This is a genomic window from Variovorax sp. Varisp36 (genome assembly GCF_047304235.1).
Lineage (GTDB): Bacteria > Pseudomonadota > Gammaproteobacteria > Burkholderiales > Burkholderiaceae_C > Variovorax.
The window spans coordinates 1-54,775 of record NZ_JBGLYU010000017.1 but is presented as its reverse complement, the minus strand read 5'-3'; the positions used below and the strand labels follow the sequence as shown (position 1 = coordinate 54,775).

The following is a 54,775-nucleotide window of genomic DNA, read 5'->3' as shown; positions in this document are numbered from 1 at the left end:
ACACGCAGGAGGGCAGCAACGACCAGTACCTGTCGATGGTGCTGGAGAAGACCCTCGCCGGCACCTCGTCCTCGCACGGGTTCAGCAACGTGGTGCCGTCGGCCGAATGCTCGCCGCACTGGCTGTTTCCGGGTGCGCCGGCCAGCCACCTGTGGGGCGAGACGAGCTTCGGCACGCCCACGGTCGCCTGAAGCATCTCGGGCAGGAACAACAGAAGGAGACACACGATGAACACCGCCACCCTCGACGCAGCGGATGCGCGCACCCCGGCAGCAGATACCGCCGCGCGCGACGACGCCGCGCTCTTCCGCAGGATCACCTGGCGCCTGATGCCGCTGCTGTGCGCCTGCTACGTGCTGAACTACCTCGACCGCACCAACGTGGGCTACGCGCAGCTGCAGATGAAGGACCAGCTCGGCTTCGGCGACGCGGTGTTCGGCCTGGGCGCGGGCATCTTCTTCATCGGCTATGCGGTGTTCGAGATTCCGAGCAACCTGATGCTCGCGAAGATCGGTGTGCGCGCGACCCTGCTGCGCATCATGGGCCTGTGGGGGCTGGCGTCGGCGGCGATGATGTTCGCGACCACGCCCACGCACTTCTATGTGCTGCGCTTTTTCATCGGCGTGTTCGAGGCCGGCTTCGCGCCGGGGGTGCTGTTCTACCTGACGCTGTGGTTCCCCTCGCACCGCCGCGCGCAGGCCACCGCGCTGTTCTTCATGGCCTTCGGCGCCGCGCCCATCGTGGCGGGGCCCATCGCAGGGCTCACGATGACGTATCTCGACGGCGTGCTGTCGCTGCGCGGCTGGCAGTGGCTGTTCCTGCTCGAAGGGATTCCGAGCGTGCTGCTCGGCGTGGCGGCTTTCCGCTGGCTGTCGAACAGCCCGTCGCAGGCGGCCTGGCTGTCGCCAGCGCAGAACCAGCGCGTGGCGCGCCTGCTGGCCGAAGACCAGGCCGCCAATGGCGCCACCGGGCGCCACACCTTCGGCGCGGCGATGCTCGACGCCCGGGTGTGGCTGATCGGCTTCATGTCGTTCCTGATCATCCTCGGCATCTATGCGCTGTCGTTCTGGCAGCCCACGATCCTGAAGTCGATGGGGCTCAGCGTGCTGCAGATCGGCTTCTATTCGGTCGTTCCGGCGGTGGCGGGCATCGCGGCCAACATCGTCGTCGGGCGGCATTCGGACCGGCACAAGGAGCGCCGCTGGCATTTCGCGCTGAGCGCGGTGGTGGGCGCGGCCGGGCTGGCGCTGACCACGCTGTTCATGCACAACGCCTTCGCCGCCGTGCTGTGCCTCGCACTGGCGGCCATGGGCATTTCCGCCGCGTTCACCGTGCTCTGGTCGGTGCCCGGCAATTTCATGTCGAAGAGCGCCGCGGCCGCGGGCATCGCGCTCATCAGCACCATCGGCGGCAGCGCGGGGCTGGTGGCGCCGATGATGGTCGGCGCGCTCAAGACGCTGACGGGCGGGTTCACCGCCAGCCTGTATGTGCTGAGCGGGGCGCTGGTGCTGTCGGCATTGCTCATGCTTGTGGCACTTCCGGCCAGCGCACTGGGCCGCACCAGGCACTGAGCAACGCGCCCGCCCCGAGGCCCCAGGGTGGGGCCATGTTCCATTTCGGTGCACATATCTTGCATACCAGTTGGCACAGAAGCTGCTGGTATGCAGGCCATGGCCACCTCCGCATCCCAAATCAGTGCACGCATCATCGAAGCGGTGATGGCGCAGAAGCTCGCGCCGGGTTCGCGCCTGGGCGAGCAGCAGCTGGCGATGCTGTTCGACTGCAGCCGCACCATCGTGCGAGAGGCGCTCACGCGGCTGGCGGCTCGCGGCATCGTCACGGTGAGCGCACGGCGCGGCTGGTTCGTCATCGAGCCCTCGCAGGACGAGGCGCGCGAGGCCTTCGAGGCGCGGCGCGTCATCGAACTGGGGCTGATCCGCAGCGCGGGCAGCGCCGGCAAGATCGACAAGGCCGCCCTGCGCGAGCTGAAGGCGCACCTTCAGCGTGAAAAAGCCGCACTGAAAGAGAGCGACGTCGGCAACCGCAGCTTTCTGCTGGGCGACTTCCATGTATGCCTAGCCGAATGCCTGGGCAACACGCTGCTGGCCGATACGCTGCGCGACTACACCGCGCGCACCACGCTGATCGCCATGCTCTACCAGTCCACGCACGACGCGGTGCAGTCGTGCGAAGACCACGTGCAGATCGTCGCGGCGCTGGAGCGCGGCGACCACGCCGCCGCCGAGGCGCTGATGGCCGCGCACATCGGCACGGTGCAGTCGGCGTTGCGCGTGCAGGCGCCCGCCGATCCGCTCGCCCAGCTGCGCGATGCGCTGGCGCCGCTGCAGAACACGAACACCGCTGCCGCAGCGGCGCCCAAGGGCAAGCGCCGCAAGGCGGCCGCATCCCCCGCTTCCGATTCTTCGACTTACCTAGGAGCCTTGCTATGACCTTCTCTTCTCCGTCCAAACGCCGCTTCGCGCTCGCACTGGCTTCGCTCGCCATGATGGCCGCCACGGGCGCCGCCCAGGCCCAGAACGCACTCGACAACGTGCTCAAGGCCAAGACCATCAAGATCGCCGTGCCGACCGACTACCCGCCCTACGGCTCGGTCGACAGGAACATGAAGCCCCAGGGCCTGGACATCGAGATGGCCGAGCTGATCGCCGCCAAGCTGGGCGTCAAGGTCGAGCTGGTGCCCGTGACCAGCGCCAACCGCATTCCGTACCTGCAGACCCGCAAGGCCGACCTCGTGATCTCCACGCTCGGCAAGAACGCCGAGCGCGAGAAGGTGATCGACTTCACCTCGGCCTACGCGCCCTTCTTCCAGGCCGTGTATGCGGCCAAGAGCATGAAGCTCACGAGCTTCGCCGACATGGCCGGCAAGACCGTCGCCGTGACGCGCGGCGCAATGGAAGACCAGGAACTGAACAAGGTGGCTCCCCCGAACGTCGACTACCGCCGCTTCGAAGACAACAACGCGACGATCGCGGCCTTCGTGGCCGGCCAGACGCAAACCATCGCGACCAGCGCGGCGGTCGCCGGCGACATGCTCGCCAAGAATCCGAAGGTGAGCGCCGAGTTCAAGCTGCTGCTGAAAGACAGCCCCTGCTTCGTCGGCGTTGCCAAGGGCGAAACCGCATTGAAGACCAAGGTCAATGAGATCATTGCCGCCGCCAAGAAGGACGGCACGCTGGACGCCATGTCGAAGAAGTGGCTCGGCAAGGCCGCCGGCGACCTGCCGGTCTGAACAAGCGCTCCCCCATGCTTCGCGCACTTCGTGTCGCTGCGCACACCCCCTCGCCGGGGGCAACGCCTGCGGCCCGGCAAAGCCGGTTCCGCGGCGTTTCACGAACAGACTGACTTATGAACATCGAGTTTGATTTCGGCGCGGTGCTCTCCGAGTGGCCGCTGCTGCTTCGCGGGGTGGCGTGGACCATCGGCCTCACCGCCGTGGGCACCGTGCTGGGCATGATCGTGGGCACCTTCTGCGCGTGGGCGCGTGCCAATGGCCCTGCATGGCTGCGCGCCATCGTGGGCACCTACGTGGAGCTGATCCGCAACACGCCCTTCATCGTGCAGCTGTTCTTCATCTTCTTCGGGCTGCCCGCGGCGGGCGTCAAGCTCACGCCGGAGACAGCGTCGATCATCGCGATGGTGATGAACCTCGGGGCCTACTCCACCGAGATCATCCGCGCCGGCATCGAGGCCACGCCCAAGGGGCAGATCGAAGCGGCCGTGAGCCTGGCACTCAGCAAGGCGCAGGTGTTCACCCGCGTGGTGCTGCCGCCGGCACTCAAGAAGGTGTGGCCCGCCATGGTGAGCCAGATCATCATCGTGATGCTGGGCTCGGCCGTGTGCGGGCAGATCTCCACCGAGGAGCTGAGCTATGCGGCCAACCTCATCCAGAGCCGCAACTTCCGCGCCTTCGAGGCCTTCATCGTTGCCACGCTGATCTACCTGGCCCTGGCGGTCGCGCTGCGGCGGCTGCTCAACTGGGCCGGGCCGAAATTCTTCTTCGGCCGCTGAACGCGGGAAAGCCACACACACCATGGTCGATTTTTCCCTCTGGGACATCCTGCGCAACCTGCTGATGGCGCTGCGCTGGACTGTCGTGCTGTCGCTCATCGCCTTCATCGGCGGCGGGCTGGTCGGCGCCTTGCTGCTGTTCCTGCGCCTGCGCGGCGGCAGCGCCATGAACCGCGCCGTCGGCCTCTATGTGCAGCTGTTCCAGGGCACGCCGCTGCTGATGCAGCTGTTCCTCGCCTACTTCGGCATCGCGCTGTTCGGCGTCGACGTGTCGGCGTGGACCGCGGCCAGCGTGGCGCTCACGCTCTACACCAGCGCCTTTCTCACCGAGATCTGGCGCGGCTGCGTGGCCTCGATCCCGAAGGGCCAGTGGGAGGCCTCGGGCAGCCTGGCCCTGAGCTTCGCCGAACAGATGCGCCATGTGATCCTGCCGCAGGCCGTGAAGATCGCGGTCGCGCCGACGGTGGGCTTCCTGGTGCAGGTGATCAAGGGCACGGCGCTCGCCTCGGTGATCGGTTTCGTCGAACTCACCAAGGCCGGCAGCATGATTTCGAACGCCACCTTCAAGCCCTTCGTGGTGTTCAGCTGCGTGGCCCTGCTTTATTTCGTGCTGTGCTTCCCCGTGAGCCTGTACGCCAAGAACCTCGAGAGGAAGACCCATGGCCGCCGTGCTTGAACCGCAACAACAGCAACCCGCCACCTCGGTGGGCGCCCCCATCGTGCGCATCACCGCGCTGCGCAAGTCCTACGGCACCAACGAAGTGCTGAAGGGCATCGACCTCGACGTGAAGCGCGGCGAGGTGATCGCCATCATCGGCAAGAGCGGCTCGGGCAAGAGCACGCTGCTGCGCTGCATCAACGGGCTCGAGGTGTTCCAGGAAGGCTCGCTCACCGTCGACGGCAAGCCGCTGCTGCACGAAAGCACCATGGCCATGCGCGAGCTGCGCCAGCGCGTGGGCATGATCTTCCAGAGCTTCAACCTGTTTCCGCACCTCACGGTCGGCAAGAACGTGATGCTCGCGCCCACGCTGGTGAAGAAGCGCGGCAGCATGGAGGCGGCCTCCCAGGCGCGCAAGCTGCTCGACCGCGTGGGCCTGGCCGAGAAGTTCGACGCCATGCCCGACCAGCTTTCGGGCGGCCAGCAGCAGCGCGTGGCCATCGCGCGCGCACTGGCAATGGAACCGGCCGTGCTGCTGTGCGACGAGATCACCTCGGCGCTCGACCCCGAACTGGTGGGCGAGGTGCTGCGCGTGGTGGAGTCGCTGGCCGACGAGGGAATGACGCTGCTGATGGTGACGCACGAAATGAGCTTCGCGCGCAAGGTCAGCGACCGCGTGATCTTCATGCACCAGGGACGTGTGCACGAGATGGGGCCGCCGGCGGAGCTGTTCGGGAATCCGCAGACGGCGGAGCTGAAGCAGTTTCTTTCTTCGCTGCACGATTGATTCTGGCCTGGGTGCGCTGATCCATCGCACTGGCGGGAACGTTCCCGCCTGTGGCAAGCTCGGAGCCCCCATGAACCTCCGCACCCCGTTTCCCACCTCCCGCCGCCGGGTGCTGCGCGCGCTGCTGGGCGCCGCGGCCCTGCATGCGCCCTTCGCGGCGCTGGCCGGCTTCAATTTCTTCACGAGCGAATACACCGCCACCCGCGACGAGCTGCAGATGCAGATCGCCAAGCGTTTTCCGGTGGCCGAGCGCTATGCCGAGATCTTCATGGTCGGGCTGCGCGATCCTCAGCTGGGCCTCGACGCGCAGGCCAACCGCGCAGCCATCACGGCCACGCTGACCATCGCGAGCCCGCTGCTGGCGGCGTCGCCGGTGCAGGGCGTGGTGTCGGTCAGCAGCGCACTGAAGTACGACGCAGCCGCGCGCGCGCTGCGGCTCGACCAGCCCAAGGCCGAGCGCATCGAACTGCAGGGTATCGAAGGCCGCGATGCCGAGCGGCTGCAAAAAATCGGCGCCCTGGTCGCGCAGGAGCTGCTGCAGGGCCAGGTGCTGCGCAGCTTCACGGCCAACGAACTGACGGTCGGGCGCAAGACCTACGAGATCGGCGACATCACTGTGCAAGACGACGGCATCAAAGTGCAGCTCAAATGAAATACGTCCTCCTCGCCTCCGCCCTGCTCGTCGCCGGCTGCGCCGCCATCGCACCCACGGCCAAGCAGCACTTCGACCTCGAAGCCCACCGCGGCGGACGCGGGCTGGCACCCGAGAACACGCTGGCCGCGTTCTCCAACGCCATCGACCTGGGCGTGACCACGCTCGAACTCGACATCGGGCTCACGGTCGATGGCGTGGTCGTGATCTCGCACGACACCTCGCTCAACCCCGACCACACGCGCGACGCCAGCGGCGCCTGGCTGGCACCGAACAGCGGCGCGTCGATCCGCTCGCTCACGCTGGCGCAGCTGCAGACTTACGACGTGGGCCGCCTCAATCCGGCGAGCAACTACGGCAAGCAGTTCGCGCTGCAGCAGCCGCGCGACGGCGAGCGCATCCCGACGCTGGCCGCGCTGTTCGCGCAGGTGCAGGCGCGCGGCGCCGACGCGGCAACGGTGCGCTTCAACATCGAGACCAAGATCGATCCGACCAGGCCGGAGGAAACCGCCGCGCCCGAGCCGATGGTGCGCGCGCTGCTCGCCGAGATCGACAAGGCGAAGATGGCAGGCCGCGTGACGATCCAGAGCTTCGACTGGCGCACGCTGGCGCTGGTCAGCAAGCTCGCGCCGCAATTGCCCCGCGCCTACCTGACGACGCCCCGCACGCTGAAGGACAACCGCTGGACGGCCGGGATCGACGCGGCGGGCTTCGTCTCGGTGCCGCAGATGGTCAGGGCCGCATCGGCCAACGCACCGGGCCCGGTGATCTGGTCGCCGGCCTTCGCCGACCTGACTCCCACCGTCATCAAGGAAGCTCAGAAGCTCGGCCTGAAGGTGCTGCCCTGGACCGTTAACCAGCGCGCCGACATGCAGCGGCTGATGGACTGGGGCGCGGACGGGATCATCACGGACTACCCCGACATCCTGCGCGATCTGATGCGCGAGCGCGGGCTGTCGCTGCCGCCGCCCGGAAAGAACAAGCAATGAGCGCCGCACAGCAACTCGACGCCATCGCCGCGCGCATCGCGGCCCTGCGCACCGATGGCGGCGGATCCGTCACCACGCTGTCGAACGAAGCCCGCACCAGCACCGAGCTGCTCGGCGCCCTGCCACCGCGCTACGGCGAGGTGCTGCTGAGCCTGCTCGACCGGCTGGAGTCGAGCGCGCTCTTCAGCGAGGAAAGCTGCTCATTCAGCCAGAAAGACCTGCTCGACAACCTGCAGGTATGGGTGGACAAGGCCCGAGGCCAGCTGGTGTCTTAAGAGCGCAGGTTTATCATCCCGCCCATGCGCACCCTGCTGCTCGCCCTCATGATCGCCCTGCTGCCCATCCGCGGCTGGCTCGGCGATGCCATGGCGATCGAGATGGTGCGGCATTCGCTGCCGGCGGCAGAGGCGGCCGTGTCCACGGCGACTGCAGCCACCGAAGCCCACTGCCACGAGGCGATGGAGGCCGGCAACAGCATGGACATGCAGATGGACATGGCGGACCACGCCGGTTCACATGACAACCACAGCAGCAACGACGGCACCGGCCATCAAGGCTGCGGCACCTGCACCGCCTGCCAGGTCTGCCACGCGGTGGCCCTCGGCGGCATGCCCCTCGTCGACATCGTGCACAGCGCGCCCCAGGCGCCGCCTGCGGCACACGCGGCTCGCTTCGCAAGCGCAGAGCCCGCACAGGGCCTGAAGCCGCCCATTTCCTGATCTCCCTGCCCGTAGTCCGTCCGCAGTGAGCCCGTTCCGGCTCGCAGCGTCCGTCGTATTGCTCATGGAGATCGAGCGTGAACCCCATTGTTCGCCGGCAGCCTGCCGGCATCCATCGCTATCGCAAGCGCATCGGCCTGCGTCCGCCGGGCACCCACAGGCCCCTGCTTTCATTCCTCAGGACCAGCGCCGTGCTGGCCGCAGTGTTGGCACTGGCCGGCTGCGCCAGCCTCTCGCCTGACGGCGGCAGCGCCGACGTGCAGGCGCTGGTCAACGGCAACCCGCTGATGGCAGGCGCCACGGCCCAGCGCGCACCGGACGAAGCCTCGCGCAAGCACATTGACGAGCTGCTCGCCGGGCCGCTCGACGCCGAGGCCGCCGTGCGCATCGCGCTGGCCAACAGCCCGCGCGTGCAGGACGCCTTCGCCACCCTGCAGCTCAGCGATGCCGACCGCGTGCAGGCGCAGAGCCTGCCGAACCCGGTGTTCGCCTTCGGCCGCCTGACCGAGGGCAGCGAACGCGAGATCGACCGGCTGCTGAGCTTCAACGTGGTGGGCCTGCTCACTCTGCCGTGGCAGGCGCGCTGGGCCGGCCAGCGGCACGAGTCGGCCAAGCTGCAGGCCGCGCAGAGCGTGCTGGTGCTGGCCGCCGACACGCGCCGCGCGTGGGTGCGCGCGGTGGCCGCGCAGCAGAGCGTGGTCTACCTGCGCGACGCGAAGGAGGCCACCGAAGCCGGTGCCGAACTCGCGCACCGCATGGCCCAGGTCGGCAACTGGAGCGCGCTGCAGCGCGCGCGCGAGCAGCTGCTGCTGGCCGATGCATCCGCGCAGCTCGCGCGCGCCGAGCAGGCGGCCGTCGCCTCGCGCGAACAGCTCACCCGGCTGCTCGGACTGAGCGGCGACCGCGCCGCCAGGTACACCCTGCCCGACCGCCTCCCGCCGCTGCCCAAGGCCGCGCCCGAACTCGGCGACGTGCAGGCGCTCGCGCTGCGCGATCGGCTCGACGTGCGCTCGGCCCAGGCGCAGAACACGGCCGTGGCCGGCTCGCTCGGCCTCACGCGCGCCACGAGCGTGATCAACGCGATGGAGCTCGGCATTGCGCACAACAGCAAGTTCGACAACGGCGCCGAACGCTCGCATAGAACGCAGCGCGGCTTCGAGCTGGAGCTGCCGGTTCCGATCTTCGACTGGGGCCAGGCACGCAGCGGACGCGCCGAGGCGCTGTACATGCAGTCGGCCGCCCGCGTGCGCGACGTGGGCGTGCTGGCCGCGAGCGAGGCGCGCGAGGCATGGCAGGGCTGGAACACCGCCTACACCCTCGCCCGCCGCTACCGCGACGAGGTGCTGCCGCTGCGCAAGAAGGTCAACGAAGAGATGGTGCTGCGCTACAACGGCATGCTCGCGAGCGTGTGGGAACTGCTCGGCGAGACACGCGCCAGCATGCTCGCGGTGAACGCGGGCATCGAGGCGCAGCGCGATTTCTGGCTGGCGGACACCGATCTGCAGCTGGTGCTCACGGGGAGTTCGCCCGGTGGCATGACGGCGCTGCAGACCGCTGCGGCCGGTGACGCCCCCGCCAAGGGAGGCCACTGACATGAACCGCCGCAACTTCTTCGCAGGCGCGGCCACAGCCGTCGCCGCAACCACCGTAAGCCGTGTGGCCATGGCCGCGCTGCCCGAACCGGTGTCGCGGGGCTCCACCGCCACCGCGCCGCCACTCGTGCCGCCGAACGGCCGCTCCTACAACCCCGTCGTCACGCTCAACGGCTGGACGCTGCCCTGGCGCATGAACGCCGGCGTCAAGGAATTCCACCTCGTCGCCGAACCCGTCGTGCGCGAGATGGCGCCCGGCTTCAAGGTCAACATGTGGGGCTACAACGGCCAGTCGCCCGGCCCGACCATCGAGGTGGTCGAAGGCGACCGCGTGCGCATCTTCGTGACCAACCGGCTGCCCGAGCACACCACCGTGCACTGGCACGGCCAGCGCCTGCCCAACGGCATGGACGGCGTGGGCGGCATCACGCAGCCGCACATTCCGCCGGGCAAGACCTTCGTCTACGAGTTCACCGCGCGACGGCCCGGCACCTTCATGTACCACCCGCATGCCGACGAGATGGTGCAGATGGCGATGGGGATGATGGGCTTCTGGGTCACGCACCCGAAGGCCGAGCATCCGCTGATCGAGAAGGTCGAGCGCGACTTCTGCTTCCTGCTCGGCAGCTTCGACGTGGAACCCGGCAGCGCCACGCCCAAGGTCAACACCATGACCGACTTCAACATCTGGAGCTTCAACAGCCGCGTGTTCCCGGCCATCGACACGCTGAACGTGCGCCAGGGCGACCGCGTGCGCATCCGCGTGGGCAACCTGACGATGACCAACCACCCCATTCACATCCACGGCCACGAGTTCGAGGTGACCGGCACCGACGGCGGCCCCGTGCCGCGCACCGCGCGCTGGCCCGAGGTGTCGGTGGACATCGCGGTGGGCCAGATGCGGCAGATGGAATTCATCGCCGACGAGGAAGGCGACTGGTCGCTGCACTGCCACAAGGCGCACCACACGATGGGGCCGATGGGCCACGACGTGCCGACCATGATCGGCGTGGACCACAAGGGCGTGGCCGAGAAGATCCGCAAGCTCGTGCCCGACTACATGGTGATGGGAGACAAGGGCATGGCGGACATGGGCGAAATGGAGATGCCCATTCCCGACAACACCATGCCGATGATGACGGGCACCGGCCCCTTCGGATCGGCCGAGATGGGCGGCATGTTCACGCTGCTGAAGGTGCGGCGCGACCAGAAGCCCGGCGACTACCGCGACCCGGGGTGGTTCAAGCACCCGCCCGGCACCGTCGCGCGCGAAGTACCGAACGCGAACGCGCCACCGGCCACGCGCAAGGAAACACCCGCGCCGTCGATGAAGAACGCCACCCCCGATGCAACCGTGCGCAAGCCCTCCGGGCATGGCGCACACAACCACTGATTCCTTCCCCTTTCCTCTCTGGAGCTCAACTCATGAACAAGACACTCATCAAGTCCATCGCCGCGGGCCTCGTGCTCGCGGCTGCCACTACTGCTTCGTTGGCCCACGAGGCCCACAACGGCCCCAAGCCCAAAGGCGCTGCCACGCTCGCGCCCGAGCAGAAGGCCTGGGGCATCGCAGGCAAAGCCAATGCAGTGAAGCGAACCATCGACATCGCGATGGCCGACGACATGACTTTCACGCCCTCGGTCATCGAAGTGCGCGAAGGCGACACCATCCGCCTGCGCCTGAAGAACCGCGGCAAGGAACTGCATGAACTCGTGCTCGGCACCACCGCCGAGATCGAGGCTCACGCGGCCATGATGAAGAAGTTCCCGGACATGGAACACGACGACCCGTGGATGGTGCACGTGCCCGCCGGCAAGACCGGCGACATGGTCTGGACCTTCAACCGCGCCGGCGACTTCGACTTCGCCTGCCTCGTGAAGGACCACTACGAACTCGGCATGGCCGGCCGCATCCGCGTGCTGGCTGCCGCTGGCAAATCCTGAAGGAGAACCCATGCAAAGAAGAAACCTGCTGCTGGCACTGGCCTCGACCACTTTGCCTTTCACAGCGATGGCCGCAGCACCGATGGTCGAGATCTGGAAAGACCCGAACTGCGGCTGCTGCCAGGACTGGGTCAAGCACCTCAACAAGAGCGGCTTCGCCACGCGCGTGCACGACGAAGGCAACGCAGCCGCGCGCACCCGCCTGGGCGTGCCTGCCAAGCTGGGCTCGTGCCACACGGGCCTCGTCGGCGGCTACGCCATCGAAGGCCACGTGCCCGCACGCGAAGTGCAGCGGCTGCTCAAGGAAAAGCCCAAGGCCGTCGGCCTCGCCGTGCCCGCAATGCCGGTCGGCTCGCCGGGCATGGACGGCCCCGCCTATGGCGACCAACGCGATCCCTACGACGTGCTGCTGGTGCTGGCCGATGGCAGCACGCGCATCTATCAAAGCTATCGCTGAATCAACCGACCACCGAGGAAGGCAAACTCATCATGAAGAAACTGTTCACCGCACTCTCCGCCGCGCTGCTCGCCGCAGCCGCTTTCGCGCAGGCTGCATTGCCGTCCGTCGAAGGCGAGGTCCGCAAGATCGACACCGACGCGAAGAAGATCACGCTGAAGCACGGCGACATTCCCAACCTCGAAATGACCGGCATGACGATGGTCTTCCGCGTGAGCGACCCTGCGTTGCTCGCGAAGGTGAAGCCGGGCGACAAGGTGCAGTTCACGGCCGACAAGGTCGATGGCGCGCTCACGGTGCTGTCGATCGCACCGGCGAACTGACGCGCTCGGCATGTCGGCTGGCCCTATGGCTTGAAGCGGCCCGGATCGAACGGGGCCAGCGGTATCTCCGCCGCAACGCCCGTGAGCAGTTGCGCCGCCAGACGCCCCGTGCGCGCCGAGCCGCACAGGCCCACGTGGCCATGCCCGAAGGCCAGGACGATGTCGGCGCTGGCGGCGGCCGGGCCGATGCAGGGCAGTCCGTCGGGCAGGCTCGGGCGATGGCCGAGCCAGTGCTTCGCCGGCGATGCACCTGCAGCGAGCGCGGGAAACATCGATTGCAGATGCCGGTGCAGGATCCCGGCGCGGCGCCAGTCGGGCGCCGCTTCGAGGCCGGCAATCTCGACCTGCCCCGCCGCGCGCAGGCCGCCGTCCATCCAGTGGGCGATGAGCTTGCCGTCGGCCACCATCGTCGGGGTGCGCGGGCCGGCCGCAGCGTCTTCGATGACCACGTGGTAGCCGCGCTCGGACTCCAACGGCACCGCGGAGCCGGCCGCCGCCGCGAGCGGGCCCGAGCGCGCACCGGCGCAGATGGCGGCGCCGTCGCAGGCGATGTCGCCGGCCTCGGTGCGCACTGCGCGCAGCCGCCCGCCATCGACGAGAAAGCCCGTCGCACGGGCGGTGATGCGTTCGGCGCCCGCATCGAGCGCATGCCGCGCCAATGCGGCCACGTAGGCGCCCGGATTGCGGCAATGGCCGGCTTCGGGCACGAAGATGCCGAGCGTGTAGCGCGCATCCAGATCGGGCTCGCGGCGGCGCAGCTCGTCTTCGCTCCACTCGTTCCATTGGATGCCCACACGCCGGCGCACGCGCCAGCCCAGCGCGTCGCCATCGAATTCCGCGCGCGAGCGATAGGCATGCAACAGCCCGCGCCGCTCGATGAGCTGCGGCACGCCAGCCTCGGCCGCAAGTTGCGCGTGCAGCGCGGGCGCATCGACCAGCAGCGTGCGCAGCGCGTCGGCCGTGCGCTGCACGCGCGCCTCGGTCCAGCCCGAAGCCAGGTAGCGCAGCAACCACGGCAAGGCGCGCGGCAGATAGCGCCAGCGCAGGGCGAGCGGACCGAGCGGGTCGGCCAGCCAGCCCGGCACCTTGCGCCAGGCGCCCGGCAACGCAGGCGGCACCACGGAGTGCGACGACAGCCAGCCGGCATTGCCGTAGCTCGTGGCCTGCGGGCCGCCCGGTTCGCCGGGCTCCAGCACCGTCACGCGCAGGCCCGCGCGCAGCGCCTCGATGGCGGTGGCGCTGCCCACCGCGCCCGCGCCGATCACCACCACATGGCGGCGTCCGCCACCGGGAGAGAAACTTCTTGCAACTGTCATGACGAGGATCGTAGAGGGTGCGGTCCCATAATCGGCCGCCATGCCAGCCTCAGTTTCTGCTCCCTCCCAATCCGCCGGTTCCATCACCGACGTCGCCGGCATCGAGGTCGGCCATTTCTCCGACACCCGCCGCCCCACCGGCTGCACCGTGGTCATGGCGCGCGACGGCGCGGTGGCCGGCGTGGACGTGCGCGGCGCCGCCCCCGGCACGCGCGAGACCGACCTGCTCGCGCCCGGCAACCTCGTGCAGCAGGTGCACGCGGTGATGCTCGCGGGCGGCAGCGCCTGGGGCCTCGCGGCCGCCGACGGCGCCATGCGATGGATGGAAGAACGCAACATCGGCATGGACGTGCGCTTCGGCATCCTGCCCATCGTGCCAGCCGCCGTGCTGTTCGACCTGCCCATGGGCGATGCGCGCATCCGCCCCGATGCCGCCGCCGGCTACGCCGCCTGCGAGGCCGCGAGCACCGCGGCGCCCGCCGAAGGCAACGTGGGCGCGGGCACCGGCGCGCTGGTGGGCAAGCTCTTCGGTGTGGACCGAGCGATGAAGGGAGGTGTCGGCACCGCGTCGGTCACGGTCGGCGGCGTCACGGTCGGCGCGCTGATCGCGGTCAACTCGCTGGGCGACGTGATCGACCACAACACCGGCCAGCCCGTGGCCGGCGCGCGCACCGAAGACGGCAAGGCGCTGCTCGACACGCGCCGCGCGCTGCTGCGCGGCGACAGCCCCAAGCCGCTGCTGGCGGGCACCAACACCACCATCGGCGTGATCGCCACCGACGCGGTGCTGACCAAGGTGCAGGCCAACCGGCTCGCCATGGTCGCCCACGACGGTCTGGCGCGCGCCATCAACCCGGTGCACACCATGAGCGACGGCGACACGCTGTTCGCGCTGGCCACCGGCCGCGTGCCGCTGGAAGGCAGCGCGCCGGGCATGACGGTGCTCAGCACCATGGCGGCCGAGGCCGTCGCGATCGCCACGCTGCGCGCGGTGCACGCAGCGCGGTCCGTGACCGTGGGCGAGTTGCACATTCCCTGCGCGGCCGATCTCGCCACACCGCGCGGCTGAACACGGAAGAGACACCATGGCGTTTCCCAGAACCTTGAAACTGATCCTGCTGTCGATCCGCGACCTGATCGCCTCGGCCGGGCCGATCGTGTTCATCGTGATCGGCCTGCTGATCGCCGCCTACTGGTGGCTGCAGCCACAGCCGCCCAAGCACGTCACGCTCGCCACCGGCCCCACGGGCAGCGCCTATGCACAGTTCGGCAAGCACTACGCGGAAGCGCTCAAGCGCGCCGGCATCGAGGTGGAGCTCAAGCCCACGTCGGGCTCCACCGAGAACCTGCAGCTGCTGCGCACCGGCGGCGCCGACGTAGGCTTCGTGCGCGGCGGCAGCGCCGACCCGGTGGCCGACGAAGAAGCCGGCCTGACCTCGCTCGGCAGCCTGTTCTACGAGCCGATCTGGCTGTTCTACCGCGCCGACTCGGCGCAGAAGATCGACCGCAAGACCGGCACGCTGACATCGCTCACGCAACTGCGCGGCCTGCGCGTGAACGTCGACCTGCCGGGCAGCGGCCTGCCCGACATCATGGAGCGGATGCTCAAGGCCAACCATCTGGGCCCGGACGACCTGCTGCTGTCGAACCTCGAGCAGGCGGCGGCGGCCGAAGCGCTGCAGGCCGGGCTGCTCGATGCCATCGTGCTGTCTTCGGCGCCGCAGTCGCCGCAGGTGCAGCGGCTGCTGCGCTCGGACGACATCAAGCTCATGGACTTCGGCCAGGCCGATGCCTACTCGCGGCGCTTTCCGTTCCTCTCGGCAGTGACGCTGCCGCGCGGCGTGGTCGACCTGTCGAAAGACCTGCCGCCGCACGACGTGTCGCTGCTCGCGGCCACCACCTCGCTGCTGTCGCGCGAGGAAACGCACCCCGCCCTGCGCCAGCTGTTCGCGCAGGCGGCGCAGTCGATCCACGGCGGCGCCGGCTGGTTCAACCGGGCGCGCGACTTTCCCAACACCCGCACCAGCGAACTGCCGGTGAGCCCCGAGGGCGACCGCGCCATCAACGGCACGCCGCCGGCCTGGCAGCGCTACCTGCCGTTCTGGGCCAGCAACCTGGTCGAGCGCATGTGGCTGGTGCTGGGCGGCCTGCTGGTGCTGATGCTGCCGCTGAGCCGCGTGGTGCCGCCGCTGTACCAGTTCCGCGTGCGGCGGCGCGTGTTCCGCTGGTATGCACGGCTGCGCGACATCGAGGCCAAGGTCGATGCGAAACAGGGCGAGCAGAAAACGCTGCTGGACGACCTCGACCAGCTCGACCGCACGGTCAACAAGGTGGCGGTGCCGCTGTCGTATGCCGACGAGCTCTACGCACTGCGCAACAACATCTATGCGGTGCGCAAGCGGGTGCTGGCCAGGACGTCGCAAGGCGCTACCGCACCGACGGCCGCGGCGAACGATGCCGGCTGATGGAGCCCTGCTTCCGGCCTTGCGCACGCTGATCGATTTTGCGCAGCCGCACGGCGACGGTGCGAGCCGGCTGCGCCTGGCCTTCGGCGCGCCGTCGCGCGTGCTGGTGGCGCGGACTGCCGGCGACGTACGGCCGGTGCTGGAGGCTGTCGAGGCGCTGGCGCGCGAGGGGCGCTGGTGCGTGGGGTACCTGCGCTACGAGACGGCTGTGGCGTTCGATCCTGCGTTGGCCGTGCACGAAGCCGACGGCCCGCTGGCATGGTTCGGCGTGCATGACGAAGTGCTGCCCTGGCCGGAAGATTCGCCCGCAATGCCGCCGGTCGAATGGCAAGGCAGCCTCTCGCGCGAGTCCTTCGACCAGCGCATGCAGGCCATCCACCGCGCAATTGCGGACGGCGAGCTCTACCAGCTCAACTACACCGCCGCGTTGAATGCCGAATTCCACGGCGATGCGCTCGACTGGTTCCTCGCGCTGCGGCAGGCGCAGCCCGGCGGCTACAGCGCCTTCATCGACACCGGCGAAGAACAGGTGCTGTCGGTGTCACCCGAACTCTTCTTCGACTGGCACGGCGACCGCATCCTGGCGCGCCCCATGAAGGGCACGGCCCCGCGCGGCGCGACACCGGCCGAGGACGCAGCGCTGGCACGGCGGCTGCGCACCGTGCCGAAGGAGCGGGCCGAGAACGTGATGATCGTGGACCTGATCCGCAACGACCTGTCGCGCGTGGCGCAGCCCTTCTCGGTGCGCGTGCCGCGGCTCTTCCATACCGAGGCTCTGCCGACGGTGTGGCAGATGACGTCGGATGTCGAGGCGCTCCTGCGCGAGGGCATCACGCTGGCCGACGTGTTCGGGGCGCTGTTCCCGTGCGGCTCGATCACCGGCGCGCCCAAGGTCAGCGCGATGCGGTCGATCCGCGAGCTGGAGCCCGAGGCGCGCGGCGTGTACTGCGGCGCGGTCGGCGTGGTGCAGCCCGGCGGCCATGCGACCTTCAATGTACCGATCCGCACCGTGACGCTGCGCGGCACCGAGGCGCGCTGCGGCATCGGCAGCGGCATCACGGCCGATGCGCGGGCGGACGCCGAATGGGAGGAATGGCGCCACAAGCGGGCCTTCCTGGGCCAGGCGGCGAACCCGCCGTTCGAGCTGCTCGAAACCCTTGCACTGGTTGGCGGCGAGCTGCGCGATGCGCCCGCACACATTGCGCGCATGGCGGCCGCGGCAGCGCATTTCGGCCGCGCGTGGAGCGAAGCGCCCGTCACTGCATGCCTCGATCGACTCAAGGCACGGCATGCCACCGGTATGTGGCGCGTGCGCCTGCTGCTCGACGCGCAAGGCGCGCCGCGCGCCGAAGCCTTTGCGATGGAGGCGCCACCCGCGCGCGTGCAACTGCAACTGGCCACGCGCGCGTTCGACGAGGCCGACAGCGACTTCACCCGCTTCAAGACCACCCGCCGCGCCCACTACGAGGCCTTCGCGCCCACCGCCGCGGGCGTGTTCGACACGCTCCTGTGGAACCGCGATGGCGAGATCACCGAATGCACGCGCGGCAACATTGCCCTGCTGCTCGACGGCCGCTGGGTCACGCCGCCCTTGCACTGCGGCCTGCTGAACGGCGTCGGCCGCGCCAACCGGCTGCGCAGCGGCCAGCTTGCCGAAGCCGTCGTGCGGGTGAACGATCTGCCACGCGTGCAGGCCCTTGCTTTCGTGAACAGCCTGCGCGGCTGGCTCGATGCCGACCTGCACACTGCGCAAAAATAGTTCGTCAAAGCGCTTGACTTGGAGCGCGCTCTAACTTCGAGAATCAACGCCATGGAAACCAGCCTGACCATCGCGGAAGTCGCGCAGCGAACCGGCCTCACGGCCTACACGCTGCGCTACTACGAACGCATCGGGCTGATTGCCGCGGTGCCGCGTGCACCGGGCGGTCAGCGGCGCTATGCGAGCGCCGACATGGACTTGCTGGATTTCCTGTTGCGCCTGCGCGAGACCGGCATGTCCATCCAGGGCATGCAGGCCTTCGTCAGGCTTCGAAACCAGGGGGACGCCAGCGTCGGCGAACGGCGCGAGATGCTCGAACAGCACCTTGCCGAAGTTCAGGCCCGGGTGGCGGCGCTGCAGCAATCCATGCAGGCGCTGTCGCTCAAGATCGACCACTACCGCGCGGTCGAGAAGACGAAGAAGCGTCCTCCTTCATCGGGCACCGCCCCGGAAGGAAAGACGAGCAATGACGAATACACAGAACCAGGGCCACAACGACAACCTGCGCTACACGCGCGGCCTGGCCAAGCTCCACGAGATCGACGGTGAAGGCGGCGTCAATGTGGTCGATAGCCTGGCCGGCATCGCGCCCGACTTCGCCCGCCTGGTGATCGAGTTTCCGTTCGGCGACATCTACTCGCGCCCCGGTCTCGACCTGCGCGCCCGCGAGATCGCGACCGTGGCTGCGCTCACAGCCATGGGCAATGCGACGCCGCAGCTGAAGGTGCACATCCAGGGTGCGCTGAACGTCGGCGCGACGCGCACCGAGGTTGTCGAGGTCATCATGCAGATGGCGGTGTACGCGGGCTTCCCGGCGGCGCTCAACGGCCTGTTTGCGGCGCGCGAGGTGTTCGCGGCCGACGATGAAAAAAGCGCGCAGTCCCTTGCGGAACCGCGCGCTCTTGCCGAAACGAACTGAGGGGTTTCTCGCAGGCCGTCGTGCCCCCGCCCCAACCCTCCCCCAGCGGGGGAGGGAGCAAATCCAGGAACACCGAGGAACCGGCTTTGCCGGGCCTCAGGTGTTGCCCCCGGCAGGGGGTAGGCGAAGCGACACGAAGTGCGCGCAGCCTGGGGGCGAGCCCTATTTCAAGGCCTTGTAGCGCATGCGCTTGGGCTTTGCGCCTTCTTCGCCCAGGCGCTTCTTCTTGTCGGCTTCGTACTCCTGGTAGTTGCCGTCGAAGAAAGTCCACTGGCTGTCGCCTTCGGCGGCCAGGATGTGGGTGGCGATGCGGTCGAGGAACCAGCGGTCATGGCTGATCACCATGACGGTGCCGGCGAACTCGAGCAGCGCGTCTTCGAGCGCGCGCAGCGTTTCCACGTCGAGGTCGTTCGACGGTTCGTCCAGCAGCAGCACGTTGCCGCCGGCGATCAGCGTCTTGGCCAGGTGCAGGCGGCCGCGTTCACCGCCCGACAGCGTACCGACCTTCTTCTGCTGATCGGCCCCGTTGAAGTTGAAGCGGCCCGCATACGCGCGGCTCGCCATCTGGAACTTGCCGACGTTGATGATGTCCAGGCCGTTCGAGATGTCTTCCCACACGGTCTTCTGGTTGGCCAGCTCGTCGCGGTGCTGGTCGACGAAGGCCATCTTCACGGTCTGGCCGATGACGACCTCGCCCGAATCGGGCTTTTCCTTGCCCGCGAGCAGCTTGAAGAGCGTCGACTTGCCGGCGCCGTTCGGGCCGATGATGCCGACGATCGCGCCCGGCGGCACGGTGAAGCTCAGGTTGTCGATCAGCATGCGGTCGCCGAAGGACTTGCTGACGCCGTGGAACTCGAACACCTGCTGACCCAGCCGCTCGGCCACAGGAATGAAGATTTCCTGCGTCTCGTTGCGCTTCTGGTATTCCATGTCGCTCAGCTCTTCGAAGCGGGCCAGGCGGGATTTGCTCTTGGCCTGGCGTGCCTTCGGGTTCTGGCGCGACCACTCCAGTTCCTTCTTCAGCGCCTTGGCGTGGGCTTCCTCGCTCTTCTGCTCCTGCGCGAGGCGCTCGCCCTTCTGCTCGAGCCAGGTGCTGTAGTTGCCCTTCCAGGGGATGCCGCGACCGCGGTCCATTTCCAGGATCCACTCGGCCGCGTTGTCCAGGAAGTAGCGATCGTGCGTGATGGCCACCACGGTGCCCGAGAAGCGCTGCAGGAACACTTCGAGCCACTCCACCGATTCGGCATCCAGGTGGTTGGTCGGCTCGTCGAGCAGCAGCATGTCGGGCTTGGACAGCAGGAGGCGGCACAGCGCCACGCGGCGCTTTTCGCCGCCAGACAGCAGGCCGATCTTCGCGTCCCACGGCGGAAGGCGCAGGGCATCGGCGGCGATTTCCAGCTGATGCTCGGAATCGGTGCCGGCGGTGGCGATGATGGCTTCGAGCTGGGCCTGCTCAGCCGCCAGCGCGTCGAAGTCGGCGTCTTCGGCACCATAGGCGATGTACACCTCTTCGAGGCGCGCCTTGGCCGCAAACACCGCGCCCATGGACTCTTCGACCGACTCACGCACCGTGTGCTCGGTGTTGAGCTTGGGTTCCTGCTCCAGATAGCCGATCGTCATCCCCGGCATGGGCAGCGCCTCGCCCTCGAACTCCTTGTCCACACCCGCCATGATCTTGAGCAGCGTGGACTTGCCCGAGCCGTTCAGGCCGAGCACGCCGATCTTGGCGCCGGGGAAGAAAGAGAGCGAAATGTCTTTCAAGAGCTGCCGCTTGGGCGGCACGGTCTTGCTGACACGGTTCATCGAATAGACGTATTGAGCCATCTGGGAATAGTTACCTTGGGTACAAAGATTCGGGGGGAAAGCGCGGTCGCCAGAAAGAAGCCCTCGGGAAGCATTCAGGCGCGGCAAACCACCGATTATCGACTCATGCGACAATAGCCACCGTTGCCGGGTCCAGTTGCCCGCAACACCGGCTCTCTGCCGGGGACGAAGAAAGCTCCATTTCAACCCTTTTGCGAGGGCGGACTTTCCGGCTCCCACCCCTGACCTTCATCTGCCTTGACTGGCTCGGCGTCAACAAGACGCCTGGCGGGCCGATGCCACTGCGCCGTGTATGGCGCTTATTGTTTCCAATGAATTTTGACGAACTGAAGCTGGCCCCCGCCATCTTGAAGGCTGTGCACGAGCACGGCTACGACACCCCCACCCCCATCCAGGCGCAAGCCATTCCCGCGGTTCTCGAAGGCCACGACCTGCTGGGCGGCGCCCAGACCGGCACCGGCAAGACGGCCGCCTTCACGCTGCCGATGCTGCACAAGCTCAGCATGAGCCGCAGCGCCACCAACAAGTTCGGCGGTACCGGCATCCGCGCCCTCGTGCTGACCCCCACGCGCGAACTCGCGGCCCAGGTCGAAGAGTCGGTGCGCACCTACGGCAAGTACCTGCAGCTCGACTCGACCGTGATCTTCGGCGGCGTCGGCATGAACCCGCAGATCAGCAAGCTCAAGAAGGGTGTCGACATCCTCGTGGCCACCCCCGGCCGCCTGCTCGACCTGCAGCAGCAAGGCATGCTCGACCTGAGCCAGGTCCAGATGCTGATCCTGGACGAAGCCGACCGCATGCTCGACATGGGCTTCATCCACGACGTGAAGAAGATCCTGGCCCTGGTGCCCAAGGAAAAGCAGAGCCTGCTGTTCTCGGCCACCTTCAGCGACGAGATCCGCGACCTCGCGGCCACGCTGCTGAAGAACCCGCAAAGCATCCAGGTCACGCCGCGCAACACCACCGTGCAGCGCATCACCCAGGTGATCCACCCCGTGGGCCGCGGCAAGAAGAAGGCGCTGCTCGCGCACATCATCAACGAGAACAAGTGGAGCCAGGTGCTCGTGTTCACGCGCACCAAGTTCGGCGCCAACAGCGTGGCCGAATTCCTCACCAAGAACGGCATCGAGGCGATGGCGCTGCACGGCAACAAGAGCCAGAGCGCCCGCACGCAAGCGCTGGCCGGCTTCAAGACCGGCGACATCCGAGCGCTGGTGGCCACCGACATCGCGGCGCGCGGCATCGACATCGATGAACTGCCGCACGTCGTGAACTACGAGATTCCGAACGTCAGCGAAGACTACGTGCACCGCATCGGCCGCACCGGCCGCGCCGGTTCGAGCGGCGAGGCCGTGAGCTTCGTGTGCCTGGACGAAGAGGGCTTCATGCAGGAAATCGAACGCTTCACCAAGCAGACGATTCCGGTGCAGATCGTCGAAGGCTTCGGCCCTGAAGACGGCGAACGCGCCGAGCCGATCGCCATGGGTCGCCAGACGATCTGGGGCGGCGCCGGCCGTCCGCCGAGCCGCGACGTGATGCAGGCGGCCGCCAAGGCTGCCCGCACCGAGATGCTGCAGCGCATCCGCGAGAACAAGGCCGGCCAGGGCGGCGGCGAGCGCGCTGGCGGTGGTGGCGGCGGCAATGGCGGCGGTCAACGCCGCGGTGGTGGCGGCCAGGGCCGCAACGCCAACGGTGGCGGCCAAGGCCAGGGGCAAGGCCCGCGCGGCCAGGGTGCTCGCGCACCGCAGGGCCGTGGCCCGCAAGGTCCGGCACGCGCGCCGCACCATGCGCCGCATCAGCAACAGGCCCATCAGCCGCATGACGAGCGCCAGCCGCGCCATCACGGCAACAGCCATAGCCCGACCCAGGCCAACCAGGTTGCGCACCTGCGCGCCGAAGCGGTCGCAGGCGGCGCCGGCCAGCCGGATCCGTTGCGCACGAGCGTCGACCACATGGGTGGCGGACGTGGTCGCGGTCGCCCGGGCGGCGGCGGTGGTGGTGGCGGCTACGGCGGCAACCGTTCGGGCGGCGGTGGCCGCTCGGGCGGCGGCGGCTATGGTGGCGGTGGCCGCTCGGGCGGCGGCGGTGGTGGCCGTTCGTTCGGTCGCTGAGACTCGCCGCGGGTAGAACACCTACCCGGAAGATGAAGAAAGGGCACTCGGTGCCCTTTTTCTTTTGAGGTCGTCAGCGCGTGTGGCAGGCAAGGTTTCGATAGGCAACGGTGACCCGAGCCACAATCATCGCCGCCATGCAATACATCCCACCCAACTACGCCACCCTCTTCGTAGCCACCTGCAACCTCCTCAATCTCGCGGCACCGAACCGCGTGTACTACGAGAACCAGGACGCCTACACCGAGCGCGAGTACGAACGAAAGATCGACTGGATCGGCGAGCGCTTCCATGCACTCAACGCCGACGTGCTGGCGGTGCAGGAGGTGTGGGACGAGTCGGCGCTCAAGGCCTGCATCGCGCGCAGCGGCCTGCGCTACGACTTCGTCTCGGTGCCGGGTGCCGAGAACACGCCACCACACACCGGCGCGCAGGGCACGCCGCGCGTGGGCATCGCGACGCGGCTGAAGGTGGACGAGCTTCGCTCCTTCGTCGACTTCCCTCCGGGCTTCGGCGTCGAGGTGCCGGGCCTGGGCCCCCACACGCGCTTCGAGCGGCCCCCCCTTCTCGCCACGGTGCGCATGAAGCACGGCCAGCAGGTGCATGTGCTCACGGTGCACCTGAAGTCCAAGCGCCCGAAGTTCCTGCAGGACGCCCAAGGCAACCCGCTCGAAGACCGGGACGACCGCAAGGTGGGCGTGATGGCGTCGCTGCGCTCGCTGCTGATGCGCGGCGCGGAAGCCGCGGCCCTGCGCTGCATTGTGATCGACCTGCTGCAGGACACGAACGTGCCGCTCGTGGTGATGGGCGACTTCAACGACAACCCGCACAGCGTGACGACGCAGCTCGTGGCTGCCACCTCCGAAGTGGCCTACGACAAGGCCGCGCGCGACGTGGCCCTGTTCAACGCCTACGAGATGCAGGGTGAATCGGCACTCAAGAAGGACGTGGCGTATTCGCACATCCACCAGGGCTTTCCGGACGTGCTCGACCAGATCTTCGTGAGCGAGGAGTTCGTCGCCACCAGCCGGCACAGCCTGGGCGACGTGCGGCGGGTCGACTATTTCAACGACCACCTGCACGAAGGGCGCGACCGCTCGCGCTCCGACCACGGCTTCGTGCGCGCCTTGCTGCGGCTGCGCACGGCCTGAGGATCAGCCCATGCGCCGGCCGGTCTGCCGGTCGAACAGGTGCACGTTCTCGGCCTCGATGGCCAGCCGCACCGTTTCGTCAGGTCCGGCATCGACGCGGCCATGCACCGCCAGCACCAGCTTTTCTTCGCCGACCTGCACCAGCAGTTCGGTCTCCGCGCCGGTGGGTTCGACCACGATCACCTTGGCTTCGACGCTGTGCGGGCCGCCGCCGAGCGTCATGTCGCCGGGCCGGATGCCGTAGTGCACCGGCTGGCCGTCGGGGGCCGAGGTGCCGGCCGGCACCGGCCAGCGCGCGCCTTGCGATTCGACCCAGCAGTCGCCGCCCGCGCGCCGCACCGTGCCTTCGATGACGTTCATCGACGGCGAGCCGATGAACTGCGCGACGAACAGGTTGTCGGGCCGGTCGTACAGCTCCAGCGGCGTGCCGATCTGCTCGATGATGCCGTCGTGCATCACCACGATGCGGTCGGCCATGGTCATGGCCTCGATCTGGTCGTGCGTCACGTAGACGGTGGTGGTCTTCAGGCGCTGGTGCAGCGCCTTGATCTCGGCGCGCATCGCCACGCGCAGCTTGGCGTCGAGGTTGGACAGCGGCTCGTCGAACAGGAACACCTTCGGGTCGCGCACGATGGCGCGGCCCATGGCCACGCGCTGGCGCTGGCCGCCCGAGAGCTCGCGCGGATAGCGGCCCAGCAATGCGTCGAGGTTGAGTATCTTCGCGGCCCGCGCCACGCGCTCGTCGGTCACCGATTTCTCGGCGTTGCGCAGCCGCAGGCTGAAGCCCATGTTCTCGCCCACCGTCATGTGCGGATAGAGCGCGTAGCTCTGGAACACCATGGCGATGTCGCGGTCCTTCGACTCGAGGTCGTTGACCACGCGGCCGTCGATGACGATCTCGCCGCCGCTGATGTCTTCCAGGCCCGCGAGCATGCGCAGCAGCGTCGACTTGCCGCAGCCCGAAGGGCCGACCAGCACGACGAATTCGCCGTCGGTGATGTCGAAGCCCAGGCCCTTGATGATCTGGACCTTGCCGAAGGATTTCTGGATATTGCGAAAGGTTACGGATGCCATTTGTGATTCCTGGATTCGCTCAGCTCTTGACGGCGCCGGCAGTAAGACCACCGACCATGTAGCGTTTGAATGCGTAGTAGATGGCCGCAGGCGGCAACGCATAGATGAGGCCGGTGGCCATCAGCAGCTCCCATGGCGAATCGTCCGCCGAGAGGAAGTTGCCGAGCGCGACGGCAAGGGTCACGCTCCTGTCGTTCGACAGCAGCAGGAAGGCGTAGAGGTATTCGTTCCATGCCAGCAGCAGCGAATAGGTGCCCACCGCCACCAGCGACGGCACCATCAGCGGCAAGTACACCAGGCGGAACAACTGCAGCGGCGAGGCGCCGTCCATGCGCGCGGCCTCGTCGAGCTCGTAGGGCAGTTTGTCCGACGCCTGCTTCAGCACCCAGATGCAGTACGGCGAAGCGATGGTCACCATCGCCAGGATCAACGCCCACTGGCTGTTGAGCAGCCCGTAGTTGCCCATGGTCTTGTACATCGGCACGGCCAGGAACGCCGCCGGGATGAAGTACGTGAACAGCGCCAGGTTCATCACCGTGCGCCCGCCGCGCACACGCAGCCGGCTGATGGCGAATGCGGCCGTGGTTGCCACGAACAGCGTGAGCACGCCCACCGACAGCGCGATCAGCAGCGAGTTCCACAGCTGCAGCCAGAAGTGGTCGAGGTAGAAATGCTTCTGCTGGAACACGATGCGGAAGTTGTCCAGCGTCGGGTTCTTGGGCCACAGGTGGCCCGAGGTCGCTGAGTCCTTCGACGAGATCGCGAACAGCACCATGTGGTAGACCGGGATCAGCGTCCACAGCAGCACAGGTATGCCGATGAGCAGGAGCCGGGCTTCGGTGAGCACGGCTTTCGGAGTCCAGCGCTTCATTTCGAGAGCCTCTTCATCATGAAGTACACGAGGGGCAGCACGAGCGGCAAGGCCACCACGATGGATGCCATCGACAGGTCGACCTGGTCGAGGCGCAGGTAGCGGATGCCCAGCGTGGCGAGCACATGCGTCAGGTCGGCAGGGCCGCCGCCGGTCAGCAGGTAGACGCTGTTGAAGTCGCCCAGCGTCCAGATCATCGAGAGGATGAGGGAGGTGATGTAGAGCGTCTTCAGTGCCGGCCAGCTCACGAAGCGGAACTTCTGCCACGACGAGGCGCCGTCGACGGAGGCCGCCTCATATTGTTCGGATGGAATGGCCAGCCGCCCCGCCACCAGGATCAGCGTCCAGAACGGCAGCGACTTCCACACGTGCACCACCATCGCGAAGGCCAATGCCAGCGCGGGGTCGTTGAGCCAGTTGGGTCCATCGGCGCCGGTCAGGCGGAAGATGGTGCTGTTGATCACGCCCCACTCGGGGTTCAGCATGAAGCGGATCGACAGGATGGTCGGGATCGACGGCATCGCCCAGGGCAGGATGAAGATCGCCGAGACGATCTTGATCCACCAGCGCGATGTCACGAAGAAGCCGGAGAGCACCAGTGCCACGAGCATCTTGAGGTTGATCGCCACGATCAGGAAGATGGCCGTGTTGATCACCGAGCGGAAGAAGATCGGGTCTTCGACCAGCTTCACGTAGCTTTGCGGATGGCGGGCGAGCCAGAGGCCATAGCCCACCGGGTACAGCACGAACACCACGAACACCAGCAGGTAGGGCACGACCATGACCGCGCCCCAGAACTGCCAGCGCGCATGCCGCGCTCCGGGATTGACGACAGGCGTCGGGGTCGACGCGGCGGCGGTGGCTGTGGCGCTCATGGCATGCAGCTGCTGGTGGTTGCGGGTGTCGCGTGTGCGCCGCTTACTGCGCCGCCACCGTCTTGATGCGCGCGATCATCTCGTCCACGGCCTTGTCCACCGGCACCTTGTCGGTGACGACGCGGCTCATGGCCTTGGCCCAGACGTTCTCGTTGTTCAGCACGGTGAACTTGTAGTTCTTGGTGAACTCGAAGGTCACGGTGCCGGCGGCGTACTGGTTGTAGACCGAGAGGCGGTGCGGGTCGGCCTTCCAGAAGTCGCGCTGCTGCGCGGCCTTGGTGACCGGGAACCAGCGGCCCAGCGAGCCTTCGACGTACGGCGTCAGGTTCTCTTCCTGCATCAGGAAGGCGACGAACTCCTTGGCGCGCGCCTTGTTCTTCGCGTCCTTGAACACCACGCCGGTCTTCACGGCGGTGCGGTACACCATCTTGCTGCCGTCAGGCTTGCTCGGGAAACCCGCGGTGCGGATGCGCTCGGTGTAGTTCTTGCGCGCTTCCTCGCGCTGCTCGGGCGTGAGCGAGGCGTTGTCCGAATCGTCGAGCCACTTGGCGGCGATGGAGATGGTCGCGTTGTGCGTCATCAGCGTCGTCTTGTTGTGGAACGCGACGTTGTTGTCCGGGTCCTTCCAGCTTGTCGACGACGGCGGCGTGCAGCCCTTGGTGTAGGGCGTGGTGTAGTCGGTCAGCGCGCCGATCAGGCCGGTGCGCACCTTCGGGTCGTCGACCAGCAGCTTGCCGTTGTCGTCCACCAGCTTGACGTTGTAGGCGTCCATGAAGGTCAGGAATGAATAGAACGAGTCGCTCGAATCCACGCCCATTGGCATGCCGATGCCGAAGGTGCGCTTGCCGCTCTTCTGGCGGCTGGCGGTCTGCGCCTTCTCGCACCAGAACGTCCAGTACTCCTTCCAGGTCGTCGGGATGTCCGACTCCTTGAAGCCCGCCTCCGCCAGCATGTCGCGCCAGTACTCGATGTGCATCGTCTGCTGCTTGATCGGGAAGGCGTAGTAGGCCTTGCTCTTGGTCTGGTCGTTGTAGAGGTAGGTGGTCTCGATCGTGTTGGGCGCGAAGCGGTCCTTCATGGGCGTGAGCACGCTGCTGATGTCCTCGAGCTTGCCGTCGAAGGCCCACTTGCCCGTGACCTGGAAGTCGTACACGTCGGCGTAGGCCACGTCGGGCGGGCTGCCCGAGTCGAGCGCGGACACGGTCTTGGGGATCATGTCCTGGATCGGGTACTGCGACAGTTCGATCTTGACGTTCTTGTTCTTCTCCTCGAACTTCTTGATGGCGGCGAACAGCGCATCGTCCTCCGCCTTGTAGAAGCCCTTGACCCACCAGACGGTGAGTTTTTCCTGCGCGGCAGCGTGGCCTGCCGACAGCAGGCCCAGCGCGACCAGCGTCGGCGCGATGAGCGACTTGACGAGTTTCATGGTTGATGTCTCCTTCTCTTCTTGGGTGGAATTTGCTCGGGGCGCGAGCGTAGGGTGAAAGAACCGGATGCGAACTGCGGACAAACGCGTAGACGGCGCAGATGCTGCTAGCTGGCCTTGAGCCTGGGCGGCGGCCTGCTCAGGCGCGGCAATCGCCGGCGAGAGCCCAGCACGTCCTCGATGTCCTGGCGCGCGCCGTCGATGAGGCGGATGATCGCGCGCTCGGCCCCGCTCGGGTCGTGCGCGATCACCGCGTCGATCACCGCGCGATGCAGCGGCAGCGAAAGCGCAGGCCCGTCGGGCTTGGCGGTCGATATCTCGAAGCTGGTGCGCAGCAGTGCGCTGAGCACCTTGCTCATCTGCGCCAGCATGCGGTTGCCGGCGGCACTCAGCAGGCCGTTATGGAAGCGCAGGTCGAAGGTGACGTAGTCGCCGCCGTTTTCCACCGCCTCCTTCATGCCGGCGAAGGCCGTTTCTATTTCCGCGATGTCCTTGGCCGTGGCCCGCTCGGCCGCGAGCCTGACGGCCGCCGGCTCCACGACGCGACGCAGGTCCTGCAGGTCGCGCAGGAACTCGGGCGTGAGCCCCGCGCGCGCCTGCCAGGTGATGACATCGGGGTCGAACCAGTTCCACTTGTCCTGGGGCAGCACGCGCGTGCCGACCTTCGGCCCCGTGACGATCAGGCCCTTGGCCGCCAGCGACTTGATGGCCTCGCGCACCACGGTCCGGCTCACGCCGAGTTCCTCGCCGAGCACGGGCTCGGAGGGGATCGACGCACCGATCGCATAGCGTCCCGACACCACGGCTTCACCGAGCAGCTCGAGCGTGCGACCGTGGATGTTCTTGATCATGTGTGATGCGAAATTCGGTATCTCGACGCTCGAAAACACCAAGGGTCCGGTGTGCTGGTCGCGCTTATCATATGATGATTGAAAGCCCGGATCGGCAGGACAAACCCTGAGAGTTCTGCCTCTTATTTCGACAACAAAGAGAGACACTCCATGAGCACCGCTCCCAAGAAAAAACCCGGTGAACTTCGCAGCCAGCAATGGTTCGGCCGCAACGACCGCGACGGCTTCATCTACCGCAGCTGGATGAAGGGCAAGGGCCTGCCGCACGACCAGTTCGACGGCCGCCCGGTCATCGGCATCTGCAACACCTTCAGCGAACTCACGCCCTGCAACTCGCACTTCCGCACGCTGGCCGAGCAAGTGAAGATCGGTGTGTACGAAGCGGGCGGCTTCCCACTCGAGTTCCCCGTGATGTCGCTCGGCGAGACGCTGCTGCGCCCGACCGCCATGCTGTACCGCAACCTCGCGAGCATGGACGTCGAAGAAAGCATCCGTGGCAATCCGCTCGACGGCGTGGTGCTGCTCATGGGCTGCGACAAGACCACGCCCGCACTGATGATGGGCGCGGCCAGCGTCGACCTGCCGACCATCGGCGTGTCGGGCGGCCCGATGCTCTCGGGCAAGTGGCGCGGCCAGGAGCTGGGCTCGGGCACCGGCGTATGGCAGATGAGCGAGCAGGTGCGCGCCGGCACGCTCAAGCTGCAGGAATTCTTCGAGGCCGAGAGCTGCATGCACCGCAGCCACGGCCACTGCATGACGATGGGTACCGCCAGCACCATGGCGAGCATGGTCGAGTCGCTGGGCATCGGGCTGCCGGGCAACGCGGCCTACCCCGCCGTGGACGGCCGCCGCAACGTGCTCGCGCGCCAGGCGGGCCGGCGCATCGTCGACATGGTGCACGAGGACATGAACATGTCGAAGATCCTCACGCGCCAGGCGATCGAGAACGCCATCAAGGTGAACGCGGCCATCGGCGGATCGACCAACCTCGTGATCCACCTGCTGGCCATCGCGGGGCGCATCGGCGTGGACCTCACGCTCGACGACTTCGACCGCCTCGCCTCCGAGCTGCCCTGCCTCGTGAACCTGCAGCCTTCGGGCCAGTTCCTGATGGAAGACTTCTGCTACGCGGGCGGCCTGCCGGTGGTCATCAAGGAGATCGCCGACCACCTGCACAAGGACATCCTCACCGTCACCGGCCAGAGCGTGTGGGAGAACGTGAAGGACGCCGAGAACTACGGCCCGCAGGTCATTCGCACGCTGGCCGAGCCCTTCAAGGAGAAGGCCGGCATCTGCGTGCTGCGCGGCAACCTCGCGCCCAACGGCGCCATCATCAAGCCCAGCGCGGCCACGCCCGAACTGCTGGTGCACAAGGGCCGCGCGGTGGTGTTCGAAAGCGCCGAAGACCTGCACAAGCGCATCGACGACGAGAACCTCGACATCGACGAGCACTGCATCATGGTGCTGAAGAACTGCGGCCCCAAGGGCTACCCCGGCATGGCCGAGGCCGGCAACATGCCGCTGCCGCCGAAGGTGCTGCGCAAGGGCATCACCGACATGGTCCGCATCAGCGATGCGCGCATGAGCGGCACGGCCTACGGCACCGTGGTGCTGCACACCGCACCCGAAGCCGCAGCCGGCGGCCCGCTGGCGCTGGTGCAGGACGGCGACATCGTCGAGCTCGACGTGCCGAACCGCAAATTGCATCTGCATGTGAGCGACGAAGAGCTGGCGAAGCGCCGCGAGAAATGGGTCGCTCCCAAGGCGCCGCTGGACTCGGGGTACTGGAAGCTCTACGTCGACACGGTGCTGCAGGCTGACCAGGGGGCCGACCTGGGCTTTCTGCGTGGTCGCCGTGGGGCTTTCGTGCCGCGCGACAATCACTAGGACCGAGGGCTGAGGGTTCGGGGCGCGATCACGCCGACGAGGGACATTCGCGGAGGGGAGCACCCGGTGGCTTGTGCACGCACCCCGACACAAATCCTCAAAACGCAGGCGACAGACATGACACGACTGATAGCCATCGACTGGGGCACAAGCTCGCTGCGCGGTGCCTTGCTGGACGCCCAAGGCAAGGTACAGGAAGAACGCAGCGATGCGCGAGGCATCCTCGCGGTGCCCGAAGGTGGCTTTCCCGCCGTCTTCGAGTCACTGTTCGGCGACTGGATGCGCCTCGAGGGCGCGCGCTGCCTGATCTCCGGCATGGCCGGCAGCAAGCAGGGCTGGGTGGAAGCACCGTACTGTGCCTGCCCCGCCGGCCGCGTCGAGGTGGGCCGCAGGATCATCGACGTCGACGCCATCCCCGGTGCCAGCATCGCGATCGTGCCGGGCCTGAACGACGAGCACGACGGCGTGCCCGACGTAATGCGCGGCGAAGAGGTGCAGATCTTCGGTGCGATGTCGATCACCGGCCTGGACGACGGCGTCTTCGTGCTGCCCGGTACGCACAACAAATGGGTCACGGTCAAGAAGGGCCGCGTCGCGGGCTTCCGCACCTACATGACGGGCGAGTTCTACGCGCTGCTGAGCCAGCATTCGATCCTGGCGCGCATGCTCGACGCGTCGGCACCGCTCGACGAGGCCTCTTTCCTCGAAGGCGTGACCTGCTCGGAAAACGGCCACGGCCTGCTGCACAACGCCTTCGGCACGCGCACGCTGGCGCTGTTCGAGCGCATGCCGAAGCAGGAACTGTCGAGCTATCTCTCGGGCCTGCTGATCGGTGAGGAACTGCGCACGCAGTCGCTGCAGGCCGCCGGCGAGGTGATCCTCATCGGCTCGTCCGCCCTCACCCAGCGCTATGCACTGGCCCTGCGCGCCACCGGCGTCGCCACACGCACGCTGGGCGCCGAAGCCACCTGGGCCGGACTGCACGCGCTGTCCGGTTTTCTCGACACCGACAGAACCCCCACATGACCACGCCCTTCGAAAAATTCCATGCCGCGATGCGCGAGCTGCCCCTGGTGGCGATCCTGCGCGGTCTCACGCCCGCCGAGGCCGCCGACATCGGCGACGCCATCGCCGGACCCGGCTTCCGGCTGCTCGAGGTGCCGCTCAATTCGCCGCATCCTCTGGAAAGCATTGCGCTGATGCGCAAGCGCTTTCCGCACGCGCTGGTCGGCGCCGGCACGGTGCTCGGCGCGCAGCAGGTGCGCGAGGTGCACGCGGCCGGCGGCGAGCTGATCGTCTCGCCCAACTTCAACGCCGAGGTCATCGCCGAGGCCGCACGGCTCGGCATGGTGTGCCTGCCGGGCGTCATGACGCCAACCGAGGCCTTCGGCGCGCTCGCGGCCGGCGCCACGGGGCTCAAGCTGTTCCCGGCCGAACTGGCCTCGCCCGCCGTGGTGAAAGCGCTGCTGGCCGTGCTGCCGGCCGGCACGCCCGTGATGCCCGTGGGCGGCATCACGCCCGCGAACATGGCCGAATGGCGTGCGGGCGGGGCTGCAGGGTTCGGTATCGGCTCCGCGCTCTACAAGCCCGGCAAGGAGGCCGCGGCGGTGTGCGACGATGCGAAGAAATTCATCGCGGCCTGGACGGGATTGATCCAGGCCTGATCCAGGACGCAACCCAAGAACAAGGAGCCCCCTCGATGTCCGCCGATGCCGCCTACGCCAGCCCCGCCGTCAGCAAGCTGCGCGAAGACCTCGCCCTGGCCTTGCGCGCCGCCGCCCACCACGGGTTGTCCGAAGGCGTCTGCAACCACTTCAGCGTGATGCTGCCGGGCGCGCAGGACCGCTACCTCATCAACCCCCGCGGGCTGCACTGGAGCGAGATCGGCCCCGACGACATCGTGCTGATCGACGTGCACGGCGAGGTGCTCGCGGGCCGCCACCGCGTGGAGCCCACCGCCCTCTTCATCCATGGCGCGGTGCACCGGCTCACGGGCCATGCGGTCGTGATGCACTGCCACATGCCGTACGCCACCGCGCTCACGATCACGGCCGACCGCGCGCTCGACCCGACCGCCAGCCAGAACGCGATGCGCTACATGAACCGCATCGCCATCGACGCCGAATACAACGGCCTCGCGCTCGACGACGCCGAGGGCGAACGCATCGCCCGCGCAATGGCCGGCAAGGACGTGGCCTTTCTCGCGAACCACGGTGTGATCGTGGCAGGCGGCACCATTGCCCATGCCTACGACGACCTCTACTACCTGGAGCGCGCCTGCCTGCACCAGGTGATCGCGCAATCGACCGGCCGTCCGCTCGTGCCGGTCGACGCGAAGCTGGCCGCGCATGTGGCGGCGCAGATCCAGGGCGAGCGCGAGCAGTCGGACCTGTTCTTCGAAGCCCTGCGGCGCATGCTGCCCGCCCCGCGCGGCTGAGCATCCGGCCGATACGGCCAATGGCCTGTCCGCGGGACATGTTCCGCGGTGCAAAGCCATTCACAATTGTGTCTTGACCATGCCGCGTCCGGCGCGCACGGGCTTACAGCTCTTCATCCGATTTCGCTTCAGCCTTACAACAACTTCACACGCAGGCGCGAGGATGAGGCTTCCAACCACAACCGGGGGATCAAGTGAAAAAGCTTAGTTTCGCAATCGGCGCTGCGGCCTTGTTGTCGCTGGCCACACTCAGCATTCCGGCCCAGGCCCAGACGGGCGGGCGCTTCATCCAGGCGCAGGTGTATGTCGTGCCCGCACCGCCACCACCGCCCCGCCACTATTACGCGCCGCCGCCCCCGCCGCGCCACTATTACGGCCCCGGCTACTACCGCGGTCCGGATCGCCACTACGGCCGCCGCTGGGACGACCGCCCGCGCTATGGCCGCAGGGACAACGACGGCGACGGCGTACCCAACCGCTACGACCGCCGGCCCAACAACCCCTACCGCTATTGACGAAGGCCCGGGCCGCGCGCCCGGGTGCTCCATTCGGGCATCGGTTCAGGCTGCCCGCGGCGAGCCGGCATAGGGCGGCGTCGGACTCGACAGGCCCTGCTTGAGCTGCCGCGAGACCTCGTCCGCCAGCACCTCGGGCTGCCCCGCCTCCACGCCCGCCAGCGCCTGGCGCGCCACGTCATCCGGTGAGGCCTTGTCGCCTTCCGCGTGCGCGGCCATGTCGGTGTCCATGTAGCCCACATGCAGGCTCGTGACCTGCGTGCCCTGTGCAGCCAGTTCGTTGCGCAGGCCGTTGCTCAGCGACCATGCCGCCGATTTCGTCGCGCTGTAAGTCGCCACACTGGGGAAGGTGGTCCAGCTCAGCGCCGACAGCACGTTGATCACGCCGCCACCGCCGTTGGCCGCGAGCACGGGCGCGAAAGCCTGCGCCAGCGTCCAGGGGCCGAAGAAGTTGGTTTCGAACTCGGCGCGCGCGGCTGCCACCGCATCGGGCGAACCGAGGAAGCTGGAGCCGCGCGAGATGCCTGCGTTGTTGATCAGCAGCGTGACGTCGCCGCAGGCGCGCGCGGCCGCTTCGGCCTGCGCGGGCTGCGTCACGTCGAGCGCCACCGGCGTCACGCCGGGCAGCGTGATGCTCTTCGGGTCGCGCGCCGCGCCATAGACCTTGCGCGCGCCCGCCGCCAATGCCGCCTTCGCAAAGGCGAGCCCGAGGCCGCGGTTGGCGCCGGTGATGAAGACCACGGAATCCTTGATTTGCATGTGAGCCTTTCGTTGATGGAAGTCGTTGGATGCCTGCATTCGAAGTTCGCGTGAGCCGGGATGCATGAAGCGCGAAGCCTGGGGCAAGCTAGCTTCATCCGGCCTGCGCCATGCGCCGCAGCAGCCCGCCGGTGGTACGCGGCCAGCCGACGCGGCCGAACCAGGCCCCGCCCGCGATGGCCGATGCGATCACGATGCCGTACACCGCCAGCGCCACGCCCTGCGCCCCGAACACACCGGTGAGCCCACCTCCCCAGCGCAGCGCGAGCCAGCCGCCGGTGCCCGCCACCGCCAGGCGCGCGATGTTGCCCAGCACCGGCCACAGCAGGCGGCCCGCGCCCTGCGACGCGAAATACAACACCAGCCCGACGCCGAAGAAGCCATACAGCGGCCCGACCACGCGCAGGTAGTGCGCGCCGGTCTCGAGCATCGCCGGGTCGCTGCCGAACAGCAGCAGCCACGGGCGCGGGAACAGCGCGGCCGCGAGTCCGATGGTTTCTGTGAGCGCAAAGGCCAGCGCCGCGCCGGTCCAGGTGGCGCGCAGCGCGCGTTCGCGCTGCCCGGCCCCCATGCAGGTGCCGACCATGGCCACCAGCGGTGCGCCGAGGCCGAACACCAGCGGCACCAGCAGGTATTCGAGCCGCGAGGCCGTGCCGTAGCCGGCCAGCGCGCCCGAGCCGAAATGACCTGTCAGCGCAGTGGCGATGCCGATCGACAGGTTGGTCGCCACCGTCGACACCGCCCCCACCAGCCCGATGCGCAGGATGTCGCGGAACAGTGGCCAGCGCAGCTTCAGCGCGGCCAGCGTGGGCCGCAGCAGGCTGCGCGGCGAGCGCAGGTAGACGATCAGCGCGACGGAGCCCAGCAGGTAGTACAGCAGCAGCGCCATCGCACCGCCCGCGATGCCCATGCCCGGTAGCGGTCCGATGCCGAAGATCAGCAGCGGCGACGCGGGAACGAGGAACACCACGCCCACCACCGTCACGTTGGCCGGCACCGACATGTTGCCGGTGCCGCGGATGATGGCCGAGAGCGAGTTGAAGAGCCACACCAGCGTCGCGCCCGCGAACACCCAGTTCGAGTACGTGAGCGCAGCCTCGAGCGCCGGCCCCGTGCCGCCCATGGTCCCGTAGAGCCATTGCCCGCCCAGCAGCAGGGCCAGCGTGAAGCACAGGCCGAAGCCCAGCGCGATGACGATGGCGTGCCACACCAGCGCATCCGCATCGTCTTTGCGGCGTGCGCCAAGTGCGCGCGCGATCGACGAGGCGATGCCGCCGCCCATCGCGCCGCTGGAGGTCATCTGCATCAGCATCACGATGGGAAACACCAGCGCCATGCCGGCGAGCGCATCGGTGCCGAGCCTGCCGACGAAGTAGGTCTCGATAAGGCCGACGGAGGCCTGTGCCAGCATCACCAGCACGTTGGGCGCAGCCAGGCGCAGCAGGGTGGGCACGATGGGCGCCTCGAGCAGGCGGCGCGTGCGCGGGTCGAGCTCGGTGTGGGCTGTCGTCATGTCGGGGGCTCCGAGCGTCAGGCCCGTGCCGCGGCAGGCGCGACCTGCGCGCCGGCCTTCGCCGCCGGACGGCGGATCATCATCACGACCACCGCCGCCACCAGGCAGGCTGCGCCGGCCGCGTAGAGCGCCGGTGTGTAGGTCAGCAGCAGCGTGCGCGCGAAGCCGGCGCCGTAGGCGGCCGTGGCGGCGCCCAGCTGGTGCGCGGCAAAGACCCAGCCGAACACCAGGCCCACCTTGGCGGGGCCGAAGGCGGCGCCCGCGAGCTTGACGGTCGGCGGCACGGTGGCGATCCAGTCGAGGCCGTAGAACATCGCGAAGATGCCCAGGCCGTAGATGGTGAACTCCGAATGCGGCAGCCAGAACAGCGACAGGCCGCGCAGGCCGTAGTACCAGAAGAGCAGCTTGCGGTTGTCGTAGCGGTCCGAGAGCCAGCCCGAGAGGATGGTGCCGACGAAGTCGAAGGCCCCCATCATCGCGAGCACCGAGGCTGCGGGCACTGCGCTCATGCCGTAGTCGCCGCACAGCGAGATGAAGTGCGTCTGCACGAGCCCGTTGGTGCTCAGGCCGCAGATGAAGAAAGTGGCGGCGAGGATGAGGAAGGTGCGGTTGGTCGAAACTTCCTTCAACACGCGAAACGGCGTGGCGAAGTTCATCGCCGGCGCGGCGGCGGCAGGCGCGGCCGGCTGGGTGCCGGGCAACTCGCCGTAGGGCAGCAGGCCGAGGTCCGAAGGCCGGTTGCGCATGAGGCACAGCGCCAGCACGCCGATCAGTATGCTGCCGGCCACGATCGGCACGATGGCCGAGCGCCAGCCCCAGTGCTCGATCATCCAGGCCGCGAGCGGCAGGAAGGCCAGCTGACCGGTGGCCGAACTGGCCGTGAGCATGCCGACGACGAGGCCGCGCCGCGCGACGAACCAGCGGTTGGCCACCACCGCGCCGAGCACCAGCGCCGTCATGCCGGTGCCCAGGCCCAGCATCAGGCTCCACAGCACGAACAGGTGCCACAGCTGCGAAGCCATGGTGACCAGTGCCATGCCCAGGCCGACCAGCGCGAGGCCGGTGCAGACCACGGCGCGCAGTCCGTAGCGCTCCATCAGCACCGCGGCGAACGGCCCCATCAGGCCGAACAGCGCGAAGCGGAGCGCCAGCGCCGAGGAGATCTGCCCCGTGCTCCAGCCGAACTCCTTGCCCAGCGGCTGCAGCATGGCGCCCGGCAGGCCCAGCGCGGCCGACATGGTCAGCATGGTGAGGAAGGTGATGGCGGCGACGATCCATCCGTAGTGAATGCCGCGGCGCTGCAGCCATGCGGAGACGGGAGTGGCGAACATGGGACCTCTGCTGTTGGAATTGAATGTGAGGAGAAGCAAGAAACGAAAACGGAATCCGCGCGCGGCCTCGGACGCGATGGGTGAAGGCGTGCGGTTGGAAAGAAAAGGTTCAGTCTTCGGCGTCGGGCTCGTCCTCCGCGCCCAGCAGTTCCATCGACTCATCGATCAGCCGGTGCAGCGCGAGCACACGCTCGACGCCCAGCAGCGCATTGAGTTTTTGCTGCGCTGCCTTCCAGTGCAGCTGCGCCTCGCGGCGCTTGGCATCGCCCTCTTCGGTGATCTGCACCAGCCGGCTGCGCGCATCGGCGCCGGCGCCCAGCGAGATCCAGCCCGCGGCGATCAGCGGCTGCAGGTTGCGGCTCAGGGTCGAGGCGGTCATCTTGAGTTCGCTCGCCAGGTCGACCGGACGCGAGGGCCCGATCCGCGCCAGATTCGACAGCAGCGAGTATTGCGTGGTCTTCAGGCCGCTCTTCGACACCTCGGCGTCGTAGTGCTGCGAGAGGCGGCGCGAGAGCTGGCGCACCTTGAAGCTGGTGCAGCCGCGTGGCTTGGCGAGGGTGTCCATGGGGTATTATTGTAGCTACAACTATTGCATATGCAACTTAACCCTCCGGACAACCCGGACAGGAGAACACCCGGCATGACGCAGAACCCCAGCCAGCTCGACGCATGGATCGCCGAAGAGCGAAAGATCACCGAACGCCTCGAAGCCGGCCCAGGCCCTGGCCTCGCCCGCCCCGACCAGATCGCGGGCAAGACCGGCCTCGAGATGATGCAGGCGATGCTGAACGGCGAGATTCCCTTTGCAGCCATCGCCAGGACGCTGGACTTCACGATCCTCGAAGTGCGCCCGGGCGTGGCCATCTTCCAGGGCACGCCGCTGCCGCAGCACCTGAACCCGCTGGGCACCATCCATGGCGGCTGGGTCGCCACGATGCTCGACTCCGCCCTGGGCTGCTCCGTCCACACGATGATGCCGCCCGGGCGGGCCTACACCACCGCCGAGCTGAACGTGAACTACGTGAAAGGCCTGACGCCCAAGGTGCAGCGCGTGCGCGCCGAAGGCAAGGTGATCCACTGCGGCCGCCAGCTGGCCACCGCCGAGGCCCGCCTCTTCGGGCCCGATGGCACGCTGTACGCGCATGCCACCACGACCTGCCTGGTGTTCGAGACGCGGCCGGCGGGCTGAGCCGTGGGAAACGAGATCCAGCCGGCCGACCTGGGCTTCTTCTGCGCGCTGGCGAGCGCCGGCAGCCTCAGTGCCGCGGCACGCGAGCTGGGTGTCTCGACGGCGGCCGTGAGCAAGCATCTCGCGCAGATGGAAGCGCGCCTGAGTGTCAGCCTGCTCAACCGCACCACGCGGCGCATGAGCCTGACGCCCGAAGGCGAGCTCTATCTCGAGCACGCGCGCCGGATCCTGAACGACATCGACAGCATGGGCGAAATGCTGGGCGCGTCGAAGGCGACGCCACGGGGTCTGCTGCGCGTCAACGCCACGCTCGGCTTCGGCCGCAGCCACATCGCGCCGTTGATATCCAAGTTCGTGCGCGAATATCCGGAGGTGGAAGTGCAGCTGCAGCTGTCGGTCAATCCGCCGCCGCTGACGGACGATTCCTTCGACGTCTGCGTGCGCTTCGGCGCGCCGCCGGATTCGCGCGTGATCGCAAGGCGGATCGCTGCCAACCGCCGCCTGCTGTGCGCCGCGCCGGCCTACATCGCCAGGCGCGGCATGCCCAAGGTGCCCAGCGACCTGGCCAGGCACAACTGCATCGGCATCCGGCAGGGCGAGGAGGCCTACGGCCTCTGGCGGCTGTCGAGCGGCCGGGGCAAGAGCGCCACCACGCAGGCCGTCAAGACACGCGGCACGCTGACGACGAACGACGGAGAGATCGCCGTCAACTGGGCGCTCGACGGGCACGGCATCCTGATGCGCGCGGAGTGGGACATTGCCCGCCACCTGCGCAGCGGCCGCCTCGTGCAGGTCCTGCCGCAGCACCACACGCCGGACGCGGACATCTACGCGGTCTACCCGCAGCGCCACCGACTCGCGGCGCGCGTGCGCGCCTTCGTCGACTACCTGGCACTGTCGCTCGCACGGCAGGCTTCGGCGGACCAGCAGGCGGACTCATCGGCGGCTGGCACCAGGCGGCGGTAGTCGCCAAGGGGGCCGCGGCGGGGTAACCCACCGTCAAACGCAAGCTCAAACGCGCCGCGCCTACGGTCGCGCTCCCTTCGACTCTCTCTTCAAGGTGAGCCTCATGCCCAAATTCGTCATCGAACGCGCCATTCCCAACATCGGCGCCGCCAGCGCCGCCGAACTGCAGGCCGTGTCCCAGAAGTCGTGCGGCGTGCTGCGCGAACTCGGCCCCGACGTGCAATGGGTCCACAGCTACGTCACGGGCGACAAGATCTACTGCGTCTACAACGCGGCCAGCGAAGAGCTGGTGCGCGAGCACGCGCGCAAGGGCGGATTCCCCGCCGACAGCGTGGCGCGCGTGGTGACGACGATCGATCCGACGACTGCGGAGGCCTGACCCCACGATCCTGCCGCGCCCCGTGCCTCGCTCTGCCACACTGCGGGCATGAGGCCCTTCGTCCAGCTTCTTGGCGTGCCGTGTGTGGTGAGCGCAGACGGCCCGGTCGCGCCCATCCGGGGCCACAAGGCCTGGGGACTGCTTGCCTATCTCGCGCTCCAACCGGGCGCTGTTGCGCGGCAGCGCCTGGCCGGATTGCTGTTCGAGGACGCCGAAGACCCGCTGGCTGCGCTGCGCTGGAACCTTCGCGAACTGCGTCGGGCCCTGGGCGACTGCACGCTGCGCGGAGATGCGATCGCCTTTCCGCACGAGCACGTCGCCGGCGTGGACGTTGCCGTGCTGACGCGGGGAGACTGGTCGGATGCGTTGTCGCTCCATGGGCTCGGATGCGAGCTGCTGGAGGGCCTGGGCTTTTCATCGAGCCCGTCGTTCGCAGCGTGGCTGCAGTCCGAGCGACGAAGGATGCAGGCCACGGCGGAAGCCGTGCTGCGCGAAGCCGCCTTGTCCCGCGTGGCGGACGGGGCGCCGGGCGCGGCCGTCGACCTGGCCTACCGGCTCGTCAGCCTGGACCCGTTGGACGAAAACGCGCATGTCCTGCTGGTGCGCTGCCTTGCGGCGGCGGGCGACGGGATGGGCGCGGCGCGGCAGGCGGCCGCCTGCCGGGAACTGTTCAGGCGCCAGCTCGGCGTCGCACCCGGGCCCGCGCTGGCGGATGCACTGCACACCGTGACGGCCACGCCGACAGCCCGGCCCGCCATTGGCCGCGCGGGTGCCCTGGCGCAGCTCGAGGCTGGCGAGGCCGCCATCGGCGCGGGCGTGCTCGAGGCCGGCCTGCAATGCCTGCGCCGAGCCATGGTCGACGCCGACGGCACCGGCGATCCCGCCCTGCGCGCGCGCGCGCGGGTCGCGCTGGGCGGCGCGCTGGTGCACGCGGCGCGCGGCCGCGACGAAGAGGGCGCCGCGGCCCTGCACGAGGCCTTGGCCATCGGCCGTGAAGCCGCGCCCGCACTGGCCGCCGCCGCATGTCGCGAACTGGGCTACGTCGAGTTCCTGCGAGGTCGCTATGAGCGCGCGCTGGCCTGGATGGCACGGGCAGAGCCATTGGCAGGCGACTCCCTTGCCGAGCGGGCCCGGATCGCCACGGTGAAGGGCTCCATCCTGAGCGACTCGGCCTATTACCCGGCCGCCATGGAAACGCTGCGGGACGCCGCAGCCTGGGCGTCGGAGGCGGGCGAGCCCAAACAGGTGATCTACGCCGAGTCCATGCTGGGTCGGGCCATGATCCTGCGCGGCGAATGGGAAGCAGCGAGGCCGATCGTCGACCGTGCCGTCGACCAGGCTGGCCGGCTGTGGGCCGCCTTCCTTCCCTGGCCCTTGTCCTTTCGCGCCGAAATAGATCTGAGCGACGGCCAACTGGAGCCGGCCGCTGAGCGCTTCGAGCACGCCTTCGCGCTGGGATGCCAGCTGGGCGATCCATGCTGGGAAGGCATTGCCGGCCGCGGCCTCGGACTGGTCGCGATGGCGCGCGGCGACGCTGTGCGCGCCGAGGAAATCCTGCTGGACACACTGATCCGCTGCACCCGCCCGCCGGACGCCTACCTGTGGGGCGAGGCCTATGTGCTCGAGGCGCTTTGCCGCCTTGGCGTGTCGCGGCGCACGTCGCCGATCCGCCGGCAGGTGGACGAGTTGATGGACATCGCCGCACGAACCGGCATGCGGGAACTCGTGGTGCGGGCCCACCTCCTTCGCGCCGCCCTCGGCGATCCGGATGGGGCGGTGGCCGCACGAACCCTGGCCACCGACATCGACAACCCGGCGCTCACCGCGTTGACGCTGAACGTCGATTCGCCTGCAGTAGGTGAACGGTATTGAGAAACGACAACCCAAAACGGCGAGATAAATCGGGATTTGCCGAGACTGGGCGGGATCGCTTGGGACGGGTCGTGTAACGACCTTACGCGGGTGGTAAAGCGCTCCCACAGCGCGAATCGCTCACTTTGAGCGGTCTTGCGGGGGCTCCAGCATGTCGAGCTGCTGCTCGTGCCGAGAAGATGCCAATTTGGCACGGACGCGCGTGATGAGGCGGCGCAGGCCGCTGTCGGTCATCTCGTACTTGCGCGAGAGTTCCGGGATGTCCGCCCCGGTGAAGGTGTCGAAGATCTCTAGCTCGATCTGGGCGAGCTTCCGCTGGAAGTCGCGGGGAATGTAGATCATCTGGCCGCCCCTGTGGTCTGCCACATGGTCGGCGACCGAGCTGGCGATGGTTGCCGCCACGGCGGGCGGCACTTCGTTCTCTGTCAATGCACGCTCCGCCGTGCCAGCCAGGTCGGCCAGCAGCTCGTTGCGAAGTTCGCTCATCCTAGAGTCGTTGCTCATCAGCGGCCTCCCAATGCCTCTTGCATGTCGGCGGCCATCGAGCGGCCGACGGCGGCCGAGAACGCCGTCCAGGTGGTCCAATGGGCGTCGAAGCCCGGGGCCTTGCAGTCGGCGCAGCGCCTCCTCTACGGCCTGTTCTTGCGCTCGATCGAGCCGGCCGGCAGCGCGCGCCCCGTGTACCTCGATCTGCAGCTGGTCGACGGCAGCGCGCAGGAATCGCATGGCCCATTTCTTCATGGTCTCGATCAGCTTGCGCATGGCCTGGCTGTCGGCCCAGAGTCTCGGACCACCTGCAGCTCGTGCAGGAACAGCCACAGCGCCCGGATCTTGCGAGCCTCGGGGCTGGTGTCCTGGCGACGGTCGGTGGCCTTGGAGCGCACCCTAAAACCGGCCTTCTTGGCCTGTTCCAAAACACGCATGAGCGCTGGAATGCCCATCTTCGCGGTCGAGTCCGCTCCTCCTGCGGTTTGCAGCATGGTCCGATAGGTCGGTTCGTCCATTCGGCCAGCGCGCTCTAAGTCAGCTTTATGAGCCGGAGTCGTTCTTGAGTCATGGCCGCTCTCCGAATAGGTCGCCGATACTCAGTGGAATCAAGTTCCTGGAGGGCGTATGGAGAGGAAAAAGGAATCTCAACCCGAGTGGGCGGAGGCAGTTGGAGCGATCTCTCTCGTTTGCATATTGGCGAGCCTCGCACTCATTGCTGCGGGTGGCTGGAATTGGTTTGCAAAGTTCCTCGAGACCAGCGCACCTGCTTGGGTTCAAGCGGTTGGAAGCGTCGGGGCAATCATCGCCACGGGCTGGGGCATCACTCGATCTCACCGACTCCAACAGGCGCAGAGAAAAAAAGATGTCGAAGAAGATTACATACAGCTGTTGGCAGTTGCTCACCTCCTCGTCGTGCAAGCGAAGTACGCGGCGGCACAGACCAAGGCATACGAAGCCCTTTCGTTTGGCAACAAGGACGTTGCCCGACGATCCACCCACGCCGATTTGAAAGCTCTGCTTGATGCCTATCGTCGTTTCGACGTCCATCGATTGCTGCGCTACGAGTACATACAGTCCTTCCTCGCAGGTGAAGCAGCCACGCGGCGCATGATTGCAGTCCTTGAAGCTCAACTCGACCCGAATGGCTTCTTCCACGGTAGAGGCGAGAAAGGACAGTCGGACCAGTTGGTGGAGGGCCTTCAAATTCATGCTGATCGCCTGGGAGACGCCATCCGCGCGCGGAAAGCCGACCAGCTCATTTCGAGTTGACGAGGCCAGACCTGGGGCACGGCCACCACCGCGCCAGCGATCAACCTGCTGCGCATCGAGGAGAACCTCAGCGCGGCCCATTTGCGCCTGGCCAGCGCGTACATCGAGCAGCTCGACTGGGCCACCTGCCTGAACCGCTACGACCGACCTCACACGCTGTTTTACATGGACCCGCCGTACTGGGAGACCGAGGGCTACGGCGTGCCCTTCGAGTAGAGCCAGTACGAGCTGATGCCTCCAAGCTGCGCCAGATCAAGGGCAAGGCCATCATCAGCTTGAACGACCACCCGGACATCAGGCGGTGCTTCGAGGACTTCGATATGGAGAGCCTGGCCATCGACTACACCGTGGGGGGCGGCGCCAACCGGGCCGAGCGCCAAGAACTGATTATTTACAGCTGGGACCGCGACTTGGAACCTGCGGGGCTCTTCCAGTCTCCCTTCGAAGCGGGCGGTCCTTCGGCCGCGGCCGCGGCTGCTGCGGCCGCTTCGGCTTGGCCGGTGAACTTCTGCCAGGCGGCCTTGTTTCCTGCCCGACCTGGGACTTGTTCGAGCTGCTTGCGGTCCCGGAGCCTGTAGAAAACTTCTTTCATAGTGTTTTCCGATCTGATGCCCGTGATCTCACGTCCAGTGCCATTGGAAATTTCCGCGTTCTTTTCGAGATAGTCCATGACAAGTTGCTCCGGGGAACCCAGACTTTCGTGACGCAATATCACCACCACGGAGTTATCGCGCTCTTCTATGAGCGGTTGCTTCAGGCGTAGCTTGTCCATTGCTTCGAAGGTCGTCCGGAGCCCTTCGCCTGAGTCCTTGTTCGGTGGATTTTTGAACTTGTTGATCAGTCGCACAAGCTTTGGGTTGCGTGCGAACTGAGTTTTCGTGATGGTAGGGACCGTCACGTGCCCAGGCAGCCGGCCAGGGCTTTCGATCTCCACGCGGTTATCGAAGATCCTGACTTGAACGTCGGCTGCGATGCTGTAGTCGCGGTGGAGGACAGCGTTAGTAAGGACTTCGTGTAGCGCCTCTTCGGGATATGCCACTGGCTCAAGTCCGTTTGGGCCGAGCTTTTTGATTTCCTCGATGAGTGCCTTGCACCGGTCAACCGCGTCATAGACTAGCGTGTAAATCGGTCCTTCGATGGAGATCGGGTCTCCCGCCAGGAAATCGCGTGCACCAGCTTCCTTGGTTTGGTAGCGGAGTATCTTGATGGCCGAGCGCTTCGGAAGAATCGCTTGCGGCAGATCGCAATAGAGCAGCACCCCGGTGACCGTGGGACGTCCATCTACCAACACTCTTTGCTTTGCTACCCACTCGCTCGGTTCCGTGGAGGGAATGGTCTCCAAGGCGAACTCCAAGATGACAAGCGAGTTCGTTACGTCTTCGGCGGTCGCGTCGGTCAGCTCATCTTCGAAGGTGCGAATGCCCTTGTCATATTGCAGCCGCTCAACAGCATCATCTCCCTCAACGGGGAGGTTTTGAGCGCCGCGCCGGACGTAGATCTTGCCGTTTGACGCTCTGAGAATCTCGGCGGTTTTGAACAGGGTCAGATGAAGAACCAGTCCCGGTGCACCCTCACTGCTTAAGAACTCAGCCTCGTAATGGTTCGCCAGCGGGCGCATTGCCTCAAGGACCTGAATATGGGCATTAGCTCCCTCTTGGTCCGTAAAGCCACCCCAAAGACGAGTTTTGCCCTCTGTCCGCTCAACCTCATCGACGCCGACGAAGATCTCGCCGCCGCTGGTATTGCACAGCGCCGACACAGTTTTTGTCATGCTCGCAGGTGAGATGGCACAACCCTTGAGATCAATGAAGTGGGATTCGCCGATCTCTAGCAACGCGGCGCGTTGCTCTTCCGAGAGTGTTCGAACTTGGATGGGCACACAGCACCTCACACGATTGAGCCGCAGCGGATTGCTGCTGATGCAATTATGTTTCTTCGGCTGTAACAAGCACGCTTGGGACTTATCGCAGGATCAGATCCCTACTTATCGCGGCGCGCTTCAAGTAGGCCTTCAGCTCGTAAGTCCAAACGGCTCATCCCCTCTTCGTCAGTGATAATTGTTCGCATTGGCGCCGCACGCCGTGCCGCCGATGCTTTCACAAGAACACTTCACCGTCCTGGAGGATTTTTCATGACCGAACGCTCTGGCGCTCAAGTCCGCGCCGCGCGCGCATTGATCGGCGCCACTACCGCCTGGCTCGCCCTCACCGCCCTGCCCGCCCACGCTGCGAATGACGAACTCACGCTCTACACGACGCGCGAGCCCGCGCTGATCCAGCCGCTGATTTCTGCCTTCAGCGCGCAGAGCAACGTCAAGGTCAACACCGTGTTCGTGAAGGACGGCCTGCTGGAGCGCGTCAAGGCCGAAGGCGCCCGCTCGCCGGCCGACGTGCTGATGACCGTGGACATCGGCGCGCTGATTGACCTCGTCGACGGCGGCGTGACGCAGCCCGTGAAATCGCCCGCGCTCGAATCGGCCATTCCGGCCAACCTGCGCGGCGCCGACGGCCAGTGGTTCTCGCTCTCGCTGCGCGCGCGCGTGCTCTATGCCGACAAGGCCCTGCCGCTCGCAAGCTTCCGCTACGAAGACCTCGCCAGCCCGAAATACAAGGGCAAGGTCTGCATCCGCGCCGGCCAGCACCCCTACAACACCGCGCTGGTCGCCGCGCTGATCGCGCACGACGGCGAAGCCAAGGCCGAGCAGTGGCTGCGCGGCGTCAAGGCCAACCTGGCGCGCAAGGCCACGGGCGGCGACCGCGACGTGGCGCGCGACATCCTCGGCGGCATCTGCGACGTGGGCCTGGCCAACTCGTACTACGTCGGCCAGATGAAGAGTTCCAAGGAAGGCACCGACGCGCGCAAGTGGGGCGACGCCATCAAGGTGGTGCGCCCGACCTTCGCCAAGAGCGGCGGCACGCACGTCAACATCAGCGGCGCGGCCGTGGCGAAGAACGCGCCGCAGCGCGCCAACGCGGTCAAGCTGCTCGAGTTCCTGGTGTCGGAGCCGGCGCAGGCGCTGTATGCGCAGACCAACTACGAGTACCCGGTGCGCAAGGGCGTCGCGCTCGACCCGATCATCGCGTCGAGCATCGGCGAGCTGAAGGCCGACCCGCTGCCCGTGGCCGAGATCGCCAAGTACCGCAAGCAGGCCAGCGCGCTGGTCGACAAGGTCGGCTTCGACCAGTGACGCAAGCGGCCGGGCACGCCTTCCCGGTGCCTGAGGAAGCATGCGAATGACACGACGCCAGCTCCCGGGCCTGCACGCCGCAGGTCCGGTCTGGCGTCTTGCCTCGTTCGCCATCGCCGTCGGCGTGCTCGCACCGGTGCTCACGCTGGTGTGGCTCGCCTTCGGCTCGGGCCTCGGGCACTGGGGGCCGCTGTTTGCGAACGTGCTGCCGCAGGCGGCGCTCAACACGGCCATGCTGCTCACGGGCGTGGGCGTGCTGGTGCTGGTGATCGGCACCGGCTGCGCGTGGCTGGTGACGGCGCATGACTTCCCGGGGCGCGGCGTGCTGCACTGGGCGCTGCTGCTGCCGCTGGCGATGCCAACCTACATCGTCGCCTTCGCGTACCTCGACCTGCTGCACCCCATCGGCCCCGTGCAGGGCGCGATCCGCTGGATGCTGGGCTTCGACAGCCCGCGCCAGTTCCGCCTGCCCGACCTGCGCTCGATGCCCGGTGCGATCTTCGTGCTGGGCTTCGTGCTCTATCCGTACGTCTACATGACGGCGCGCGCGATGTTCATGACACAGCCGGCGCACCTGATGGAAGCGGCGCGCACGCTCGGCGAGAGCCGGCGCGGCGCGTTCTTCCGCGTGGCGCTGCCGCTGGCGCGGCCGGCGCTGGCCGTGGGGCTGAGCCTCGCGCTGCTCGAAACGCTCAACGACATCGGCGCCTCGGAGTTCCTCGGCGTGAACACGTTGACGGTGGCGGTCTACACGACGTGGATCACGCGCTCCGACCTCGCAGGGGCTGCGCAGATCGCGTGCGCGATGCTGTTCGTGGTGGTGGCGCTGGTCTGGCTCGAACGCAATGGCCGGCAGCACCAGCGCTTCGGCTCGGCGCAGCGCATGCGCGCGGTGCAGCCGCGGCGGCTGCACGGTGGTGCGGCGTGGGCCGCCAGCGCGGCGGCGGCGCTGCCGGTGCTGATCGGCTTCGTGGCCCCTGCGTTCTACCTCGTGCGGGAAAGCTTCAAGCGGCTGCATCAGGGCGGCGGCATTTCCCAAGGCCTGGTCGCGAGCCTCGGCAACACGCTGGCGCTGGCTTCGGGTGTCACCGCGGCCGCAGTCGCGGCGGGGCTGGTCGTCGCCTGGGCCTCGCGCAGCCAGGGCGCGGGCCTCGCCAACCGCGCGCGATGGCAGGCGCGTGCGGCGACGCTGGGCTACGCGGTGCCGGGCACAGTGCTGGCCATCGGCCTGCTCACGCCGGCGCTGGCCTTCGACAGCGCGCTCGCCACGGCATTCGGATGGCAGGGCCTGCCACTCATGGGCGCGGGCATCGTGCTGGTCGTGGCCTGCGCGATCCGCTTTCTCGCGATGCCGGTCGGCGGCATCGAGGCCGGCCTCGCGCGCATTCCGCCTGCCATCGAACAGGCTTCGCGCCTGCTCGGCGAAACCACCGGCGGGACGCTGCGCCGCGTGCACCTGCCGCTGCTGCGCCCCGCCATCGCCACGGGCGCGCTGCTGGTGTTCGTCGATGCGATGAAGGAACTGCCGGCCACGCTGCTGCTGCGGCCCGCCAATTTCGACACCCTCGCCACCTGGCTGTATGCCGAGGCCGCGCGCGGCACGTATGAAGAAGGCGCGATTGCCGCGCTCGCCATCGTGCTGGCCGGCCTGCTGCCCGTCCTGCTGCTCGCGCGCAACCAGCTGGGCGCGCCTTCGGCCGCACCCGGCCCCGACCAGACACCATGAGTTCCCCCCTGCACCTCGATGCGATCCAGCTCGCATACGACACACCGCGCGGCCCACACACGGTCGTCGACGGCTTCTCGCTGGCATTGGACGCCGGCGAAATCGGCTGCCTGTTCGGCCCTTCGGGCTGCGGCAAGACGACGGTGCTGCGTGCCATCGCAGGCTTCGAGCCCGTGCGCGCCGGCACGGTCCGGCTCGGCGACGTGCTGCTCTCGTCCGCGCAGAAGCACCTGCCGCCCGAGCAGCGGCACGTGGGCATGATGTTCCAGGAGTACGCGCTGTTCCCGCACCTGTCGGCGGCGAAGAACGTGGCCTTCGGCCTGCGCCGGCTCGGCCGCACGGCGCAGCAATCGCGCGTGGCGGAAATGCTGGCGCTGGTCGGCCTCGCCAACGCGGGCGAACGCTATCCGCACCAACTCTCCGGCGGCCAGCAGCAACGCGTCGCACTGGCCCGCGCGCTCGCGCCCTCGCCCGCCCTGCTGCTGCTCGACGAACCGTTCTCCAACCTCGACGGCGGCACGCGCGAGCGGCTGGCTGCGGAGGTCCGCGGCATCCTCAAGCAGGCCGGCCAGACCGCCATCCTCGTCACGCACAACGAGGCCGAGGCGCACGCCATGGCCGACCGCATCGGCGTGATGCACGGCGGGCGCATCACGCACTGGCTCGACGCAGCGGCGTAGCACACGAGGCCCATTTTCCGAATGGGCTTTCCGGGAAAAGGTTGTTCCGGTCCGCAAGAATCGCGGCCTTCCAGACACATCCATCACCCAGGAACGGAAAGCCCCATGACGCAAGCTCTCACCCTCGTCAGCCACCTGCTGTGCCCGTACGTCCAGCGCGCCGCGATCGCGCTGCATGAAAAGGGCGTGCCCTTCGAGCGCGTCGTCATCGACCTCGCGAACAAGCCCCAGTGGTTTCTCGACATCTCGCCGCTCGGCAAGGTACCGCTGCTGAAGGTGCGGCGGCCCGACGGCAGCGAGGCCGTGCTGTTCGAGAGCAACGTGATCTGCGAGTACCTCGAGGAGACACAGCCCGGCGCCCGCCTGCACCCCGAAGACCCGCTCCAGCGCGCCGAACATCGCGCGTGGATGGAGTTCGGCTCGGCCATCCTCGGCGACCTCTGGGGTTACGAGACCACGCAGGACGCGGCCGTGTTCGAGCAGAAGCGGCTGGCGCTCGTCGCCAGGTTCGAGCGCGTGGAAGCTGCGCTGGCAGCCACGGGAGAAGGTCCCTATTTCGCCGGCCAGAACTTCAGCCTCGTCGACGCGGTCTTCGCACCGGTGTTCCGCTACTTCGAGGTGTTCGACGCGATCAGCGACTCGCATGTCTTCAACGCACTGCCCAGGGTCAAGGCCTGGCGCAAGGCGCTGGCGGCCCGCCCTAGCGTGCGCGATGCGGTGGTGCCTGAATATCCCGGGCACCTGATGGAATTCCTGAAGCGCCACCAGGCCCACCTGCTGACACTGGCGGCTTGATCGCCGCGGCGGGAGGCAGACAATAGCGGCCTCCCTTTCTTCACGCCCAACGGCCCCCACGAGATGCGACTCCTCCACACCATGCTGCGCGTCGGCAACCTCCAGCGCTCCATCGACTTCTACACCAAGGTGCTCGGCATGAACCTGCTGCGCACCTCGGAGAACCCCGAGTACAAGTACAGCCTCGCTTTCATCGGCTACGGCAAGGGCAACCCCGAGCAGGCCGAGATCGAGCTCACCTACAACTGGGGCACCGAGAGCTACGAACTGGGCACCGCCTACGGCCATATCGCGCTGGGCGTGCCCGACGCGTACGCGGCCTGCGAGAAGATCAAGGCCGCGGGCGGCAACGTGACGCGCGAGGCCGGGCCGGTCAAGGGCGGCACCACCGTGATCGCGTTCGTGACGGACCCCGACGGCTACAAGATCGAGCTGATCCAGCGTGACGAAGGCGCCGCCGGCGGCGGCCTGCGCTGATGACCCGCCGCGTTGCCCTGCTGCGTGGCGTGAACGTCAACGGCATCGCGATCAAGAGCGCCGACCTGAAGGCGCTGTTCGCGGAAGAACTCGGCTTCGGCGCGGTGCGCACCGTGCTCGCCAGCGGCAACGTGCTGTTCGACACCGACGAGCGCGATGCCACCGCATTGCGCAAGCGCATCGAGCAGGCGCTGCGCAAGCGATTCGGCTACGAGGCGTGGATCGTGCTGCTCACCCAGAAGCAGGTGGCCGACGTGGCCAAGGCCTATCCCTTCGAGCGCATCGACGACGAGCGGCATCCCTACATCGTGTTCGGCTCGGACACCGCGATGCTCGACGAGATCGTGGAGAAGGCCGGCACCGTCGATGCCGACGTCGAACAGCTGGAGCCCGGCAAGGGCGTGCTGTACTGGCAATGCCCGCGCGGCGAGAGCCTCGATACGCCGGTGGCCAAGCTGCTGGCCAAGACGCGCTACAAGTCGAGCACCACCACGCGCAACCTGCGTACGGTGGAGAAGCTGCTCACCGGCTGATCAGCAGCCCAGCAGGTCGGCCAGCGCCTCGATGTCGCGCGCATGCAGGTTGTTGTCCGGCTGCGGCGACACGTCCTTCGGCTTGGCGCGGCCGAATTCATGCGGGCGCTCGATGTAGGCCGTCTTCAGGCCGCACACGCGCGCGGCGGCCAGGTCGTCGTGGTGCGCGGCGGCCAGCATCACCTGGCCCGGCGTTGCATCGAACACACCCGCCACGCCGAGGTAGGTGCGCGGGTCGGGCTTGTAGGCCTTGAACACCTCGGCCGACAGCACGCAGTCCCAGGGCAGGCCCGCACGCTTCGCCATCTCGGTGAGCAGGCCGATGTTCCCGTTCGACAGCGTGCAGATGGTGAACTTCTTCTTGAGCCGCGTGAGACCCGGCACCGAATCGGGCCAGGCCGGCAGGCGGTGCCAGGCGCGGCTCAGGTCGCGCCTGGCGGCCGTGTCGAGGCGCTCGGACAGGCCGAAATCGCGCAGCACCTGTTCGAGCATGCTCAGGTGCAGCTCGTCGAGCAGCGTGAAGCCGCCCTCGCCCGCGGCAATGCGCTCCATCACGGCCTTCATCGCGGGCTGGTAGCCCGCGCGCCACGCCAGCGCGAAGGCCGCGCCGTCCACGCCCGGCAATGCGCGCTCGACCTCGGCGGCAATGCCGCTGTGCCAGTCGACCACCGTGCCGAAGACGTCGAACGCGATGACCTTCAGGTCGCCCGCGTCGAAATCGGCGCGCATGATCAGCGCGGCAGCTGGCTCGCGGCGCGTGCCAGCTGCTCGATGCGGGCCCAGTCGCCTTCGCGGATCGCGTCGGTCGGCACGATCCACGAACCGCCCACGCAGGCCACGTTCGACAGCGCGAGGAACTCGGCCGCGTTGCCCGCCTGGATGCCGCCCGTCGGGCAGAAGGTGACGTCGCCGAACGGACCCTGCCAGGCCTTGAGCATCGGCAGCCCGCCGGCCTGCAGCGCGGGGAAGAACTTGAGTTGGGTGTAGCCGTCTTCCTGCGCCATCATGATCTCGCTGCCGGTGGCCACGCCGGGCAGCAGCGGCAGGCCGAGGTCGTGGCAGGCCTTGCCGACCGCACGCGTGTAGCCCGGGCTCACGCCGAACTTCGCGCCGGCCAGCGCCGAGGCCTGGGCATCGGCCGCGCTGCGGATGGTGCCGGCGCCGGCCACGGCCTCGGGAACGTCCCTGGCGATGGCTTCGATGCACTGCAGCGCCTGCGGCGTGCGCAGCGTGACTTCGAGCATGCGGATGCCGCCAGCCACCAGTGCGCGAGCGAGAGGGACGGCGTCTTTCACGTCGTTCAGCACGATGACCGGAATGACCGGCGCATCGCGCATGACTTCGAGGGCGGTGAGTTTCTTTGTCATTTCATAGCTCCATTACTTCAAGCACATCCGCGATCCTGAAAATCGCGGTGCTCAATTCCAGAAACACCGCGGAACCGGCTTTTGCCGGGCCACCGGTGTTGTCCCCGGAAGGGGGAAGGCGAAGCGGCACGAAGCACGCGCAGCCTGGGGGCGAGCCCGATTACAGCCATGAGCAGGCTCCTTCTTCGGCAGTGAGTGCATTGCGGCGCATGCCGGCGAACAGTTCGCGGCCGAGGCCGTGTCCATCGGCGATGCGCTGCGCTTCGGGCAGCGTCGCGGTTTCGCGCGCGGCCCATTCGTCTTCGGGCAGCAGCACGGCCAGCGTACCCGCTACCGCATCGAGGCGGATCAGGTCGCCGTCGCGCACCTTGGCGAGCGGGCCGCCCGCAGCCGCTTCGGGCGAGACGTGGATGGCGGCCGGTATCTTGCCCGACGCGCCGCTCATGCGGCCGTCGGTGACCAGCGCCACGCGGAATCCCTTGCCCTGCAGCACCGACAGCGGCGGCGTGAGCTTGTGCAGCTCGGGCATGCCGTTGGCCTGCGGGCCCTGCCAGCGCACCACGCAGACCACGTCGCGCTCGAGTTCGCCAGCGGTGAAGGCCTTGTGCAGCGCGGCCTGCGAGTCGAACACGCGCGCGGGCGCTTCGATGACATGGCGGTCGTCGGGCACCGAGGACACCTTGATGACGCTGCGCCCGAGGTTGCCGCCCAGCAGCTTGAGGCCGCCGGTGGCACTGAACGGATTCGCGACCGTGCGTGTGATCGCTTCGTTCTTCAGCGGCGCCGCGGGACTCCATTGCAGGCGCTGTTCGGCGCCATCGCCCGCCAGCGCCGGGATGTTCGCGTATTCGCGGATGCCCCCCGCGCGCACCGTCAGCACGTCGGCATGCATGAGGCCGGCGTCGACCAGTTCGCCGATCACGAGGCCGGGACCGCCCGCGGCCTGGAACTCGTTCACGTCGGCGCTGCCGTTGGGATACACGCGGCTCAGCAGCGGCACCACATCGGAGAGCTTCGAGAAGTCGTCCCAGTCGATCACGATGCCGGCGGCACGCGCCACGGCCACCCAGTGGATCAGGTGGTTGGTGGAGCCGCCCGTGGCCAGCAGCGCGACCATGGCGTTGACGATGCAGCGCTCGTCAACCATCTCGCCGATGGGCGGGCACTGGAAGGAAATGTCGCTCGCCTTGCCCAGCACGGTGCGCACCGCTTCGCGCGTGAGCGTTTCGCGCATCGCGTCGCCGGGCTGGATGAAGGCAGTGCCGGGCACGTGCAGGCCCATGGCCTCGAGCAGCATCTGGTTGCTGTTGGCGGTGCCGTAGAAGGTGCAGGTGCCCATCGTGTGATAGGCCGCCATCTCGGCGTCGAGCAGGCCCTGGCGGCCCACGAGGCCTTGCGCCGCCTGCTCGCGCACCTTCGATTTGGCATTGTTCGACAGGCCCGAGGGCATCGGGCCGGCGGGCACGAACACGGTCGGCAGGTGGCCGAAGTGCAGCGCGCCGATCAGCAGGCCCGGCACGATCTTGTCGCACACGCCGAGCAGCAGCGCGCTGTCGAACATGTCGTGCGTGAGCGCGACGGCCGTGCTCATGGCGATCAGGTCGCGGCTGAACAGGCTCAGTTCCATGCCGGGCGTGCCCTGCGTGACGCCGTCGCACATGGCGGGCACACCGCCGGCCACCTGCGCGGTGGCGCCGAGTCGGCGGGCCTCGTGCTTGATGATGTCGGGGTAGCCCTGGTACGGCGCGTGGGCCGAGAGCATGTCGTTGTAGGCGGTGACGATGCCGATGTTGGGCGCGCGCTCGGCCACCACGCGGAACTTGTCGTTCGCCGGGATGCCGGCCACGGCGTGCGCCACGTTGGCGCAGCCCATGCGGTCTGAGCCGCGGTCGCGGTCGCGGATTTCGGCGAGGCGGGAGAGGTACGCGCTGCGCAGCCCCTTGCTGCGCTCGCGGATGCGATCGGTGACGTCGCGGACGATGGGGTGTGTGCTGCTGCTCATGGGGTCGGTGGCTCTTGCTGCGTGCCGCCAGGGCGGCTGTGGGCCTGGAGACCCATGGTAACAAGCCGGGCACGAAAGCCCGATGAAATCCGGGTGCCCGCCAATACGAATTCACTCATCCGCGCCCCTGCAGGGAAGCACCCGTGAAAAAGCCCGGCGTCACCGGGCTTCTTCTGCTCTTGCAGCCGATGCGCGCGGCGCTCAGTCCACCAGCTTCACCTCGACGCGGCGCGCCTCGGCATCGTTGCCCGAGCCGGCCGTCACGGCGGGCCTCTGCAGGTCGACCTTGGCCGCCGGCACGCCCAGGCCCACGAGCACGTCGCGCACCATCTCGGCGCGCTTCTTCGCGAGCTGTTCGTTGATGGCGGCGTCGCCGGTGGTGTCGTGGAAGCCCGAGACCACCGCCTTGCGGCCGCTCTCGACGCCTTTGATGACCGCGGCCAGCGCCTCGGCGGCGCCGGGTGCGAGGTCGGCGCTGCCGGTCGCGAAGTAGAAGTTCACCACGCCGTCGACCACGCGGATGCTTGCGCCGTCGGGGATCGTGACCGTCACGGTCTCGGTGACCTCGGCCACCTTGGTGGGGGGGGGGGGGGGGCGGGGCCGCCGCCCC

Annotated in this window: 57 protein-coding genes and 1 pseudogene (1 of these 58 cut by a window edge); 40 read left to right on the top strand and 18 right to left on the bottom strand. The window is 67.7% G+C overall.

Features of this window, described 5'->3' with window-relative positions:
- The 16 genes from ACCD11_RS12720 to ACCD11_RS12645 all read left to right on the top strand — a co-directional run.
- Positions 1-191: the end of a hypothetical protein gene (locus ACCD11_RS12720; RefSeq protein WP_413314116.1), read on the top strand. The gene continues 883 nt to the left of window position 1, outside the view; 191 of the gene's 1,074 nt are visible here — the last part of the coding sequence; its start codon lies beyond the left edge, outside the window; its stop codon occupies positions 189-191.
- A gap of 36 nt (positions 192-227) precedes the next feature.
- Positions 228-1,571 carry an MFS transporter gene (locus ACCD11_RS12715; RefSeq protein WP_413314115.1) on the top strand — a complete coding sequence of 448 codons (1,344 nt, stop codon included), beginning with the start codon at positions 228-230 and terminating at the stop codon, positions 1,569-1,571.
- Positions 1,572-1,670: 99 nt separating this feature from the next.
- Positions 1,671-2,450 carry a GntR family transcriptional regulator gene (locus ACCD11_RS12710; protein ID WP_413314114.1) on the top strand — a complete coding sequence of 260 codons (780 nt, stop codon included), beginning with the start codon at positions 1,671-1,673 and terminating at the stop codon, positions 2,448-2,450.
- Complete coding sequence (locus tag ACCD11_RS12705) at positions 2,447-3,250, top strand: transporter substrate-binding domain-containing protein (protein ID WP_413314113.1); 804 nt, start codon at positions 2,447-2,449, stop codon at positions 3,248-3,250. The genes ACCD11_RS12710 and ACCD11_RS12705 overlap by 4 nt, the downstream gene beginning before the upstream one ends.
- A 116-nt stretch (positions 3,251-3,366) precedes the next feature.
- Positions 3,367-4,029, top strand: coding sequence for an amino acid ABC transporter permease (locus ACCD11_RS12700; RefSeq protein ID WP_007829576.1), 663 nt, complete (start codon positions 3,367-3,369; stop codon positions 4,027-4,029).
- Positions 4,030-4,051: 22 nt separating this feature from the next.
- The gene (locus ACCD11_RS12695) at positions 4,052-4,705 is read left to right on the top strand and encodes an amino acid ABC transporter permease (RefSeq protein ID WP_007829575.1); all 654 of its coding nucleotides are present in this window, start codon (positions 4,052-4,054) and stop codon (positions 4,703-4,705) included.
- Entirely contained in the window at positions 4,689-5,474 is a 786-nt protein-coding gene (locus tag ACCD11_RS12690) for an amino acid ABC transporter ATP-binding protein (protein ID WP_007829574.1), read from the top strand. The genes ACCD11_RS12695 and ACCD11_RS12690 overlap by 17 nt, the downstream gene beginning before the upstream one ends.
- 70 nt (positions 5,475-5,544) lie before the next feature.
- Positions 5,545-6,126, top strand: a complete 582-nt coding sequence (locus ACCD11_RS12685; protein ID WP_007829573.1) for a DUF1439 domain-containing protein — start codon at positions 5,545-5,547, stop codon at positions 6,124-6,126.
- Positions 6,123-7,115: a glycerophosphodiester phosphodiesterase gene (locus ACCD11_RS12680; protein ID WP_413314112.1), complete on the top strand. Its 993-nt coding sequence runs from the start codon at positions 6,123-6,125 to the stop codon at positions 7,113-7,115. Before ACCD11_RS12685 ends, ACCD11_RS12680 begins: the two co-directional genes overlap by 4 nt.
- Complete coding sequence (locus ACCD11_RS12675) at positions 7,112-7,390, top strand: hypothetical protein (RefSeq protein WP_007829571.1); 279 nt, start codon at positions 7,112-7,114, stop codon at positions 7,388-7,390. The genes ACCD11_RS12680 and ACCD11_RS12675 overlap by 4 nt, the downstream gene beginning before the upstream one ends.
- A 24-nt stretch (positions 7,391-7,414) precedes the next feature.
- Positions 7,415-7,834: a hypothetical protein gene (locus tag ACCD11_RS12670; RefSeq protein WP_413314111.1), complete on the top strand. Its 420-nt coding sequence runs from the start codon at positions 7,415-7,417 to the stop codon at positions 7,832-7,834.
- Positions 7,835-7,911: 77 nt separating this feature from the next.
- Complete coding sequence (locus tag ACCD11_RS12665; protein WP_413314110.1) at positions 7,912-9,426, top strand: TolC family protein; 1,515 nt, start codon at positions 7,912-7,914, stop codon at positions 9,424-9,426.
- Position 9,427: 1 nt separating this feature from the next.
- Positions 9,428-10,819 carry a multicopper oxidase family protein gene (locus tag ACCD11_RS12660; RefSeq protein WP_413314109.1) on the top strand — a complete coding sequence of 464 codons (1,392 nt, stop codon included), beginning with the start codon at positions 9,428-9,430 and terminating at the stop codon, positions 10,817-10,819.
- A 32-nt stretch (positions 10,820-10,851) separates the two neighbouring features.
- Positions 10,852-11,370, top strand: coding sequence for a plastocyanin/azurin family copper-binding protein (locus ACCD11_RS12655; protein ID WP_007829565.1), 519 nt, complete (start codon positions 10,852-10,854; stop codon positions 11,368-11,370).
- Positions 11,371-11,380: 10 nt separating this feature from the next.
- Positions 11,381-11,827: a DUF411 domain-containing protein gene (locus ACCD11_RS12650; protein ID WP_007829563.1), complete on the top strand. Its 447-nt coding sequence runs from the start codon at positions 11,381-11,383 to the stop codon at positions 11,825-11,827.
- Positions 11,828-11,859: 32 nt separating this feature from the next.
- Positions 11,860-12,150, top strand: a complete 291-nt coding sequence (locus ACCD11_RS12645) for a copper-binding protein (protein WP_413314108.1) — start codon at positions 11,860-11,862, stop codon at positions 12,148-12,150.
- Positions 12,151-12,173: 23 nt separating this feature from the next.
- Here the strand turns inward: ACCD11_RS12645 and ACCD11_RS12640 are convergent, their stop codons facing one another.
- Positions 12,174-13,466 carry an NAD(P)/FAD-dependent oxidoreductase gene (locus ACCD11_RS12640; protein WP_413314107.1) on the bottom strand — a complete coding sequence of 431 codons (1,293 nt, stop codon included), beginning with the start codon at positions 13,464-13,466 and terminating at the stop codon, positions 12,174-12,176.
- Positions 13,467-13,506: 40 nt separating this feature from the next.
- Here ACCD11_RS12640 and ACCD11_RS12635 point away from each other — a divergent pair, with 40 nt between their 5' ends.
- The 5 genes from ACCD11_RS12635 to ACCD11_RS12615 are packed head-to-tail and all read left to right on the top strand — an operon-like array spanning position 13,507 to position 18,609.
- Positions 13,507-14,535, top strand: a complete 1,029-nt coding sequence (locus ACCD11_RS12635) for a P1 family peptidase (protein ID WP_007829542.1) — start codon at positions 13,507-13,509, stop codon at positions 14,533-14,535.
- Between the two features lie 16 nt (positions 14,536-14,551).
- A complete protein-coding gene (locus ACCD11_RS12630; RefSeq protein ID WP_413314106.1) occupies positions 14,552-15,931 on the top strand; it encodes a TAXI family TRAP transporter solute-binding subunit in 1,380 nt (459 codons plus the stop codon).
- A complete protein-coding gene (pabB, locus tag ACCD11_RS12625; RefSeq protein ID WP_413314105.1) occupies positions 15,921-17,690 on the top strand; it encodes an aminodeoxychorismate synthase component I in 1,770 nt (589 codons plus the stop codon). Before ACCD11_RS12630 ends, pabB begins: the two co-directional genes overlap by 11 nt.
- Before the next feature lie 51 nt (positions 17,691-17,741).
- The gene (locus tag ACCD11_RS12620; RefSeq protein ID WP_413314103.1) at positions 17,742-18,239 is read left to right on the top strand and encodes a MerR family transcriptional regulator; all 498 of its coding nucleotides are present in this window, start codon (positions 17,742-17,744) and stop codon (positions 18,237-18,239) included.
- Positions 18,157-18,609 (top strand): carboxymuconolactone decarboxylase family protein, encoded by a 453-nt coding sequence (locus tag ACCD11_RS12615; protein WP_413314102.1) that lies wholly within the window; start codon positions 18,157-18,159, stop codon positions 18,607-18,609. The genes ACCD11_RS12620 and ACCD11_RS12615 overlap by 83 nt, the downstream gene beginning before the upstream one ends.
- A 162-nt stretch (positions 18,610-18,771) precedes the next feature.
- Here the strand turns inward: ACCD11_RS12615 and ettA are convergent, their stop codons facing one another.
- A complete protein-coding gene (gene ettA, locus ACCD11_RS12610; protein ID WP_007829535.1) occupies positions 18,772-20,433 on the bottom strand; it encodes an energy-dependent translational throttle protein EttA in 1,662 nt (553 codons plus the stop codon).
- 311 nt (positions 20,434-20,744) lie between these two features.
- Here ettA and ACCD11_RS12605 point away from each other — a divergent pair, with 311 nt between their 5' ends.
- Positions 20,745-22,544 (top strand): DEAD/DEAH box helicase, encoded by a 1,800-nt coding sequence (locus ACCD11_RS12605; RefSeq protein WP_413314101.1) that lies wholly within the window; start codon positions 20,745-20,747, stop codon positions 22,542-22,544.
- A 137-nt stretch (positions 22,545-22,681) separates the two neighbouring features.
- The gene (locus tag ACCD11_RS12600) at positions 22,682-23,695 is read left to right on the top strand and encodes an endonuclease/exonuclease/phosphatase family protein (protein WP_413314100.1); all 1,014 of its coding nucleotides are present in this window, start codon (positions 22,682-22,684) and stop codon (positions 23,693-23,695) included.
- A 3-nt stretch (positions 23,696-23,698) separates the two neighbouring features.
- On the opposite strand, the gene ACCD11_RS12595 is transcribed toward ACCD11_RS12600, so the two are convergent.
- The 5 genes from ACCD11_RS12595 to ACCD11_RS12575 all read right to left on the bottom strand — a co-directional run bounded on the left by ACCD11_RS12595 (position 23,699) and on the right by ACCD11_RS12575 (position 28,792).
- Positions 23,699-24,769, bottom strand: a complete 1,071-nt coding sequence (locus ACCD11_RS12595) for an ABC transporter ATP-binding protein (protein ID WP_413314099.1) — start codon at positions 24,767-24,769, stop codon at positions 23,699-23,701.
- A 19-nt stretch (positions 24,770-24,788) separates the two neighbouring features.
- The gene (locus tag ACCD11_RS12590; RefSeq protein WP_007829528.1) at positions 24,789-25,640 is read right to left on the bottom strand and encodes a carbohydrate ABC transporter permease; all 852 of its coding nucleotides are present in this window, start codon (positions 25,638-25,640) and stop codon (positions 24,789-24,791) included.
- Complete coding sequence (locus ACCD11_RS12585; RefSeq protein WP_413314097.1) at positions 25,637-26,515, bottom strand: carbohydrate ABC transporter permease; 879 nt, start codon at positions 26,513-26,515, stop codon at positions 25,637-25,639. Before ACCD11_RS12585 ends, ACCD11_RS12590 begins: the two co-directional genes overlap by 4 nt.
- A gap of 43 nt (positions 26,516-26,558) precedes the next feature.
- Positions 26,559-27,941, bottom strand: a complete 1,383-nt coding sequence (locus tag ACCD11_RS12580) for an ABC transporter substrate-binding protein (protein ID WP_007829525.1) — start codon at positions 27,939-27,941, stop codon at positions 26,559-26,561.
- 107 nt (positions 27,942-28,048) lie between these two features.
- Positions 28,049-28,792: a FadR/GntR family transcriptional regulator gene (locus tag ACCD11_RS12575; protein ID WP_007829524.1), complete on the bottom strand. Its 744-nt coding sequence runs from the start codon at positions 28,790-28,792 to the stop codon at positions 28,049-28,051.
- A gap of 150 nt (positions 28,793-28,942) precedes the next feature.
- On the opposite strand from ACCD11_RS12575, the gene ACCD11_RS12570 reads away from it, so the two are divergent.
- From ACCD11_RS12570 to ACCD11_RS12550, 5 genes are all read left to right on the top strand, one after another.
- Entirely contained in the window at positions 28,943-30,679 is a 1,737-nt protein-coding gene (locus ACCD11_RS12570; protein WP_007829523.1) for an IlvD/Edd family dehydratase, read from the top strand.
- A gap of 117 nt (positions 30,680-30,796) precedes the next feature.
- Positions 30,797-31,705: a 2-dehydro-3-deoxygalactonokinase gene (locus ACCD11_RS12565; protein ID WP_007829522.1), complete on the top strand. Its 909-nt coding sequence runs from the start codon at positions 30,797-30,799 to the stop codon at positions 31,703-31,705.
- The gene (locus tag ACCD11_RS12560) at positions 31,702-32,343 is read left to right on the top strand and encodes a 2-dehydro-3-deoxy-6-phosphogalactonate aldolase (protein ID WP_413314096.1); all 642 of its coding nucleotides are present in this window, start codon (positions 31,702-31,704) and stop codon (positions 32,341-32,343) included. The genes ACCD11_RS12565 and ACCD11_RS12560 overlap by 4 nt, the downstream gene beginning before the upstream one ends.
- Complete coding sequence (locus ACCD11_RS12555) at positions 32,343-33,116, top strand: aldolase (protein WP_413314149.1); 774 nt, start codon at positions 32,343-32,345, stop codon at positions 33,114-33,116. The genes ACCD11_RS12560 and ACCD11_RS12555 overlap by 1 nt, the downstream gene beginning before the upstream one ends.
- Before the next feature lie 194 nt (positions 33,117-33,310).
- A complete protein-coding gene (locus tag ACCD11_RS12550; RefSeq protein ID WP_007829519.1) occupies positions 33,311-33,631 on the top strand; it encodes a hypothetical protein in 321 nt (106 codons plus the stop codon).
- Positions 33,632-33,676: 45 nt separating this feature from the next.
- Here the strand turns inward: ACCD11_RS12550 and ACCD11_RS12545 are convergent, their stop codons facing one another.
- The 4 genes from ACCD11_RS12545 to ACCD11_RS12530 all read right to left on the bottom strand — a co-directional run bounded on the left by ACCD11_RS12545 (position 33,677) and on the right by ACCD11_RS12530 (position 37,799).
- Positions 33,677-34,390: an SDR family oxidoreductase gene (locus ACCD11_RS12545; protein WP_413314095.1), complete on the bottom strand. Its 714-nt coding sequence runs from the start codon at positions 34,388-34,390 to the stop codon at positions 33,677-33,679.
- A 94-nt stretch (positions 34,391-34,484) separates the two neighbouring features.
- A complete protein-coding gene (locus ACCD11_RS12540; protein ID WP_413314094.1) occupies positions 34,485-35,903 on the bottom strand; it encodes an MATE family efflux transporter in 1,419 nt (472 codons plus the stop codon).
- 17 nt (positions 35,904-35,920) lie between these two features.
- Positions 35,921-37,234, bottom strand: coding sequence for an MFS transporter (locus ACCD11_RS12535; RefSeq protein WP_007829517.1), 1,314 nt, complete (start codon positions 37,232-37,234; stop codon positions 35,921-35,923).
- A 109-nt stretch (positions 37,235-37,343) separates the two neighbouring features.
- Positions 37,344-37,799, bottom strand: a complete 456-nt coding sequence (locus ACCD11_RS12530) for a MarR family winged helix-turn-helix transcriptional regulator (RefSeq protein ID WP_413314093.1) — start codon at positions 37,797-37,799, stop codon at positions 37,344-37,346.
- A 75-nt stretch (positions 37,800-37,874) separates the two neighbouring features.
- Between ACCD11_RS12530 and ACCD11_RS12525 the strand changes: the two genes are divergently transcribed.
- From ACCD11_RS12525 to ACCD11_RS12510, 4 genes are all read left to right on the top strand, one after another.
- Positions 37,875-38,423, top strand: a complete 549-nt coding sequence (locus tag ACCD11_RS12525; protein ID WP_007829509.1) for a PaaI family thioesterase — start codon at positions 37,875-37,877, stop codon at positions 38,421-38,423.
- Positions 38,424-38,426: 3 nt separating this feature from the next.
- On the top strand, positions 38,427-39,389 hold the full coding sequence (locus tag ACCD11_RS12520; RefSeq protein ID WP_413314092.1) for a LysR substrate-binding domain-containing protein: 963 nt from the start codon (positions 38,427-38,429) through the stop codon (positions 39,387-39,389).
- A 103-nt stretch (positions 39,390-39,492) separates the two neighbouring features.
- Positions 39,493-39,768 (top strand): DUF4242 domain-containing protein, encoded by a 276-nt coding sequence (locus tag ACCD11_RS12515; protein ID WP_007829504.1) that lies wholly within the window; start codon positions 39,493-39,495, stop codon positions 39,766-39,768.
- A 48-nt stretch (positions 39,769-39,816) separates the two neighbouring features.
- Complete coding sequence (locus tag ACCD11_RS12510; RefSeq protein WP_413314091.1) at positions 39,817-41,640, top strand: BTAD domain-containing putative transcriptional regulator; 1,824 nt, start codon at positions 39,817-39,819, stop codon at positions 41,638-41,640.
- 120 nt (positions 41,641-41,760) lie between these two features.
- Here ACCD11_RS12510 and ACCD11_RS12505 read toward each other — a convergent pair whose 3' ends face one another.
- Positions 41,761-42,402: a Mor transcription activator family protein gene (locus ACCD11_RS12505; RefSeq protein ID WP_413314090.1), complete on the bottom strand. Its 642-nt coding sequence runs from the start codon at positions 42,400-42,402 to the stop codon at positions 41,761-41,763.
- Positions 42,390-42,644, bottom strand: a complete 255-nt coding sequence (locus ACCD11_RS12500) for a phage protein GemA/Gp16 family protein (protein WP_413314089.1) — start codon at positions 42,642-42,644, stop codon at positions 42,390-42,392. Before ACCD11_RS12500 ends, ACCD11_RS12505 begins: the two co-directional genes overlap by 13 nt.
- Positions 42,645-42,753: 109 nt before the next feature.
- On the opposite strand from ACCD11_RS12500, the gene ACCD11_RS12495 reads away from it, so the two are divergent.
- Positions 42,754-43,398 (top strand): hypothetical protein, encoded by a 645-nt coding sequence (locus ACCD11_RS12495; RefSeq protein ID WP_413314088.1) that lies wholly within the window; start codon positions 42,754-42,756, stop codon positions 43,396-43,398.
- A 3-nt stretch (positions 43,399-43,401) separates the two neighbouring features.
- Positions 43,402-43,829 (top strand): annotated as a pseudogene (locus ACCD11_RS12490) (DNA adenine methylase); the annotation flags it as partial.
- Here the strand turns inward: ACCD11_RS12490 and ACCD11_RS12485 are convergent.
- Positions 43,790-45,277, bottom strand: a complete 1,488-nt coding sequence (locus ACCD11_RS12485) for an ATP-binding protein (protein ID WP_413314087.1) — start codon at positions 45,275-45,277, stop codon at positions 43,790-43,792. The pseudogene ACCD11_RS12490 and the gene ACCD11_RS12485 overlap by 40 nt on opposite strands.
- A 252-nt stretch (positions 45,278-45,529) precedes the next feature.
- Between ACCD11_RS12485 and ACCD11_RS12480 the strand changes: the two genes are divergently transcribed.
- From ACCD11_RS12480 to ACCD11_RS12455, 6 genes are all read left to right on the top strand, one after another.
- Positions 45,530-46,585 (top strand): Fe(3+) ABC transporter substrate-binding protein, encoded by a 1,056-nt coding sequence (locus tag ACCD11_RS12480; protein ID WP_413314086.1) that lies wholly within the window; start codon positions 45,530-45,532, stop codon positions 46,583-46,585.
- A gap of 46 nt (positions 46,586-46,631) precedes the next feature.
- The gene (locus ACCD11_RS12475) at positions 46,632-48,311 is read left to right on the top strand and encodes an ABC transporter permease (protein ID WP_413314085.1); all 1,680 of its coding nucleotides are present in this window, start codon (positions 46,632-46,634) and stop codon (positions 48,309-48,311) included.
- Positions 48,308-48,991, top strand: coding sequence for an ABC transporter ATP-binding protein (locus ACCD11_RS12470; RefSeq protein WP_413314084.1), 684 nt, complete (start codon positions 48,308-48,310; stop codon positions 48,989-48,991). The genes ACCD11_RS12475 and ACCD11_RS12470 overlap by 4 nt, the downstream gene beginning before the upstream one ends.
- Before the next feature lie 105 nt (positions 48,992-49,096).
- Complete coding sequence (locus ACCD11_RS12465; RefSeq protein ID WP_413314083.1) at positions 49,097-49,786, top strand: glutathione S-transferase family protein; 690 nt, start codon at positions 49,097-49,099, stop codon at positions 49,784-49,786.
- Between the two features lie 63 nt (positions 49,787-49,849).
- Positions 49,850-50,263, top strand: a complete 414-nt coding sequence (gene gloA / locus ACCD11_RS12460; RefSeq protein WP_042672808.1) for a lactoylglutathione lyase — start codon at positions 49,850-49,852, stop codon at positions 50,261-50,263.
- Positions 50,263-50,796, top strand: a complete 534-nt coding sequence (locus ACCD11_RS12455; RefSeq protein ID WP_413314082.1) for a DUF1697 domain-containing protein — start codon at positions 50,263-50,265, stop codon at positions 50,794-50,796. Before gloA ends, ACCD11_RS12455 begins: the two co-directional genes overlap by 1 nt.
- On the opposite strand, the gene ACCD11_RS12450 is transcribed toward ACCD11_RS12455, so the two are convergent.
- The 4 genes from ACCD11_RS12450 to ACCD11_RS12435 all read right to left on the bottom strand — a co-directional run.
- Positions 50,797-51,525 carry a haloacid dehalogenase type II gene (locus ACCD11_RS12450; protein WP_007829491.1) on the bottom strand — a complete coding sequence of 243 codons (729 nt, stop codon included), beginning with the start codon at positions 51,523-51,525 and terminating at the stop codon, positions 50,797-50,799.
- A 2-nt stretch (positions 51,526-51,527) separates the two neighbouring features.
- A complete protein-coding gene (eda, locus tag ACCD11_RS12445; protein WP_007829490.1) occupies positions 51,528-52,163 on the bottom strand; it encodes a bifunctional 4-hydroxy-2-oxoglutarate aldolase/2-dehydro-3-deoxy-phosphogluconate aldolase in 636 nt (211 codons plus the stop codon).
- A 160-nt stretch (positions 52,164-52,323) separates the two neighbouring features.
- Positions 52,324-54,165: a phosphogluconate dehydratase gene (gene edd, locus ACCD11_RS12440; RefSeq protein WP_007829489.1), complete on the bottom strand. Its 1,842-nt coding sequence runs from the start codon at positions 54,163-54,165 to the stop codon at positions 52,324-52,326.
- A gap of 201 nt (positions 54,166-54,366) precedes the next feature.
- On the bottom strand, positions 54,367-54,775 hold a 409-nt coding region (locus tag ACCD11_RS12435), incomplete at its 5' end, for an OmpA family protein (protein WP_413314081.1).

Bases quoted from the DNA above. Each gene is read 5' to 3' on its own strand.
- ACCD11_RS12715 (WP_413314115.1), top strand. From the start codon at position 228: ATGAACACCGCCACCCTCGACGCAGCGGATGCGCGCACCCCGGCAGCA.
- ACCD11_RS12710 (WP_413314114.1), top strand. From the start codon at position 1,671: ATGGCCACCTCCGCATCCCAAATCAGTGCACGCATCATCGAAGCGGTG.
- ACCD11_RS12705 (WP_413314113.1), top strand. From the start codon at position 2,447: ATGACCTTCTCTTCTCCGTCCAAACGCCGCTTCGCGCTCGCACTGGCT.
- ACCD11_RS12700 (WP_007829576.1), top strand. From the start codon at position 3,367: ATGAACATCGAGTTTGATTTCGGCGCGGTGCTCTCCGAGTGGCCGCTG.
- ACCD11_RS12695 (WP_007829575.1), top strand. From the start codon at position 4,052: ATGGTCGATTTTTCCCTCTGGGACATCCTGCGCAACCTGCTGATGGCG.
- ACCD11_RS12690 (WP_007829574.1), top strand. From the start codon at position 4,689: ATGGCCGCCGTGCTTGAACCGCAACAACAGCAACCCGCCACCTCGGTG.
- ACCD11_RS12685 (WP_007829573.1), top strand. From the start codon at position 5,545: ATGAACCTCCGCACCCCGTTTCCCACCTCCCGCCGCCGGGTGCTGCGC.
- ACCD11_RS12680 (WP_413314112.1), top strand. From the start codon at position 6,123: ATGAAATACGTCCTCCTCGCCTCCGCCCTGCTCGTCGCCGGCTGCGCC.
- ACCD11_RS12675 (WP_007829571.1), top strand. From the start codon at position 7,112: ATGAGCGCCGCACAGCAACTCGACGCCATCGCCGCGCGCATCGCGGCC.
- ACCD11_RS12670 (WP_413314111.1), top strand. From the start codon at position 7,415: ATGCGCACCCTGCTGCTCGCCCTCATGATCGCCCTGCTGCCCATCCGC.
- ACCD11_RS12660 (WP_413314109.1), top strand. From the start codon at position 9,428: ATGAACCGCCGCAACTTCTTCGCAGGCGCGGCCACAGCCGTCGCCGCA.
- ACCD11_RS12655 (WP_007829565.1), top strand. From the start codon at position 10,852: ATGAACAAGACACTCATCAAGTCCATCGCCGCGGGCCTCGTGCTCGCG.
- ACCD11_RS12650 (WP_007829563.1), top strand. From the start codon at position 11,381: ATGCAAAGAAGAAACCTGCTGCTGGCACTGGCCTCGACCACTTTGCCT.
- ACCD11_RS12645 (WP_413314108.1), top strand. From the start codon at position 11,860: ATGAAGAAACTGTTCACCGCACTCTCCGCCGCGCTGCTCGCCGCAGCC.
- ACCD11_RS12640 (WP_413314107.1), bottom strand. From the start codon at position 13,466: ATGACAGTTGCAAGAAGTTTCTCTCCCGGTGGCGGACGCCGCCATGTG.
- ACCD11_RS12635 (WP_007829542.1), top strand. From the start codon at position 13,507: ATGCCAGCCTCAGTTTCTGCTCCCTCCCAATCCGCCGGTTCCATCACC.
- ACCD11_RS12630 (WP_413314106.1), top strand. From the start codon at position 14,552: ATGGCGTTTCCCAGAACCTTGAAACTGATCCTGCTGTCGATCCGCGAC.
- pabB (WP_413314105.1), top strand. From the start codon at position 15,921: ATGCCGGCTGATGGAGCCCTGCTTCCGGCCTTGCGCACGCTGATCGAT.
- ACCD11_RS12620 (WP_413314103.1), top strand. From the start codon at position 17,742: ATGGAAACCAGCCTGACCATCGCGGAAGTCGCGCAGCGAACCGGCCTC.
- ACCD11_RS12615 (WP_413314102.1), top strand. From the start codon at position 18,157: ATGACGAATACACAGAACCAGGGCCACAACGACAACCTGCGCTACACG.
- ettA (WP_007829535.1), bottom strand. From the start codon at position 20,433: ATGGCTCAATACGTCTATTCGATGAACCGTGTCAGCAAGACCGTGCCG.
- ACCD11_RS12605 (WP_413314101.1), top strand. From the start codon at position 20,745: ATGAATTTTGACGAACTGAAGCTGGCCCCCGCCATCTTGAAGGCTGTG.
- ACCD11_RS12600 (WP_413314100.1), top strand. From the start codon at position 22,682: ATGCAATACATCCCACCCAACTACGCCACCCTCTTCGTAGCCACCTGC.
- ACCD11_RS12595 (WP_413314099.1), bottom strand. From the start codon at position 24,769: ATGGCATCCGTAACCTTTCGCAATATCCAGAAATCCTTCGGCAAGGTC.
- ACCD11_RS12590 (WP_007829528.1), bottom strand. From the start codon at position 25,640: ATGAAGCGCTGGACTCCGAAAGCCGTGCTCACCGAAGCCCGGCTCCTG.
- ACCD11_RS12585 (WP_413314097.1), bottom strand. From the start codon at position 26,515: ATGAGCGCCACAGCCACCGCCGCCGCGTCGACCCCGACGCCTGTCGTC.
- ACCD11_RS12580 (WP_007829525.1), bottom strand. From the start codon at position 27,941: ATGAAACTCGTCAAGTCGCTCATCGCGCCGACGCTGGTCGCGCTGGGC.
- ACCD11_RS12575 (WP_007829524.1), bottom strand. From the start codon at position 28,792: ATGATCAAGAACATCCACGGTCGCACGCTCGAGCTGCTCGGTGAAGCC.
- ACCD11_RS12570 (WP_007829523.1), top strand. From the start codon at position 28,943: ATGAGCACCGCTCCCAAGAAAAAACCCGGTGAACTTCGCAGCCAGCAA.
- ACCD11_RS12565 (WP_007829522.1), top strand. From the start codon at position 30,797: ATGACACGACTGATAGCCATCGACTGGGGCACAAGCTCGCTGCGCGGT.
- ACCD11_RS12560 (WP_413314096.1), top strand. From the start codon at position 31,702: ATGACCACGCCCTTCGAAAAATTCCATGCCGCGATGCGCGAGCTGCCC.
- ACCD11_RS12545 (WP_413314095.1), bottom strand. From the start codon at position 34,390: ATGCAAATCAAGGATTCCGTGGTCTTCATCACCGGCGCCAACCGCGGC.
- ACCD11_RS12540 (WP_413314094.1), bottom strand. From the start codon at position 35,903: ATGACGACAGCCCACACCGAGCTCGACCCGCGCACGCGCCGCCTGCTC.
- ACCD11_RS12535 (WP_007829517.1), bottom strand. From the start codon at position 37,234: ATGTTCGCCACTCCCGTCTCCGCATGGCTGCAGCGCCGCGGCATTCAC.
- ACCD11_RS12530 (WP_413314093.1), bottom strand. From the start codon at position 37,799: ATGGACACCCTCGCCAAGCCACGCGGCTGCACCAGCTTCAAGGTGCGC.
- ACCD11_RS12525 (WP_007829509.1), top strand. From the start codon at position 37,875: ATGACGCAGAACCCCAGCCAGCTCGACGCATGGATCGCCGAAGAGCGA.
- ACCD11_RS12515 (WP_007829504.1), top strand. From the start codon at position 39,493: ATGCCCAAATTCGTCATCGAACGCGCCATTCCCAACATCGGCGCCGCC.
- ACCD11_RS12510 (WP_413314091.1), top strand. From the start codon at position 39,817: ATGAGGCCCTTCGTCCAGCTTCTTGGCGTGCCGTGTGTGGTGAGCGCA.
- ACCD11_RS12505 (WP_413314090.1), bottom strand. From the start codon at position 42,402: ATGCGCAAGCTGATCGAGACCATGAAGAAATGGGCCATGCGATTCCTG.
- ACCD11_RS12500 (WP_413314089.1), bottom strand. From the start codon at position 42,644: ATGGACGAACCGACCTATCGGACCATGCTGCAAACCGCAGGAGGAGCG.
- ACCD11_RS12495 (WP_413314088.1), top strand. From the start codon at position 42,754: ATGGAGAGGAAAAAGGAATCTCAACCCGAGTGGGCGGAGGCAGTTGGA.
- ACCD11_RS12480 (WP_413314086.1), top strand. From the start codon at position 45,530: ATGACCGAACGCTCTGGCGCTCAAGTCCGCGCCGCGCGCGCATTGATC.
- ACCD11_RS12475 (WP_413314085.1), top strand. From the start codon at position 46,632: ATGACACGACGCCAGCTCCCGGGCCTGCACGCCGCAGGTCCGGTCTGG.
- ACCD11_RS12470 (WP_413314084.1), top strand. From the start codon at position 48,308: ATGAGTTCCCCCCTGCACCTCGATGCGATCCAGCTCGCATACGACACA.
- ACCD11_RS12465 (WP_413314083.1), top strand. From the start codon at position 49,097: ATGACGCAAGCTCTCACCCTCGTCAGCCACCTGCTGTGCCCGTACGTC.
- gloA (WP_042672808.1), top strand. From the start codon at position 49,850: ATGCGACTCCTCCACACCATGCTGCGCGTCGGCAACCTCCAGCGCTCC.
- ACCD11_RS12455 (WP_413314082.1), top strand. From the start codon at position 50,263: ATGACCCGCCGCGTTGCCCTGCTGCGTGGCGTGAACGTCAACGGCATC.
- ACCD11_RS12450 (WP_007829491.1), bottom strand. From the start codon at position 51,525: ATGCGCGCCGATTTCGACGCGGGCGACCTGAAGGTCATCGCGTTCGAC.
- eda (WP_007829490.1), bottom strand. From the start codon at position 52,163: ATGACAAAGAAACTCACCGCCCTCGAAGTCATGCGCGATGCGCCGGTC.
- edd (WP_007829489.1), bottom strand. From the start codon at position 54,165: ATGAGCAGCAGCACACACCCCATCGTCCGCGACGTCACCGATCGCATC.